Source organism: Paraburkholderia sp. TE9906 (assembly GCF_056279605.1).
Genome location: NZ_JBWCCT010000014.1, coordinates 1 through 55901, shown reverse-complemented (window position 1 = coordinate 55901; position 55901 = coordinate 1). Strand labels below are relative to the sequence as shown.

Sequence of the window (55901 nt, the reverse complement as noted above, 5' to 3'; positions counted from 1 at the left end):
ATCGACGTCATTACCGGCGACACGGGCGGCATCTCGATGGGTGTCGGCACGTTCGCGAGCCGCGTCACGGTCAATGCCGGCAACTCGGTCTATATCGCCGCCCAGGCCGTGGGCGAGAAGATGCTCACGCTCGCCGCCCACCTGTGGAAGTGCGAACCCGCCGAGCTTCTGCTCGTCGAGGGTCATGTGGCGCGCCGCTCGGGCATCGAACACCGCATGAGCTACGGCCAGCTCGCGAAGATCTCGCAGGGCATGCCGGGCTTCACGATGCCCAAGGGCCTCACCGCCGGCCTCGAGGAGACGAAATACTTCTCCCCCGCGCAGTCGACGTATTGCAACGGCACAGCCGTCGTGGAACTCGAAGTCGATCGCGAGACCGGCCACATCACGATTCTCAATTATGTGATGGCGCACGACTCGGGCAAGCTCATCAATCCAATGATCGTCGACGGCCAGGTGATCGGCTCGGTGGCGCACGGCATCGGCAACGCGACGCTCGAATGGATGCAGTACGACGAGAACGCGCAGCCGACCACGACGAACTTCGGCGAATACCTGCTGCCGATGGCGACCGACGTGCCGAACATCGACATCGTGCACCTCGAAACGCCCTCGCCGCTGAATCCGCTCGGCGTCAAGGGCGCGGGCGAAGGCGGCACGATTCCGGCAGCGGCGGCAATCGTCGGGGCGATCGAGGACGCGCTCTCGGAATACGGCGTCGAATTCACCGAAGCGCCGCTCGTACCGCAGCGGGTTTTCCAGAAACTCAAGGAGGCCGGCGCCTACGCGCGCTGACCTGCGCGGGCGCTCGCTCGTCGCGGGCGCTCATCCCCTGTTTTCATTGTTTGGACCTCTTCTCCATGACGACCGAATTCATCGCAGCGCTCCACGATTCCGAATACCGGATCACCCTTAGCCAGCCGGACCTGGGCAACACGCTGACGCTCGACGCAATGCGCGCGCTCGCCGCCGAGATCCGCAAGGCCGGCCGCGACAGCGCCGTGAAGATCATCCGCATCCGCGCGTCCGGTCCCGCGTTCTGCCGCGGCCGCGCGGTCAGCGCGCCGCCGGCCACGCCGCCGACGTCCGCGCAGTTCCGCCGCAACGTGGCCGATCCGATTCTCGACGTCTACCGCGCGATGCACGAAAGCGAAGTGCCGCTGCTCGCCGAAGTGCAAGGCGATGCGGAAGGATTTGGCTGTGCGCTCGTCACCGCGTGCGACATGGCCGTCGCCTCGGACAGCGCGCGCTTCAGCTTGCCCGAACTGCAGAAAAACCTGCCGCCGACGCTCGTGCTGTCCGTGCTGCGCCACAAGGTGCCGCCGAAGGCGTCCGCGCACATGGTCTACCTGACCGAGACCATCGACGCGGCGAATGCGCGCGAGTGGGGCATCGTCGCCGAAGTCGTGGCGGGCGCGAGCCTGAGCGAGCGAGCGGACGCGATGGTCGCCTCGATCTGCACGCGTGACCGGATCGCCATCGCGACGCTGAAGACGTACTTCCGCGAGATCACGATTCCCGACTTCTCGCTCGCGAGCGAAGTGGCGGGGGCGTCGCTCGCCAACGCAATGACGTCGATGCGCCGCTGATACACCACCGACGTGTCGTCGCATTGCACGCGCGCGGCACGTGTGAGACGGATCGAACACGCAACACTGCGCCCGCTTCGGGCAGCACTTCAAGCAATAAGGACGCCGCGCAACGCGGCGCTTCACGGGACATCTAGCCATGGCTGATCAAGACACCACTTCCACGTCTTCCGCGCAAGCCGGGTACGCGGACCTGCACGAACACATCGCGCGCCTCGAAGCGGCGGGCTTGCTGTACCGGATCGACGAGCCGGTCAATAAGGACACCGAGATGCATCCGCTCGTGCGCTGGCAGTTCCGCGGCGGCATTCCGGAAGCCGATCGCAAGGCATTCCTCTTCACGAATATCGTCGATAGCAAGGGCCGCAAGTACGACATTCCGGTCATCGTCGGCGGCATCGCCGCGAATCCGGAGATCTACCGGATCGGCATGAACGTGCCGTCGCTCGACGACATCGGCGACGCGTGGAACCGTGCGATCGACAATCCGGTGCCCCCTGTCGTCGTTGAAAGCGGCCCCGTGCATGACATCGTGATCGAAGGTAAGGACCTCGAAGGTCCGGGCAACGGCCTCGAATCGCTGCCGCTGCCGATCTCGACGCCGGGCTTCGATGCCGCGCCGTACATGACGATGACCGGTGTGATCTCGCGCGATCCGGAAACCGGCGTGCAGAACATGGGCACCTATCGCGGCCACCTGAAGTCGGCCACGCGGCTCGGCATGATGATGCTCGTGAACCTGCGCGCGGGCGGCCTCGACCATTGGCGCAAGTACGCGGCGAAGGGCGAGAAGATGCCGGTCGCCATCGTGCTCGGCGCGCCGCCGCTCGTCGCGTTCCAGGGCCCGCAGAAACTGCGCCCGAACGTCGATGAACTGAGTGTCGCCGGCGGCCTCGCCGGTGCGCCGATCCGCGTCGTCAAGGGCCGCACCGTCGATCTGCTGGTGCCGGCCGAGGCGGAGGTCGTCGTCGAGGGTTACGTCGATCCGCAGTATCTCGAACCGGAAGGTCCGTTCGGCGAAAGCCACGGTTACGTCGCGCTCGAAGACTACAACCTCTCCATCGAAGTCACGGCAATCACGCGCCGCAAGGACGCAGTACTGACATCGATCATCTCGCAGGTCACGCCGTCCGAATCGAGCGTCATCAAACGTCTCGCCTACGAGCCCATGTTCCTGCGCCACTTGCGCGACCATCTGGGCATTCGCGGCATCCGCAAGGTGTCGCTGCACGAGCCGCTCACGAATTTGCGGCGCTTCGTATTCCTGCAGTTCGAGCGCGGCGCGAAACGCACCGAGGTTTGGCGCGCGCTGTACGGCACGATGTCGCTGCAGGCCGCGATCGGCAAGTTCGTGATCGCGATCGACGACGACATCGATCCCGACAACGCGGACGCCGTGTTCTGGGCGATGGGCTATCGCTGCAATCCGGTCGAGGATGTGAAGCTGATTCCGTACCGCGAGCCGGGCCACGGTCCGCGCTCGGACCACGCAACCGGCCTCGATTCGGCCATGCTGATCGACGCGACGATGAAAACGCCCATGCCGCCGCTCGCGCTGCCGAAGAAGGAATACATGGAGAACGCGAAGGTGCTGTGGGAACGTCTCGGCCTGCCGAAGCTGAAGCCGGAGTCGCCGTGGTACGGCTACTCGCTCGGCGACTGGACCGAGGAATGGGATCGCAACGCCGAGCAGGCGACGCGCGGCGAATGGATGCAGCGCGACGCGTCCTACCAGACGCGCCGCCGCAGCGGCGTCGAACCGAATTCGCCGGTACGCGGCGTCGAGGGCGATCGTGGCGATGAATAACGGTACTCCGGAGCGGATCATCGTCGGCATCACCGGCGCATCCGGCGTGATCTACGGGATTCGCGCGCTCGAACTTCTCGCCGAGGCGGGCGTCGAGACGCATCTCGTGATCAGCAAGGCCGCCGAGTTGACGATGACCTACGAAACCGACGTCCGCGCCGCCGACCTGCGCGCGCGCGCGTCGCACTGGTATTCGCCCGGCGACATCGGCGCGGCCATTTCCTCGGGCTCGTTCAAGACGAAGGGCATGCTGATCGTGCCGTGCTCGGTGCGCTCGATGAGCGAGATCGCCACCGGCATCACGAGCTCGCTGGTCAGCCGTGCCGCCGACGTCGTGTTGAAGGAGCGCCGGCGTCTCGTGCTCGGTGTGCGCGAGACGCCGTTGCACGGCGGACACCTGCGCACGCTCGTGCAGCTCTCGGACATGGGCGCGGTCATCGCGCCGATCGTCCCGGCGTTCTACTCGAAACCGCAAACGATCGACGACATCGTCAATCACACGGTCGGCCGCATGCTCGATCTGTTCGACATCGATACCGGCGTGGTCAAGCGCTGGAAAGAGCAGCCATAAGCCTGGTCATGCGGCAGTAACGCAGACGCCGCCCCGCTTTCATCAACATCACAGGACCGCCGCGCCGCGTGCGTCGGCGGGCCGCCCTTTGCGACGATCATGACTGAATCCAATCCGCTTTCCCGGCTCGCCGACCCGAGCCTGTTGCGCACGCTCGCCTACATCGACGGCGCCTGGTGTGGTGCCGACGATGCCCGCACATTCGCCGTCAATGATCCCGCCACCGGCGAGAAGATCGCCGACGTGCCACTGATGACCGGCGTCGAAACACGCCGCGCGATCGAAACCGGCGAACGCGCGCAGCGCGGCTGGCGCGCGCTCACCGCGGCGCAGCGCGCGGCGGTCCTGAAGCGCTGGCACGCGCTGATGATCGCGAACACGGACGACCTCGCGATCATCATGTCGGCCGAGCAAGGCAAGCCGCTCGCGGAAGCGAAAGGCGAGATCGGTTACGCGGCGTCGTTCATCGAATGGTTCGCCGAGCAGGCCAAACGGATCGACGGCGACGTGCTCGCCTCGCCGGCCGCCGACAAGCGGATGCTGGTGACGAAGGAGCCGATCGGCGTCTGCGCCGCGATCACGCCGTGGAACTTCCCGGCTGCGATGATCACCCGCAAGGTCGCGCCCGCGCTCGCCGCCGGCTGCGCGATGATCGTGAAGCCGGCCGAAGCCACGCCGCTCTCGGCGCTCGCGCTGGCCGAACTCGCGCATCGTGCGGGCGTACCGTCCGGCGTGTTCAGCGTGGTCGTCGGCGATCCGCGCGCGATCGGCGCGGAGATGACCGCCAACCCGATCGTGCGCAAGCTCTCGTTCACGGGCTCGACGCCAGTGGGCCGACTGCTGATGAGCCAGTGCGCGCCGACGGTCAAGAAGCTTTCGCTCGAACTGGGCGGCAACGCGCCGTTCATCGTGTTCGACGACGCCGATCTCGACGCGGCGGTCGAAGGCGCGCTCGCCTCGAAGTATCGGAACGCCGGGCAAACCTGCGTGTGCACGAACCGCTTCTACGTGCAGGACAGCGTGTACGACGCGTTCGCCGAAAAATTCGCGGCGGCAGTCGCGCGTATCAAGGTCGGCAACGGTTTCGAGAGCGGCGTCACGCAGGGCCCACTCATCAATGAGGCTGCCGTCGAGAAGGTCGAAGCGCACATCGCCGACGCGGTGTCGCACGGCGCACGCGTGCTCGCCGGCGGCAAGCGCCTTGCGCCCGGCACACTTTTCTTCGAGCCGACCGTGGTCGAGGGCGTCACCGCGTCGATGCGCTTCGCCACCGAGGAAACCTTTGGCCCGGTCGCCCCGCTGTTCCGCTTCCACGACGAGCACGAGGCCGTCGCGGCGGCGAACGCCACCGAGTTCGGTCTCGCCGCCTACTTCTACAGCCGCGACATCGGCCGGGTCTGGCGAGTGGCCGAGGCGCTCGAATACGGCATGGTCGGCATCAACACCGGCCTGATCTCGAACGAAGTCGCGCCGTTCGGCGGCGTCAAGCAATCCGGCTTGGGCCGCGAAGGCTCGAAATACGGCATCGAGGAATATCTCGAGATCAAGTACCTGTGCATGGGTGGTCTCTGAGCGATGCCGCTTCGGCGCCAGTTGCCGGCCCGAATTCGTCAGGCCAGAACCAACGCCCAGCAGTCGTTCGACAGCAGTCCAGACGCCGCCTGGGCGCCATGCGTCAGTGGGTAAAGCCGCGTTGACACCCTCAACATCGGCATGCAATCATACAATCATGCAAACTTACCCACCCATTGGGTTTCATATCAAGGAGACAGAATGTCATCATCGCCTCACGATCTTTCGCAAACGGCCGCCGCCGGCGGAGCCCCGCGCGACCTGCAGGAACATATCGCCCGGCTGGAGGCCAAGGGGCTGCTGACCCGCATCGAGCGGCCGATCAACAAGGACACGGAGCTGCACCCGCTCGCGCGCTGGCAGTTCCAGGGCGGGCTGCACGAAGATCAGCGCCGCGCTTTCCTGTTCACCAATGTGGTGGACGGCGACGGCCAGACTTATGACATCCCGGTGCTGATCGGCGGGCTTGCCGCCTCGCCCGAGATTTACGCCACCGGCCTCGGCCTGCCGGTCGAGCAGATCGGCAAGGCCTGGACGGAGGCGATCGCCGAGCCGGTTGCCCCCGTCACGGTGACGCAGGCGCCCTGCCAGGAGGTGGTGATCAGCGGCGATGCGCTGAAGGAGAAAGGCCTGTCGCGCCTGCCCGTGCCGGTTTCCACGCCCGGCTTCGACGCGGCGCCTTACCTGACCGCGACGCTTTGCGTGACCAAAGATCCCGAGAGCGGCGTTCAGAACATGGGCACTTACCGCGCCGCGCTGAAGTCGGAGAACCGGCTGGGTGTGCGCATGGCGAGCCGCCTGTCAGGAGCCGGCGGTTATCTCCATTGGGAGAAATATCGGGCCAAGGGCCAGCAGATGCCGTGTGCCATCGTGCTAGGCTGCGCGCCCGCCGTGCTGTTCACCGGGCCGCAGAAGCTCCAGATCGACCAGGACGAGATGGCCGTCGCCGGCGGCCTGATGCGCGCGCCGGTCGAAGTGGTGCGCTGCAAGACCATCGATCTCGTCGTTCCCGCCGATGCCGAAATCGTGATCGAAGGCCTGATCGACACCGATGCGTTGGAGCCCGAAGGCCCGTTCGGCGAAAGCCACGGCCACATCGCGCTCGAAGACTACAACATGTCCATGCACGTCACCGCGATCACGATGAAGAAGAAGCCCGTCTTCGTCTCGATCATCAGCCAGGTCACGCCCAGCGAAAGCTCCGTGCTGAAGAAAGTGGCCTACGAGCCCTTGTACCTCGAGCATCTGCGCAAGGTGATGGGCGTGCGCGGCATCGAGCGGGTGGTGATGCACGAGCCGCTGACCAACCTGCGCAAGGTGATCTTCCTGCAGTTTGCGCGCGGCACGCAGCAGGCGGAAGTCTGGCGCGGCCTGCAAGGGGCCGCGACGCTCCAGGCGCAGTGCGGCAAGCTGGTCATCGCCGTCTCCGAGGATATCAACCCGGAAAACGCCGATGCGATCTTCTGGTCGTTGGCCTATCGCGCCGACTTCACCCACGACCTGCACGTGACGCCCTATCGCGCCAGCGGCCATGGCCCCAAGTCCGGTCGCGCGCCGCTCGAAAGCACCCTGCTGATCGACGCGACGCTGAAGCACGCCATGCCGCCGCTGGCCCTGCCGAAGGAGCCATACATGAGCGCGGCACGCAAGATCTGGGAAGAGCTGGAACTCCCCGCCCTCACGCCGCAGCCGCCATGGCACGGCTATCACCTGGGCGACTGGGACAAACGCTGGGATGAGTATGCAGAGGCGGCGACCTCCGGCGGCTGGCGCGAGACGGGCGAGCGCACCTGGGCCAACCGGCGTGGCGGCGTAAAGCCGGAAACACCGGTGCGCGAGGCCTCGGGCGGCCACAGCGAGTGAGCTCCAACGCGCCAGCCGAATGTAAACAACCCCTGGAGCAGAGGCATCCGGAGACCGCCATGACTCAAAAGAATACCGTCGATATCGCCCACGTCGTCGAGACGCAGGAGCGCAGCTGGTTCACCGTGACCCTCTTCGTTCTGTGCGCCCTCGTCATGCTGGCGGACGGCTTCGACAATCAGGCTTTGAATTACGCCGCCCCCGGCATCATCAAGGAGTGGGGCATCAACCGGGCCCTGATGACGCCCGTGTTCAACGTGAGCATCATCGGCTGGATGGCCGGTTCGGTCGTCTTTGCCATGCTGGCCGACCGCATCGGCCGGCGGCGCGCGATCCTGCTGGCCACCACGCTGTTCGGCGGCTTCACTTTCGCCGTGCCGTTCGCCCACAATCTGGTCGAACTGTCGATCCTGCGCTTTTGCGCCGCGCTCGGCATCGGCGGCGGCATGCCGATGGCGGTGTCGCTGATCACGGACTATGCCCGCTCGGGTAAGCGGGGGCTGATCATTACCCTGCTCTATCTCGGTTACACCGCCGGCTCGTCCGGCGGCGGCCTTCTCGCGGCGGAGATCATCCCGGCCCATGGCTGGCGCTCGGTCTTCTATGTCGGAGGCGCCGGCGCCGTGGTGGTGGGCATCGTCCTGTTCGCCGGCCTGCCTGAATCCATCCGCTACCTGGCCCTGCGCAACCCCACCAGCCAGCGCATCCTGGCCTATGCCCGCAAGCTGAAACCCAGCGCGCAATTCGCGGACGACACGCGCTTCACCATCCAGGAGCAGGCGCGCACGGGGGTGCCGGTAAGGCACCTCTTCACTGAGGGTCGTTCGGCCATGACCGGCTTCCTGTGGCTGGCGCTCGGCTTTTCCTTCGTCACCCACTTCTTCCTGTCGCAGTGGATGACGACGTTGCTGACCGATGAAATCGGCTTCGCCAATGCGGCCCGCAGCCAGGCCCTGTTCCAGCTTGGTGCCGGCTTCAGCTGGTTCTTCGGCTGGATGATCGACAGAAAGGGCGTATCGGTGATGACGCTCACGATGATCCTCGGCGCCATTCCCGTGGCGGCCCTCGGGCTGGCCGTCGGAATGGGTGCCGGTACCGGCGCCGGTCTCACCATGGCGATGGCGCTGGTCTCGGGTCTGCTGGTGCTGGGTGGGAATATCGGCCTCAATGCCATTTCGAGCATGATCTATCCGACCTTCATCCGGTCGACCGCGACCGGCGCCTCCTTCGCGGTGGCGCGCATCGGCGCCATCGTCGGCCCGCTGCTCGCCGGTGTCCTGATCGCCGTCGGAACGCCGATCGGAACGATCTTTCTTCTCGGTGCGCTGCCGATGCTGGCGGCCGGTGTCGCCTGCTTCATGCTCAACAGGACCATCACGCCAGAAGCCGCGCGAGAAATGTCCTTGCGCTCGGCGCTGTCGCGGCACTAGCGAGTGTCTTCCGAAGCCTTGTCATACGGCGCCGGTGCGGGACCGGCGGCTCCAACAGGTAATTATCTTCATGGATAGCGTCAATCTCGAAGTGCTGAAGGCGAGTGTTCGCTGGATCGAAAGCGGCCGTCGCGTGCTGCTTGTCACCGTAGTCAAGACGTGGGGCTCGTCGCCGCGGCCCGAAGGCGCGATGCTGGCAATCTGCGAAGACGGCTCGGTGGTCGGCTCGGTATCCGGCGGCTGCATCGAGGACGACCTGATTGACCGCGTGCGCCGGCTCGGCATCGAGCAGACGGTCCCGCAAGCGCTGAAGTACGGCATCTCCGCGGACGAGGCGCATCGCTTCGGATTGCCGTGCGGCGGCACGATCGAGCTGGTGCTCGAACCGCTGACGCGTGCGAGCGGCATCGACGATTTGTATCGCCGGGTAGCCGCCGGGGAACTCGTCGCGCGCTCGCTCGACATGGCAAGCGGCGCGGCGAGGCTCATGCCGGCGCACTCGACCGACGGCACCGATTTCGACGGGCACCGGCTGCTGACCCTTCACGGTCCGCGTTACCGGATGCTCGTGATCGGTGCTGGTCAGCTCTCGAACTATCTTTGCCAGATCGCACTCGGCCTCGACTATCAGGTGACCGTGTGCGATCCGCGAGAGGAGTACACCGACGGCTGGCACGTACCGGGCACGACGCTCGTGCGTTCGATGCCGGACGACACCGTGCTCGACATGAAGCTCGATGAGCGCTGCGCGGTCATTGCGCTCACGCACGACCCGAAGCTCGACGACCTCGCGTTGATGGAGGCGATCAGAACGCCCGCATTCTACGTAGGCGCGCTGGGCTCGCGCCGCAACAATGCCGCAAGACGCGAGCGGCTCGAAACCCATTTCGATCTCAACAAACATGAACTTGCCCGGTTGCGCGGGCCCGTTGGCATTTATATCGGCAGCCGTACGCCGCCGGAAATCGCGGTGTCGATCCTCGCCGAAATTACAGCGGTCAAGAACGGTGTGGCATTACCCGGCGAATTTCGGGTCGAAGAAGCGAAAACCACGCTGGAAATCGCGGTGAATGAACAGACGAACTGCGCCGTAGCGGAGCGTCATTCATTCACGTAGATAGTGGCCAGTTATTCCGACTCCATTCATAGCCATCACCGCCTCACTGGGCGAATTCTGCAATCGACTACCTGACTGACTTCAAGACCGTCCAGCCCGACTCGATGTGCTTGCGCATTGCGAGCATCGTGGCGGTGACGTCTCCTGATGCATGCGCCTGCAGAATCTCATCATGCTCCCTGGCCGCATCCTGAGCGCGGTTCCCGGCGGCGTTGATAATATCGAACGGATAAGGTGCCCACAGAATCTGCGTGAAATGCAAAGTCTGCGGCGAGCCCGGTTTCTCCCCTGCCGTGTTCGGCGCCGGCGCGGGCATCTTCTTTCTCGGCTACGTGCTGTTCGAAGTACCGAGCGCAATGCGCGACACGTTCTGTTGAAGCACCGCGTGTCGTGTGTTCGGCGTGGGGCATCGGGCTTTCGCCATCAATCGGTTTTCCCGGTCAATGCGCGCCGCGCGGTTTCGCCTTCAGCGTGCGACGCCGCGTAAAAAACTCTCGCTCGGCCGATGATGATCTTCAACATCGCGATCACGGGCACGGCGAGAAAAATACCCGCGACGCCACCGAGCTGATCCCCCGCCAGCAGCCCGACGATGACGAGAAACGGGCTGACCTCCACGCCTTCGCTCATCAGATAAGGGTTGAGCACATAGTCCTGAAACAGCCGGTACAGCCCGATAAAAACCACCAGCCACAGCAGATGCGGATAGCCGCTGAACACCGCGACCACCAGCGTGATCGCGACAGCGGCGAGCGGTCCGGCAAACGGGACGAACTCCAGCAAGCCCGCGCTCACCGCGAGCAGGAACGCGTAAGGCACGCCGAGCAGCGAGAACGCGACGCCATAGCAGATCAGCGTGGCCAGCGATAAAAACAGCAACGCACGCACGTACTTCGACAACAGCACGTTCAGGTCCGTGACGATCTCCGCCCACAGCGTGCGATGTCGCGCCGTCAGCAGTTCGAGAAACGCGTCGCGCATCTGCGGACCTTCCTTGATCAGCAGAAAGCTCAGAATCGGAATCAGCACGAGGTAGATCAGATTGCTCGCCGCATGCACGACGCCGAGCCCGACGCTGCGGGCCACCGGCACGGCCTTGTCGGAACCGGTCTCGATCTGGCTGCGCACGAAATCGACGATCCGTTCGCGCAATGGTTCGAGAAAGTGCGGCAACGGTAAGCGACTGGGCACATCCGACTTCAGCAAGGTGGGCAGTTGCGCGAACAGATGCGTCGCCTGATCCTGCAACTGCACGCCGAAGATCGAACCGACCACTGCGATGAGCGCGACGACGACCACGAACACCAGCGCGATCGATGCGACCCGCGGCATGCGGCGCGGCCTGACGCGCTCGACGAGTTCGACCATCGGGTAGATCAGATAGCTGAAGAACACCGCGAACACCACCACCAGCACGGTGGTCGACGCGATATAGATGACGAAAAACAGCAGCGCGATCAAGGACGCGGTCCAGACTTTTCTGGCCGTGCAGACATCGAATCCCAGCATGAACCTTCCTCGAGTAGACGATGAGTAGACGACGAGATCCGGCGCCTCGAGCGCGCCGGGAACATCGGACAATATCCGGCGGCCGCGGGATTGGAAACGCGTGCCGTGGATCGGCTACAACAGCTTGCCTAGCAGAAAGCCGACGCCCGCCGCGATCAGCAACGCGCCGAGCGGATTATTGCGCGTCGCTTCGGCGAGTTGCTCGACGCTTTCGCCGTATTTCGCCTGCGCTTGCCCGGATAGCTGGCGGACCTTGCCCTCGGCCTGCAAGTCGAGATCGCCCGTCAGGCCGCCGACGGCGTCCTGCACTTGACCCGCTGCGTCTTTGAGCGTTCCGTCGAGCTGGTTTGCATTCATCGTGATTGTCCTTTGAGGTTTAAGAGGGAGAGGTGAGAGGTGAGTTTGCGCCCGTTGAGCGTATGCCGCTCTACGGGCCTGAAACTGATCGAGGGGCAGCGCTGCGGCGCGTGGCGATGATCGCCCTACCTTTTCGCGCGGTCGCGCAGCGCGTCGACCGCTTCACCGAGCTTCGCCTGCACCCGGCCGGCCAGCTTTTCAGCCGCGCCCTCGGCCTGTGTCATGCGATTGCCTGTGACCTTGCCGATCGCTTCCTTCACCGAGCCCTTGAGTTGCTTCGCTTCACCTTCGATACGATTCTTGTCCATGACGTTTTCCCCAAACGATTGAGTTGCAGACAGGTGATGCTGGAGATGAATGAATTGCCGGGTGGGTTGCAACGTTGCGGTGCTACGTGCGAGCGCGTTCGTCGTGGGCACCGGTTGCGGGTTCGCTGCACCGCTTCGATGCATGTTGCCCGATGCCGCGCATGGCATCCGTTGCACCTGCATTCGACCCGCGCATCACTCCAACATCATTTCGTGGACCGCTTCGCTTTGCGCGATCCGCTTCGGAGCAACAATTTGGGGATGTCAGCACACTTTGTGCCTGGGGACGTCGGAGGAAGGGAGTACCGCTGGAAAAAACCACGCATGCGGCCTTCGTGACCGTGCGCGCGAGTCAGTCAGCGCGAGGCTGCGATCGCGGACGTGCTACCGACTGTCAGATGACGACTCGCCAGATTGCCGCTCGCGTTCGCCTTGCCGGTGAGCGGAAATTCCTGTTCCGGTACAGCGCATCGATTGCAATTCTTGCCGGAGGCTGCTCGCGCCCAATAGCGCGCGCTCTGCGCAGTTGCGCCGTTGCGCCGCATCTTCGCTACTCCGTCCCCAACCCGGCCAGCGGATGTTCCTCGCTCTTCCACGGCGAAGCGAGAAAATGCCGGACCCGTTCCGGCCGCACTTCCGCGAGCGTCGCGGGCGCCCAGCGCGCTTTGCGATCCTTGTCGATCAACTGCGCCCGCACCCCTTCGCAGAAATCACCCTCCTCGATCACCCGTTTGACGATGCCCAGCTCCATGCGGAAACACTCGGCGAGCGTCATCTGCCGGCCGCGTAACAGCGCTTCCCGTGTGACGCAGAGCATCGTCGGCGAGTGGCCGGTCAGTGCGTCGTGCGTGGACTGCAACCACTGTTTCACCTCGCGCGGCGGCTCGCGCTCCAGATCGTGGCGCAACGTTGCGATGATCCGCTCGACGCTCGAGCGCCGGTCGAAGTGCCGGGCGATCGATTGCGTCAACGGCTCCAACGCGGCATGCGGAACGATGTTGCACGGCGGCTCGAACACACCGCGCAACGCGGTCATCAAATCGCCGTCATGCGACATGCGCTGCAAACGTTCCTCGAAGCTTGCGAGCCATTCCGCCGGCACGCACAGGTCAGCCAGTTGCAGACGCAATGCATCGGCGCCGGACAAGGTCGCGCCGCTCAGCCCGACATAAAGCTCGAGTTCCACCGGCATCACGCTCAGAAAACGCGTCGCGCCGACGTCCGGCAAAAAACCGATACGCGTCTCCGGCATCGCGATCTTGCTGCGCTCGGTGACGATGCGCAGCCGCGCCGCCTGACCGAGCCCCATGCCTCCGCCCATCGCAATGCCGTCAAGCAACGCGACCACCGGTTTCGCGAAGGTGTGCAGCGCGTAGTCGAGCCGGTACTCGTCGACGAAAAACGCAAGCCAGCGATGATCGCCATTCTTCGCCAGCCGATGCACTTCGCGCACATCGCCGCCGGCGCAAAAGCCTTTCGTACCCGCGCCCTTGAGCACGAGCGCGACGATGCCGCTGTCATGGCGGCAATGTTCGACCAGCACGGCAAGCTCACGCACCATCGCATGCGAGAGCGCATTGAGCGCGGCCGGCCGGTTCAGCGTGATGATCGCCACGCGGTTGACGACGCGAAACAGAATCTCGCGCTCCGCCTCCGCGCCCACATCGGGCGCGATGCTTTGCAAGGCGCTCATCAATGAATCTCCGTCTGTGCGTGGGTGGTCTGCCCTGTTTGCGTAGGCGAGTCCGCCTGCCAGCGCGGCGTGCGCTTTTCGAGAAACGCGTTGACCCCTTCACGCTGATCGGCGCCGTCGAACAGATCGACGAAGCGCTCGCGTTCCAGCGCCAGCGCCGCCGCGCGCGGCACGCCGTTGCGTGCCTGATGGATCAGCGTCTTGCTGAAGCCGACCGCTTGCGGACTCAGACCGGCGACACGCGCGGCCATCTTCAGCGCGGCGTCGAGCGCGGCGCCTTTTTCCACCACTTCTTCGACGAGACCGATGCGCAACGCGGTCGTTGCATCGACACGCTCGCCGGTCAGTATCATCCGTTTGGCCCAGCCTTCGCCGACCAGCCAGGGCAGCGTCTGCGTGCCGCATCCGCACGGCAGCAGGCCGACCGCGGTCTCCGGCAGCGCCAGCAGCGCATGCTGTTCGGCAATGCGGATGTCGCACGCGAGCGCGCATTCGAGTCCGCCGCCCATCGCATAACCGTTGATCGCCGCGATCACGACGGGCCGCGTGTTCTGCAACGTTTCGAAAGCCGCGCCGAAGCGTGCCGCCGCCGTGCGCGCGACTTCGCGGTTGCCGTCGGCAAACGTGTTCAGATCGGCGCCCGCGCTGAAAAACTTCGGGCCGTCACCGGTAATCACGATCGCGCGCACGCGTGCCTCGCCATTCAGCCGTTCGACGGTGTGCTGCAATTGCAGCAGGCCATCGGCGGTGAATGCGTTCGCGGGCGGGCGCTTGAGCGTCAGTTGCGCGACGGCGCCTTCGTGCGCGTAGGAGAGTTCGATCATCGCGCGCCTCCTTGCGTGCCGTCGTCGGCAGTGTGACGATAAAGCTTGATGACCGCCGAAAAGTCGAGACGTCCCGCGCCTTTCGTGCTCATCGTTTGATAAAGCTGCTGCGCGAGCGCGCCGAGATAGACCGGTTGACGCGCGCTGCGGGCGGCGTCGGTGGCGAGCCCCAGGTCCTTGAGCATCAGATCGGTACCGAAGCCGCCGGTGTAGCCGCGCGTCGACGGCGCGGTTTCGATCACGCCGGGCATCGGGTTATACGTGTCCGAACTCCAGCAGCGCCCCGTCGAGGTATTGATGATGCCGCCGAGCACCTTCGCGTCGATGCCGAGCGCCTCGCCCAGCGACATCGCCTCGGCCACGCCCGCCATCGTGATGCCGAGCACGAGGTTGTTGCAGATCTTCGCGACCTGGCCGGTGCCGGTTCCGCCGCAATGGACGATGTTCCTGCCCATCGCGCCGAGCACCGGCTTGACCTGTTCGTACGCGCTCGCGCTGCCGCCGACCATGAAGGTCAGCGTGCCCGCCGCCGCGCCGCCCGTGCCGCCGGACACCGGCGCATCGACGAAGGTGTTGCCATGCTGCGCCGCGAGTTCGGCGAAGGCCGTCACGCTGGCGGGATCGATCGTGCTCGAATCGATGATCGTCACGCCCTTCGCGATGCCCGCGAACACCCCGTCGTCCGCGCTTAGTACGCTGCGCACATGCGCGGCGGCGGGCAGCATCGTGATCACGCACTCCACGTCGGTCACGGCCGCTTTCGGCGAACCGGCCGCCTTCGCGCCCGCATCGACGAGCGCCTGCAAGGCTTGCGCGTTCAGGTCGAATACATTGAGCGCGTGGCCCGCTTTCAGCAGGTTGTGCGCCATCGGCGCGCCCATATTGCCGAGTCCGATAAAGCCTATTTTCATGATGTCGTCTCCGTTTTTCGCGCGCCGCTCAGCGCAGGCTGATGGTCGTGTTGACGCCGTCGTTGACCGTGTCGTCGTCGAACCAGCGGGCCGTGACGGTCTTGGTCTGCGTGTAGAACTGCACGACCTGTTTGCCGTAGGGACCGAGGTCGCCGAGCTTCGAGCCGCGCGAGCCGGTGAAGCTGAAGAACGGCACCGGCACCGGAATCGGAATGTTGATGCCGACCTGGCCGATGTCGATTTCGCTCTGGAATTTGCGTGCCGCCGCGCCACTCTGCGTGAACAGACCGACGCCGTTGCCGAACGGATTGCGATTGACAAGTGCGATCGCGTCGTCGAACGTGGCGACGTTCAGCACCTGCAGCACCGGACCGAAAATTTCGGTGCGGTAGATTTCCATTTCCGTGGTGACGTCGGTGAAAATCGTCGGGCCGATGAAGTTGCCTTGCTCGTAGCCGGGCACCTTCACGTCGCGGCCGTCGAGCGCGAGCGTCGCGCCTTCTTTCACACCCGCATCGATCAATCCGAGAATGCGTTGCTTTGCCGCGCGCGAGACCACCGGGCCAACGTCGGTATTCGGCTGGTTGCCCGCGTTGACCTTGAGCGTCTTCGCCTTCGCGACGAGCTCGGGCAACCACTGCTGCGCGGCGCCCACCAGCACTACCACCGAAGTCGCCATGCAGCGTTGTCCGGCCGCGCCGAAGCCCGCGCCGGCGAGCGCGTTCAAGGTCTGCTCGCGGTTCGCGTCGGGCAGCACCACCGCGTGATTCTTCGCGCCCATCATCGACTGCACGCGCTTGCCGTGCTCGCTGCCGAGGCGGTACACGTGCGTGCCGACCGCCGTCGAACCGACGAACGAAATCGCCTTGATCAGCTCGTGCGTGCAGAGCGCGTCGACCACTTCCTTGCCGCCGTGCACCACGTTCAGCACGCCCTTCGGCACGCCGGCTTCGAGCGCGAGCTCGACCAGCTGCATCGTCGAGAGCGGGTCCTGTTCCGACGGTTTGAGCACGAAGGTATTGCCGCAGACGATCGCCATCGGAAACATCCACAGCGGGATCATCGCGGGGAAGTTGAACGGCGTGATGCCGGCGCACACGCCGAGCGGCTGGCGCAGCGTGTAGGTGTCCACGCCACCCGCGACGTTCTCCGCGAATTCGCCCTGCTGCAGCGTGCCGATCGAGCACGCATGCTCGACCACTTCGAGTCCGCGGAAGATGTCGCCCTCGGCGTCGGGAATCGTCTTGCCCTGCTCGGCGCTCAGCGTCTTCGCGATGCGCGGCATGTGCTCGCGAATCAGCGCCTGGTACTTCAGCATGATGCGCATGCGCGCGCCGATCGGCGTGTCCTTCCAGGTCTTGAACGCGGCATGCGCGCTACGCACCGCTTCGTTGACTTCGTCGGCTGTCGCGAACGGCACGCGCGCCAGCACTTCCTGGGTGGCGGGATTGACGATGTCGCGCCATTCGCGGGTTGTCGAATCGACGAACTCGCCGTTGATCAGCAGCTTGACGTTGGCGACGGCCTGGTTCGAAGCAATTGCGCTCATGCTGAAACTCCTGTGCGTGGGCCGCGCGGCGGCCGCAGCGTGACGGTGATAACGGAAACGACGGGGAAATGGCGGAATGAAAATGATCAACGCAGCTCCGGGAAATCCTCTTCCCAGTACTCGCCGGGCAAGCGCGCGGGTTCGGCGGCGCGCTCCATTTCACGGCGCCGCAATTCGACGCGGCGGATCTTGCCGGAGATGGTCTTCGGCAGTTCGCTGAACTGCAGGCGACGAATCCGCTTATACGGTGCGAGCTTTTCGCGCGAGAACGCAAACACGGCACGCGCGAGCTCGGGCCCGGCTTCGTAGCCGTGGCGCACGGTGACAAACGCCTTGGGCACCGCGAGGCGCAGCGCATCGGCACTCGGCACCACGGCAGCTTCGCCGATGGCCTCGTGTTCGATCAGCACGCTTTCGAGTTCGAACGGACTCAGGCGATAGTCGGACGATTTGAACACGTCATCGGAGCGGCCTACGTAGACGTAGTAGCCGTCGTCGCGGCGCAGCGCGACATCGGAGGTGCGGTAGAAGCCGTTGCGCATTGCCTGCGCGGTGGCGTTCGCGTTGTTCGCGTAGCCGGTCATCAAACCGAGCGGACGTTCGTTCAAAGGCAGCGAGATTTCGCCTTCGGTTACAGGCTGATCGTCCGCGTCGAGCAGTTCGATCCGGTAGCCCGGCAGCGGCCGTCCCATCGAACCGGCGACCACCGGCTGCCCCGGCGGGTTGCCGATCTGGCAGGTGCTCTCGGTCTGGCCGAAACCGTCGCGAATGGTGATGCCCCAGGCGTGCTTCACGCGCTCGATGATCTCCGGATTCAACGGCTCGCCCGCGCCGACGATCTCGCGCAGCTTGACCGGATAGTCGGTGAGCGGCTCCTGCACCAGCATGCGCCACACGGTCGGCGGCGCGCACAGCGTGGTGACGTTAAAGCGCACCAGCGCGTTCAGCGTGTCTTTCGGCACGAAGCGCGCGAAGTTGTACACGAACACGCAAGCCTGCGCGTTCCATGGCGCGAACAGGCAGCTCCACGCGTGCTTGGCCCAGCCCGGCGAGCTGATGTTCCAATGGATGTCGTTCGGTTGCAGCCCGATCCAGTACATCGTCGACAGATGGCCGACCGGATAGCTCTGATGCGTGTGCTCGACGAGCTTCGGTTTCGACGTCGTGCCCGACGTGAAGTACAGCAGCAGCGTGTCGGTGGCTTGCGTGACGCCGTCGGGCGTGAATTGCGGTGACGCGTCGTAGGCGGCGGCCAGATCGATCCAGCCGTCGCGTGGCGCACCGGCCGAGAAGCGCGTGAGCGGCACGTCGAGCGAGTCGAACTTGGCCAGCTCGGCGCTATCGACCACCACGAACTGCGCGCCGCCGATCTGCACGCGGTCGCGCACATCGTCGGCGGAAAGCTGGGTGGTGGCGGGCAGCACGATCGCGCCGAGCTTCATGGCCGCGAGCATCACGTCCCACAGTTCGACGCGGTTGGGCAGCATCAGCAGCACGCGGTCGCCACGGCCGACGCCCGACGCGCGCAGGAAGTTCGCCATGCGCGCCGAGCGCTCGGACAGCTGCGCATAGGACAGGCGCAGGCCCTCAGTGGCGGGGTCGTCAACGATCCATAGCGCGGGGTTGTGATTGTCGCGGGCGATTACGTCGAAGTAATCGAGCGCCCAGTTGAATTCGCCCAACGCCGGCCAGGTGAATTCGCGGTAGGCGCGCTCGTAGTCGGTTCGGTGGCGCAATAACAGATCGCGCGCGTCGAAAAAGGCCTTCGCTGCAGTCATCGTCGTCTCCTGTCGACCAGAGTTGGCGCTTTAGCTGTCGGGCGGAGTGAGTGCTTTAGCACTGACTCCGCCGCCTCCATGCACAGCACTTACTCCGCTCTCATGCAACATCGTTGCTAGTGGATGGCGCGGTATGCGCTCTGCTTTTGTCCCGCTGATACTTCGTCTTGCCCTGCTGCTCTGCTGGCGCCCATGCTTCACCTGCGCTCGCCGGGCCCAGCTATTTTGCGCTCAAACGCCACGCCGCTGCCGCTCAGACATGACGCGCAATCACCATCCGCTGTACCTCGCTGGTTCCTTCGTAAATCTGCGTGATGCGGGCATCGCGGTAATGGCGCTCCACCGCATAATCCTCCAGATAGCCATAGCCGCCGTGAATCTGGATCGCGTTCGAGCAGATTTCCTCGGCCAGTTCGGACGCGAACAGCTTCGCCTGCGACGCCTCCGACAAACACGGCTTACCCGCCGAGCGCAGCCGCGCCGCGTGATGCACGAGCAGGCGCGCGGCATTCAGGCGCGTGGCCATGTCGGCGAGCATGTTGGCGATGGTCTGATGATCCTTGAGCGCCTTGCCGAACTGCACGCGTTCGTTCGCATAGCCGCGCGCGGCGTCGAACGCGGCCCGCGCGATCCCGACCGCCTGCGCCGCAATGCCGATCCGCCCGCCTTCGAGGTTCGACAGCGCGATGCGCAGGCCCTCGCCCGGCTCGCCGAGCAGATTGGTTTCCGGTACCGCGCAGTCGTCGAGCGAAATCGGGCAGGTGTCCGACGCGCGAATGCCGAGCTTGTGTTCCGGCTTGCCGACGTTGAAGCCCGGCGTGCCGGTCGGCACGATGAACGCGGACAGGCCGCGCTTGCCGCGCTCCGGATCCGTGACGGCGAACACGATCGCGAGGTCCGCGCGCGCGCCGTTGGTCACGAACTGCTTGCTGCCGTTGAGAATCCACTGGCCGTCGCGCAGCACCGCGCGCGAGCGCAGATTGTTCGCCTCGGAACCGGCCTGCGGCTCCGTCAGGCAGAACGCGCCGATCCGCCGGCCGGTCGCGAGATCGTGCAGATAGCGGTCTTTTTGCGCGTCGCTGCCAAAGTTGAGGATCGGCCCGCAGCCGACCGAGTTGTGCACGCTCATCACCGTGGCACAGGCGGCGCAGCCGGCGGCGATCTCTTCGAGCGCGAGCGCGTAGGCGACGTAATCGGTGTACGAGCCGCCCCACTCCGGCGGCACGATCATGCCGAGGAAGCCGAGTTCGCCCATCTGCGTGACGACGTCTGCGGGCAGTTGCGCGTCGCGGTCCCATTGCGCCGCGTGCGGCGCGAGGCGCTCGGTGGCGAAGTCGCGCGCGGCGTCGCGGATCATCCGTTGTTCGTCGGTGTAGAAGCTGTCCATGGGCCGGTCCTTTGTCGTGCGGTGCGGCCGGTCGCGGCGCTCGATGACAAGCGCGAGCGCACCCGGTTGACGCAAAGTGTAGGCAAGCCGCCGGGCTGCTTCGATGCTCAGCCCGATCATTCTGAGTGAGCGCATTTGCCATACTGTTACCATGCACACGTTCTTCGGCCCGCTATTTCAAGGACTTAGCGGGCCACCACAAGGAAAACACTGAGCGCTTTTGCCAGCCAGGCTGCTTACCCATGAAAAACGACAAGGGCACGATTTCCGTCAGTCTGGTCGAGGAGACCCTCGCGCTCGCCCGAGCCCGCGGCCTCGATGCGCTGCCGCTCGCCGAGGCCGCCGGCATCGCCGCGCCGATGCTGGCTTCGCCGAAGAGCCGGGTGTCGTCGGCGCAGTACGGCGCGCTGTGGGCCGCGATCGCACGCGCGCTCGACGACGAATTCTTCGGCCAGGATTCACATCGCATGAAAAGCGGCAGCTTCATCGCGATGACGCAAGCCGCGCTGACCGCGCGCAACGGCGCGCAGGCGCTGGCGCGCGCGGTCGGCTTCATGCGCCTCGTGCTCGACGATCTCGGCGCGCAGATCGACACCAGCACGGAGCGCGTGCGGCTCCGATTCGTCGAACGCGAAGGCGCGCCGGCGCCGGCCATGTTCGCTTACGCGACCTGGTTCATCCTCGTGTACGGGTTGCTGTGCTGGCTGGTCGGACGGCGCATTCCGTTGCTCGAAGCGCGCTTTCGCTGCGCCGCGCCGCCCGCCGCGCATGAATACCGGCTGATGTTCTGCGATCAGATGAGCTTCGATCAGCCCGAGTCGTACGTCGATCTCGCGCCGGTCTTCGTCGACCTGCCGGTGATCCAGACGACCAGGTCGGTCAAGCCGTTCCTGCGCGATGCGCCCGGCAGCTTCATCGTCAAGTATCGCAATGCCGGTTCGCTCGCGGCGCGCGTGCGCAAGACGCTGCGCGCGCTGCCGATGGCCGGCTGGCCCGGCGCCGATCAGATGGCCGCGCGCCTGCACGTCGCCGAGGCCACGATGCGGCGGCGTTTGAAACAGGAAGGCCATACCTACCAGTCGATCAAGGACGACTTGCGGCGCGACATCGCGATCGGCGAATTGCAGAGCGGCGAGCGCACGATCGCCGACATCGCCAGCGCGGTCGGCTTTGCGGAACCGAGCGCGTTTCATCGCGCGTTTCGCAAGTGGACCGGCATGCGGCCCGGCGACTACCGGCCGGCGCGGGCGGATTTCACGCAGCGCGCGGAATCGGACTAAGCTGTAAGCGGCAGGCCAGCCTTCTTCTGGGATATCGGCCCGCGCCGGCCAATACCTGTTGGCGAGGCGCGGCAGCCGTCAGCGATGAGCACGTATCCGCGTCTCCCGTTCCGGCAGTCTGGTCCGCGCCGGCCGCTTATCCGTGGCGGCGTCGTGGGCCGGTTGATGCGCGGCATGATCGCGCTTGGCGCGCTGTTGGCGTTTGGATTCGCATCGTGCGAATTCATGGCGGCTCCGCTCTACGCCGCGCTGATGCGCAACAGCGTCGTGGTGATTCCGGTGAACGGGGCGATCGGTCCGGCCAGCGCGGACTTCATCGTGCGCAGCCTGCAGCGCGCCGCCGACGAGCACGCGCAACTCGCAGTGCTGCAACTCGATACGCCTGGCGGGCTCGATACGTCGATGCGGCAGATCATCAAGGCGATTCTCGGCTCGCCGGTGCCGGTGGCAACGTTCATCGCGCCGAGCGGCGCGCGGGCGGCGAGCGCCGGAACGTATATCGTCTACGCGAGCCATATCGCGGCGATGGCGCCGGGCACCAATCTCGGCGCGGCGACGCCGGTGCAGATCGGGATTGGCGGCGGCGAGCCGCCTGCGGGTGGCGGAGCGCCGGGGTTGCCGGGACGAGGCGTGCCCGGGCTGCCTGGTGCCGGGTCGGGTGCCGGTTCGGGCGCCGGTTCCGGCTCTGGTGCCAGCGAATCATCAGCATCGACGCCCGCCTCAACCACTTCAGCCAGTGAAGGCGCCGCCCTCCCCCTCGACACCCAATCGACCGAACTGCGCAAGCAGGTCCACGACGCCGCCGCCTACATCCGCGGCCTCGCGCAGATGCGCGGGCGCAACATCGACTGGGCCGAGCGCGCGGTCCGCGAAGCCGTGAGCCTGTCGGCGGAGGACGCGCTCGCGCAGCACGTCGTCGATCTGGTCGCGCGCGACGTGCCCGACCTGCTGCGCCAGGTGGACGGCCGCACGATCGCGACGAGCGGCGGCAACGTCACACTGCGCACCGCCCACGCGCCGCTTGCGACGCTCGAAGCCGACTGGCGCAGCCATTTCCTCGCCGTCATCACCGACCCGAGCGTCGCGCTGGTCCTGCTGATGATCGGCATGTACGGCCTCTTCTTCGAATTCGCCAATCCCGGCTTCGTGCTGCCCGGCGTGGTCGGCGCGATCAGCCTGCTGATCGGCCTGTTCGCGATGCAGATGCTGCCCATCAACTACGTCGGCCTCGGCCTGATCTTTCTGGGCATCGCGTTCCTGATCGGCGAGGCGTTCCTGCCGACCTTCGGTTCGCTTGGCTTCGGCGGCGTGGTCGCGTTCGTGATCGGCGCGCTGATGCTGATCGACACCGACGTGCCCGGCTACGGCATCCCGCTGCCGCTGATCGCCGCGGTCGTCGTGTTCAGCGTGCTGTTCGTGCTCGGCGTGTCACGGCTTGCGCTGCACGCGCGGCGCCGGCCCGTGGTGACCGGTTCGGAGGGGCTGATCGGCAGCGTCGGCGTGGTGCTCGACGGCGGCCTTTCAACTGGGCACGCGACGCCGAACGGCCCGCCCGAAGGCTGGGCGCGCGTGCACGGCGAGCGCTGGCGGGTGTCCAGCGCGGCCCCGGTCGAGGCGGGCCAGCCGGTGCGCGTCACCGCACGGCACGGACTGACGCTGACCGTGGTGCCGGTCGCATCGGGTGCATCGGGTGCGCCGGGTGAAGCCCTACAAGGAGAACGCTCATGATCGGTTTCACATTCGGTTTCAGCAGCATTCTGATTCTGCTGGCGGCCGCGCTGATTGCGTCGTCGGTGCGGATTTTCCGGGAGTACGAACGAGGCGTCGTATTCATGCTCGGACGCTTCTGGAAGGTCAAGGGCCCCGGGCTCGTGCTGATCATTCCGGTCGTGCAGCAGGCGGTGCGCATGGACCTGCGCACCGTCGTGTTCGACGTGCCGCCACAGGACGTCATCACACGCGACAACGTCTCGGTGAAGGTGAACGCGGTGGTCTATTTCCGCGTGGTCGATCCGGAGAAAGCGGTGATTCAGGTGGCGCGCTACTTCGAGGCGACCAGCCAGCTTTCGCAGACGACGCTGCGCGCGGTGCTCGGCAAGCACGAACTCGACGAACTGCTCGCCGAGCGCGAGCAACTGAACGCGGACATCCAGAAAGTGCTCGATGCACAGACCGACGCGTGGGGCATCAAGGTTTCGATCGTCGAGATCAAGCACGTGGACATCAACGAAACGATGATCCGCGCGATTGCCCGTCAGGCCGAAGCCGAGCGCGAACGGCGCGCCAAGGTGATTCACGCGGAAGGCGAATTGCAGGCCTCGCAGCATCTGCTGGAAGCGGCGCAGACGCTCGCGAAGCAGCCCCAGGCGATGCAGTTGCGCTACCTGCAAACCCTCACGACGATCGCCGCCGACAAGAATTCGACGATCGTGTTTCCGCTGCCGATCGATCTGCTGAGCTCGCTGCTCGAGCGCTTCGGCAAGCCGACTGCGCCGTGATGTGGGGGGAGTTTTTGTGAATGCCCGCGAACCGGCGCGGGTTCGGCGCGTTCGGCGCGGTTGCCGCGCGCGTCACGCGTTTCATGCCGCCACACGAAATGATGCATTGCTTTCCATCGTCTTACTCGACAGGCAACCGGAAATTAGAATGCCGGGCTTGTTTTGTTAACCGCTCCCCAAGGAGCTCATCATGAAAATGGTTTCTCAGGTTGGATTCGGCGCGCTTTTGGCCGCCATGACTATCAGCACCGCGTTCGCGCAGACGCAGGCGCAGCCCAATGACCCGTCGGCGCCGAAAACGCGGGCGCAGGTCCGGGCCGATCTGATCGAGTGGCGTGCCGCCGGCTATGATCCGCTCGACTGGATCGACTACCCGGAAAATGCGCAGCGCGCGGGCCGCATCGTCGCGGCACGGCGCGCGCAGCAGGCGGGTGGGACGATAACGCAGTAACGCGCGGCGGGTTGACGGGCTGCACGCGACGACTGCAATGGTCGTCGGCGAATGCGGCCCTCGTACGCTGCCTCGACGGCTGGTGGCCTGCGTTTCGCCGGCAGGCCGAGGGGTGGCGTGTGCTTGCCGTGCGCCCGCATGGCCGGGTCAACTGAGTGCACCTTCAACCGTCGACTCGCCCTGTCGTAGCTCAGACCTTCCGAGTGCCGCCTGGCCGTACGCCTGCGCCGCCAGGCTGCTGCTCCTTCGCAACCACCCCGCCGCTCGGCTCACGCCCCTCTTGCCCCGTGCTCCCCGCGCAGGCAAGGTATCATCTCGCCCCTTCGACAAACCCCGCTGCCGGATTCCGAACGATGCCAATCTGGGTTGATGCCGACGCCTGTCCGGTCGTGATCAAAGACATGCTGTTTCGCGCCGCGCGCCGCACCGGCATGCCACTGACGCTGGTCGCCAACGCGTTTCTGCGCGTGCCGCCGTCGCCGCTGATCCGCACGATCCAGGTGCCCGCCGGCTTCGACGCCGCCGACGACCTGATCGCCGAGCGCGTCGTCGCGGGCGACCTCGTGATCACCGCCGACATCCCGCTCGCCGCCGCCGTCCTCGCAAAAAACGCCGAGGCGCTCGACCCGCGCGGCAACTGGTACACGCCCGGAACCATCGAAGAGCGGCTGCGCATGCGCTCGATGCTCGACCAGCTGCGCGCGAGCGGCGTCGATACGGGCGGCCCCGCCGCGTTCAGCGCACGCGACAGCAAGAGCTTCGCGGGCGAACTGGACCGCTGGCTCGCGCGCCAGCCGCCGCGCCCCGATGCGCCCTGATGCGCCGACGCCACACTCTCGCGGCGAACCGCCCGCCTGAGCCGCCTTTACACGCCGATTCGGCCACGCGGTACCGCGTGCGCCCGCCATTCATGATTACAATCCGCCCGTAGCCCCGCGCCGCGTCGGCCGGCAGCCCACCCGCCGGGCCGCTACGCCTCACCCGCCTCCACCACAAGAAACGCTTTCTGAACGACGAGAGACCCGCCTCATGGACTCGATAAAACGCTACTTCGGCTTCGACGCCGCCGGCACCAACCTGCGCACCGAAGTGCTCGCCGGGGTAACCACCTTCCTGACGATGGCTTACATCATCTTCGTCAATCCGGCGATTCTCGGCGACGCCGGCATGCCGAAGGACGCGGTGTTCGTCGCGACCTGCCTCGTGGCCGCGCTGGCCTCGCTGATCATGGGTCTGTACGCGAACTACCCGATCGCGCTCGCGCCCGGCATGGGCCTGAACGCGTACTTCGCGTACACCGTCGTCAAGGGCATGGGCTTCACCTGGCAGGCCGCGCTCGGCGCGGTGTTCATCTCCGGCTGCCTGTTTCTGATCGTCACGCTGTTCCGCGTGCGCGAAGTGATCGTCAAAGGTATCCCGCATTCGATACGCATTGCGATCACCGGCGGTATCGGCCTCTTCCTCGCGATCATTTCGCTGAAGGAAGCCGGCGTGGTGGTCAGCAGCCCGGCCACGCTCGTGACGCTCGGCAATTTGCACGAACCGCACGTGATTCTCGCGATGATCGGCTTCTTCGCGATCGTCACGCTCGACTACCTGCGGGTGCGCGGCGCGATCCTGATCGGCATCGTCGGCGTGACGGCGCTGAGCTTTTTCTTCGGCGGCAACCAGTTCCACGGCATCGTCTCCGCGCCGCCGTCGATCACGCCGACGCTATTCCAGCTCGACATTCGCGGCGCGCTGTCCACCGGCGTGCTGAACGTGGTGCTGGTGTTCTTCCTCGTCGAACTGTTCGATGCGACCGGCACGCTGATGGGCGTGGCCAATCGCGCGGGGCTGCTGGTCGAAGGCAAGATGCACCGCCTGAACCGCGCGCTGCTCGCCGACAGCACCGCGATTCTGGCCGGCTCGATGCTCGGCACCTCGTCGACCACCGCGTACATCGAAAGCGCGTCGGGCGTGCAGGCGGGCGGCCGTACTGGCGTCACCGCGATCACGGTCGCCGTGCTGTTCCTGCTGGCGCTCTTTTTCGCGCCGCTGGCGGGCGTCGTGCCCGCCTACGCGACCGCTCCAGCGCTGCTGTACGTGTCGTGCCTGATGCTGCGCGAAATGCTCGACCTGCCTTGGGACGACGCCACCGAAGTCGTGCCGGCCGCACTGACCGCGCTGCTGATGCCGTTCACCTACTCGATCGCCAACGGCGTCGCGTTCGGCTTCATCTCGTATGCCGGGCTGAAGCTGCTGACCGGGCAGGCGCGTCAGGTGAAGCTGGTGGTGTGGATCATCGCGGCGATTTTCCTGTTCCGTTATTTCTATCTCGGCAGCGAATAACCGGCGGGCGGAGGGCATGAGATCAGGTGTGGACCGCGCCGCATCTGATCCTGGATCAACGGTACTTTATTGAGAGCGCATTCCTGCTCTGGCACCGTTTATCATCGCGGGATTCAAGAATCGGATCGACCAGGTCGCAGGAGTCCCCATGTCCTACAGCCGCCCCGCGGACCGTTACACGCCGCCCGCGATTTTCTTTCACTGGGCCATTTTTCTGCTGGTCGCGCTGGCCTATCTGGCCATCGAAATACGCGGGCCGCGCGGCTCGGACAGCCGCGCGTTCTGGACCAGCGTGCATTTCTGGGCCGGCACGCTCGTGCTGGCTCTCGCCGTGCCGCGCCTGCTCTGGCGACTGTGGGCCGGCGCGCCGGAGGAACTCAGCGGCAACCGGCTGCTTGCGTTCGTCGCGCGCGCGGCGCATCTCGCGCTCTACGTGTTCATCTTTGCGCAGCCGCTGCTCGGCATTCTGATGGTCAATGCCGGTGGACGGCCGGTGAACCTCGCGTGGGTCAACGTCAGCTTTACGTTGGTAAGCGCTGATTCGATCGCGCGGCCCCTGCTCAAGGACGCGCACGAATGGCTCGGCAATCTGTTCTACTGGGTGATCGGCCTGCACGCGCTGGCGGCGATCGTGCATCACGTGATTTTCAAGGACCGGACGCTGCGGCGGATAGTCTGACTGGATGCCGCGCTCGTCGGCATCGCAAGTGTGCTCGCACGCGTTCACGCGGTGCGTGAAACGCCTGCATCGACCATGTGATTTTGCTGAGATGTGCCCGAGGCACCATCAGGCGCGCTCAGGAAGAACGACGGCACCGTTGGCCGCCGCCGGTTTCGGACGGCTCGCGCCGCGCGCGGCTTTCGACGGCCCGTGATTGACGCGCAGCTTTCCTGCTCGTTCGAGCTTGATGGCGTGAAAGTGTTTCGAGCACTTCCGGACGCCGGAAGCGCCCTCAGCCCTCGGCCTTAACCTCGGCCTTGCATCAATCAGTTACGCCAGTTCGCCTCGTAGAAGCGCACGTAGCCGCTGCGGAGCACGAGGCACTGCGCCCGCGTTTCCGACAGCAAACGACGCGTGGCGGCTTCGATCCGGGCGCGGTGCGCATCGAAGGCACCGACCATGTCTTCCAGACGCGGAGAGGCGGCGCCGAAGTGATCCTCGAGCGCCTCCGCCGTGATCATGCATTCCACCCTCTGCCCATCGACCATCGCCGGGAACGCCAAGGTAAGTTCGCGACCTGAATATTCAGGAGTTTCATTGGGGAATAGGATCTGCATGGGTTCACCTGGAAGGTTGGGCCGCGCATGGTGTGGCCAGGTAGTGCGCGCGCCGGTTGCATCTGATCGCGCCAGCAGCTTCCTCCTCCTTGTCCAATGCTGGCGACGCGGGCTCGTCACCCGCCGCGACGGCGCTGCAGTTCGCGCCGCGCGGAGGTGAATTGATTCACTTTAGACGAGTTCGGGCGGCGCGCAAGTTTTCCTTTTCGTTTGCCTGATTTTGGTGCCTCACGCGTATTTTTGCGGCACGCGGCCTGCACGTTTCCGGTGTTTTCGCTGCCGCGCGCCGCGCGTTTCGTCCTGTAAGATCGGGATTCGGCCACACGCGCGCATGCTGCGCTGCGGCATCGAACGGCGGGCCAAGTACCCGCCGCGCGTCCGATCACCGGAGACATGCCTTGATCCATCGTCCTGCTCATTGCCCTGATTCACCGGCCGGCATCGGCCGGCCCGATGTCATCGCGCAGGCTCACGCACGCTCGCTCGAAATCGGCCTGCGCGCGTCGGAAACGCCGGACTTTCAGCCGCTGCGGCGGCCCGCGCTGCGCGAGCTCGTCGAGCGCAATCAATCGCTTTATACGCATGCACTGCCCGTGATGGAGACGCTGCACGCGCAGATCGTCGACACGCAAAGCATGGTGCTGCTCACCGACAATCACGGCGTGATCCTGCACAGTCTCGGCGATAGCGACTTCGTCGAAAAAGCCAATCGCGTCGCGTTGTGTCCGGGCGTGTCGTGGGCCGAAGCGGATCGCGGCACCAATGCGATCGGCACCGCGCTGGTCGACCGGCAGCCGACCGTCGTGCATGCCGACGAGCATTTCCTGCACGCGAACCGCATTCTCACCTGCTCGTGTGCGCCGATTGCGGACCCGTTCGGGCGCACCATCGGCGCGCTCGACGTGAGCGGCGACACGCGCGGTTTTCATAAGCACACCCTGGCGCTCGTCAGGATGTCGGCACAGATGATTGAAAATCATCTGTTCTCCAATCAATTCGCCGACGCGATTCGCGTGCACTTTCACGCACGCGCGGAATTCATCGGTACGTTGTTCGAAGGGCTGGCGGCGTTCGCGCCGGACGGCGTGTTTCTGTCGGCAAACCGCAGCGCGCTGTTCCAGTTCGGGCAGCCGCTCGCCGAGCTGCAACGGCAACCGTTCGAGGCGCTGTTCGGCGTCGCCTTCGCGGCGCTGTTGCAGCAGATCGCCCGGGCGCCCGGCGAAAGCATCCTGTTGACGCTGCCAAGCGGCGTGCGGGTGGTCGCGCGCGGCGAATACGCGGCGCCGCGCCATGTTGCGCACGTCGTCGCGCCGGTGGAGGACAGCGGCGGCGCGATGCGGGCGCCGATGCCGGCCGGCGCCCGTCACGCGCCGCCGCGCTGCGCCGATCCCGCGCCGCCCGCCACGCTGGAGACGCTCGACACCGGCGACGCACAGGTCGCGGCTATTCTGCGGCGCGTCGCCAAGCTGCGTGGCCGCGACATCCCGATTCTCGTGCTCGGCAAAACCGGCACCGGCAAGGAATGGCTCGCGCGGGCGATCCATCACGACTCGCCACGGCGCGCCGCGCCATTCATCGCGCTGAATTGCGCGTCGCTGCCCGATACGCTGATCGAAGCGGAACTGTTCGGTTACGAGGACGGCGCGTTTACCGGCGCGAAGAAGCGCGGCAGCGTCGGCAAGATCGTGCAGGCGGACGGCGGCACGCTGTTTCTCGACGAGATCGGGGATATGCCGCTCGCGCAGCAGGTGCGTCTGATGCGTGTGCTGCAGGAACGCACCGTCGTGCCGCTCGGCGGGACGCGACCGATCCCGGTCGATCTGCGCATTGTCTGCGCGACCCACCGCAACCTGCGCGCGATGATCGACGCGGGCACCTTCCGCGAAGACCTGTACTACCGGATCAACGGCCTCGTCGTGACATTGCCGGCGCTGCGCGAGCGCACCGATCTGGCTGCGCTCGTCACGCGCATGCTGGCCTTGCAGCCGGAGGGCGAGCAGTTGCCGCGGCGTGTATCGGCTGCGGTGCTGGCGCGCTTCGAGCAATGCCGCTGGCCGGGTAATCTGCGGCAGCTGGCCAACGTGCTGCGCACCGCGAGCATCATGGCAGAAGGCGCGGAGCAGATCGAGGTGGACGATTTGCCGGATGACTTCTTGCCGGATTGTGTCGATGCAGCGGATGCGGCTAGTGTGCAGGCGGCAAGCTCAGGTAACGATGTGGATGGCGCCGCTGCGGGAACCGTGCGTGGCGCGCCAGCGCGGATGGAAGATTGGCAGGCCACGCTGATCGCCCGGACGCTCGCGCGGCTTGACGGCAATGTGTCTGCAGCGGCGCGGGAGTTGGGGCTCGCGCGCAACACGGTGTACCGGTATTTGCGGCGCGCAGGGACGACGCATTGATGTGGCGCGGGGATCGTGATCGAGCGGTGATTGCTGAGGCGCGCAGCGGTGCGTTCTGCCTTTGACGTGAAGCGCACGCTCGAATGCGCGTGCTGCGAGCGGCAAATGCCCAGCTCAATCAGCCACAACCACGAAGCGACAAATCCCGCCCCGTCCATCCCGTGTAAAGTGTCGCGCACGCAGCCACCCCACGTCACACGATGTCCGATCCAACCCGCCCGCCTCGCGTTCGCATCGAGCCGCTCGGCCAGAGCTTCGAAGCGCCCGATTCGCTGACCATCCTCGAAGCCGCCGGCTTCGCGAATCTGCGTCTGCCACGCTCATGTCGTAACGGCACATGCCGGACCTGCATCTGCAAGATGACCGCCGGCCGCGTGCGCTACACGATCGAATGGCCGGGTCTGAGCCGCGAAGAAAAGGTCGAAGGCTATATCCTGCCGTGCGTGGCGATCGCGGAAACCGACGTGGTGATCGAAGCGCCGGACGCCGTCGACATGCCGTCGTCGCGATAAACCGCTGCGCGGCCGCAACCTCGTGCATCACGTCGCGGCGCGCGCACTCTAGGTCACGAGCCGCTGGCGTGCACTCATCGCAAGCAGGCCTTAACGCCCGTTGCCCATCGCGCGGGCGATTTTCCTGTCGGTGTTGTACTGGCTCAACGCATACACCGACCAGATCGCGGCCGGAATCCAGCCGATCAGCGTGATCTGCAAAATCAGACAGATGATGCCGGCAAACGGGCGGCCGATCGTGAAGAACTGCAACCACGGCAGAATGATGGCAAGCAATAAACGCATTCAGATTTCCTGTTGGTCGTGCATGACGGCGCGCGTTCGTCCGGGCCCCGATGAGCCGAGGCGAGAGGAACTGAACACCCGCGCCAGGTCAGATCGGTGCGAAGCGCGGCACCATGGCGCCGTTCTGCTCGATCAGTTCGAAAAACACCGAAGCGGGACGCGTCCAGATCGTACCATTGGCCGCTTTGTAGACGATCATCGTGACCGTCGGATCGGACTCCAGCGTCGCCTCGCAAACCAGTTCGTAAATTCCGCCTTTGTAGTGCCGGTAACGCACCATTGCCATCCTCCTCGTGATTGAAAACCGCCACGCCTCGGCGCGGCGACGGGCGAACCGCCCGCGAAGGAAACCTCCTTCTTCCAGGCGTCACCCGCCCTCTTTCATCTGCTTCAGAATCTTGTAGACCGTCGCGCGCCCCATCGTCAGCACGGCGGCCACGTAGTTCGCCGAACTGCGCCCGCGAAACGCGCCCTGCGCGTGCAGCGCCTCGACGATTTCCCGCTTGTGTTCGCGCGTGAGCGCATTGATGCCGATCTGCCGCTCGCGCAGCCACGTATGCAGATACGTGTTGATGCGGTCCTGCCAGTCGTCGCGGAACAGGTCTTCCGAGGGCGCGTCCGACAGGCTGCCGCCCTTGATGAACAGATCGAGTGTCGAGCGCACGTCCTCGAACACCGCGATATTGAAGTTGACGCACAACATGCCCGCGGGCTTGCCGTCGTCATCGAACAGGATGTTGCTCACGCAACGCATGCGCCGGCCATCCCAGTTGAGTTTCTCGTACGGTCCGATCGTCTGCCCGCGCGCCGCGTAATGGACCTCGTCGAGCACCGACGGCCCGCCGACTTCGAGCTTCGACAGATTGTTCACGAGGTACGCGATGGTCTGATCGCGCAGGTCGTGAATCACCACTTCGGCACAGGGATAGAGGAGCGCCGCGATGCCGTCGGCGATCGGAGCGTAACGCTGCAGCAGCAGGTCTTTCACGGGAGACACGTTTGTGTTGCGCATGGGAAATCGCAGTGTTCGAAGGATGCGGCGCGGGTTGCGCCCGCGCCGGGTGGTGAAAATGCGCCGATGCCAATACCGAAGGCGGAGCCGGTGCTGGGACGAACCCCCGCCCGCGGCAACTCGCCATTGTAGCCACCCCGCCCCTCCCTCGCGACCGCCGTACGGGCCGCCCGGATCAAAACCCGCCACGCGCCCGTTTGACGTTCCACCGGGACCCGGCGATTTTTTTCCACGTGGCGAGGTGATTTTTTTCATGCGATAACAGAGCCATTCACCCCACGGAGCTACAGATGGCCACGCTCGAAGCGTTTCGCACCGTGCTCGACGACGAAGGCACGCCCGAAATCATCCGCAATCACATCATCGATTCGCTCCAATACGCGCTGCGCAATCACGGGCAGATCTTCACGTCGAAAGAGGTCGAATGGCTGGCCAGTTGGGACGACGCCCGCATCCCGCTCGCCGCCGCGCGAGAATTGCAGAAACGCGTCGCTGAAACGTCGCGCTAGAACGCGTCCGGGCCACCGCGGTCCGCCTTCGGTTCGGCGCGTCGCGAGGCACACACGGCGCCCCGCTCATGCGCGGCGCACCGTCAGTGTCCCGCCGGATATTGCCCAAAGCCCCGCCAGACGGGCGATTTGCCCGTGCTCGGAACTTTCTGCTATCTAATTAGCCCCATTTAGGGCATCATATTGGAATAGCTGTATCCGCATTCGTAGCACCGGCAACATCAGGCAACAGCTGCAGGCAGTCTCAAACCGGCATCTCCGCACCACCCCCGACTGTTCGACCGCCGCCCGTCGGCGATCCCGTCACTCCGGCAATGCGCTGCATGCATTCGCCGTCGCGAGTTGTACAGCTGAGCGGTTCAGCTTTACGCGCCCGATGTCTGCGCGACTTCAGCGTGTTTCTTCTCCATCGAATCCGCGATTTTGCGCGGCCGCGCTCAAGCCCTTGCCATGGGGCCTATGCCAACTTTTTCCATGGCGGCGCGCCCTTGGGTGCAGCGCCGCCGGCCTGTCGTGCCGCGCGTAACACACGCGTGACATGTCGGCCACGTAATACAGGACACATGCTTCATGAATTCAGTTGTCAAGACGTACAAGGGTTACGAAATTCACCCGCTCGTCTATCCGCGCCGCCCGGCTCAGGGGCAGACGGGCCGCAATCCCGATGCGGGCTACGACGCGTCGGTGCGCATCTGCCGCGTGGGCGCGAACGCCGCGGCCGACGGCCGGGTGTTCCGTTTGCAGTATCTGTTTCCGTTCGACGGCACGGGCAAGGCGCGCATCGCGTGCATGGCTCACGCCGAACAACTGATCGACGGCCGTGTGGACGGCCAGTCCGTCGCCGATCTTTGAGCGGTACTATCAGCGCATAGGCTGATGCCGCAAGCGCAGCGGGTCTGAAAACCCGCTGTCAACCGTATCCAATGCTGTGCCGCCCGGCTTTGCGGGCGACCCGGCAACCCGTTATCCCATCGACCAGGAGTTATGCATGGCGAAAGAAGAACTGCTTGAACTTGACGGTATCGTCGACGAAGTACTTCCGGACAGCCGTTACCGCGTGACGCTCGACAACGGCGTCGTGGTTGGCGCTTATGCGTCCGGACGCATGCGCAAGAACCACATCCGCATTCTCGCGGGCGACCGCGTGACGCTGGAACTGTCGGTCTACGATCTGACCAAAGGCCGGATCAATTTCCGTCACAAAGACGAGCGCGCCACCGGTGGCGGCGGCGCCCGCAATACGCAATTCCGTCGCCGTTAAAGGCTTGACGGCACGCTGACCGCGCTGTGCGCGGTCAGCGTGTGATCGTTGCGATCGAGTTGTATGCGAAGCCTTTCGCGCGCCTTCTCCGGCTTGACTCGCTGACCGGTTGATTCGAGCCTGAGCGGCGCGTCTCGGCGTCGTATGAATGTGCACGTGCTGTGCAGGGCGGCCCGCCGAAGGTCGTTCAGGTGGATCGACTCGGGTGGCTTGCTCACGCGTGCGTCGTTCACTTTCGCTCTGCAGTGCAAGCTGTGCGGCCACGCAAGCGTACAAGACGCTGCGCGCGGCCTCTGGCGCACGCGCCGCTGCGCACGTTGCTTCAGCAGTGCGCCCTTTCGCATTTTCAGCGGATGTTACGCGTCTCCGTGCGCCGCCCCGCTTCTTCTCTACAGCCCGAACACCGCCCCGAGATCCTCTCCGGCGGCGCTTTTGCGCACCTGCTCCACCACCCGCTCTTCCAGTTCCGACAGATGCTCCCGCATCGCCGTCAGTGCCGCGGCCAGGTCGCCGGCATCGAGCGCGTCGATGATCCGCGCGTGCTCGTCGGCGGAACAGGCCGAACCTTTCGACGGGTCGAACAGCGCCTTGTACAACTCGGTCTTCGCGACCAGTTGCCCGACCAGTCCGAGCAGTTCGGTGCCGCCCGCCAGTTCCGTCAGCAGCACGTGAAACTGGCCGGCGAGGCGTACGGATTCATCGATGGCTGCCGTGCGCAAGGCCTTCTCTTCACTGCGCACATGCGCGCGCAGACGGCGCTTGTGCGCGGCGCTCAACGACCCGCACAACGCCGCGACAATCCCCGCCTCGACGATCTGCCGCGCGCGGTACACCTGGCGAATGTCCTCTTCCGACGGCGAAGGCACGAACGCGCCGCGATTCGCTTCGAGCACCAGCTTGCCCTCGAAGCCGAGCCGCGCCAGCACCTTGCGCAGCGCGCCGCGCGTGCAGCCGAACGCGGCCGCGAGATCGCGCTCGACCAGTTGCGCGCCGGGCCGTAGACGCCCTTGCAGCAATGCCGTGGTAATCGACGCGTAAATACGCGCTTCGACGCTGGGCGTATCGTCGCCCGTTGGGGTACCGATGGGTGTTTCGGTGTCGGTGGCGGCCGGCGGAGACCGGCGGGAGCGTGGGGCCATAGATTCGGTAAGCGGGAACGAAGCGATCTCGACCGGCATTCTAGCCGCGGCAAGGCGCCGATGCCGGCACAAAACAATTCCATCGCAATTTTGCGCGGCGAGGGCGCGGCGCGCCTGACACCCCGATCAAGCGCCAAGGATTCGAAACGGGGCCACAGTTCAGCGCACGCTGACGCGGCGCATCGGGTCCACGCTTCATGGAAATGCGGTGCGCGAATGCATCGCCATCACGCTGACCGACTTGACTGGCACCGCAACCGACCGATGCCGACTGCATTGCGCTCGTGCGCCACAAAGACCGCTCGGTAGCCATTCGTTCGTGCTGATTTCGGCTTGCTGTCTCGTCATTCACCGAACATTGCGGCATGCCTGGACGTCATAGGCAACGCTCCACCTATGACGCGAGCTATACCCGTCATCACAAAAATGGTTAACCATAGAATGATATTATGGTTGACCAAAACGAACTCGAGACATTTCTTTTCGATTCCGGTAACCGCGCATGGCGGCGCTCGCCCAGTCCACTCACCGGCCGTGCCGTTGCAGCGTGACTGCCGCGCATCGCTCAGTCCGCCGCCCACCTTCCGCATTCAGGTCCATCGTGAATACGCACTCCAGCGCAAGCCCCACTCATCCTCCATCCGACCATGCCTCCCCCTCCACACTGCTGACGTGGCACGACATCGTATGGCTCGGCGCGATCGTCGTGATCGGCATCAATCTGCGCCCGCTGCTGACTTCGATCAGCCCACTGATGACGACGATCCGCGACGCCACAGGCCTCAGCTTCTACGGCGCGTCGCTGCTGACCAGCCTGCCGGTCGTCGCGATGGGGCTCGGCGCGTTCGGCGCGGGCGCGCTGACTCGCGGGGTCGGCGAAACGCGCGGCGTCGCGCTCGGCCTGCTGGCGATCGCGCTGGCCTGCGCGGCAAGATGGACGGCGTCGAGCGGCGCCGCACTGCTCGCGACGGCGATACTCGCGGGCGCGGGCGTCGCGGCGATCCAGGCGCTGCTGCCTGCCGTCATGAAGCAGCGTTTTCACGCGCGCGTGCCCTTGGCGATGGGCGTGTTCTCAGCGTCGATCATGGGCGGCGGCGGGCTCGGCGCGAGCCTGAGCCCGTGGGTGAGCCACGCGGCGCGGTCGTGGCACGCGGGGCTCGCGGTATGGGCAGTGCCGGCGTGCGTCGCATTGCCCGGCTGGTGGGCCTTCAATCGCCGCGCTTCACGCCGAACCGCACACCAGGCCGGCGCTGCGCAGGCCATCACGCTTTCACTCTGGAACAAACGGCGCGCGTGGACGCTCGGCCTGTACTTCGGCATCGTCAACGGCGGCTATACGAGCCTCGTCGCCTGGTTGCCGGCGTTCTATCAGCAACGCGGCGCGAGCGTCGCGGCGAGCGGCTCGCTGCTGGCGAGCATGACCGTCTTCCAGGCCGCGGCGGCGTTGCTGCTGCCGCTCGCCGCAGCGTCGTTCCGTGATCGGCGGCCGTGGCTGATGCTGGGATTGTCCGCGCAACTGTTCGGACTGCTGGGCCTGATCGCCTGGCCCGACGCCGCGCCGCTGCTGTGGGTCGGCGTCGCGGGCGCGGGGCTCGGCGGGACTTTTTCGCTGACGCTCGTCACCGCGATGGATCACTCGACCGATCATCGCGTGGCCGGCAAGCTGGTCGCGTTCACGCAAGGCGTCGGCTTTATCGTGGCGGCCATCGCGCCAGTCGTGGCCGGCTTCGTGCGCGGCTGGAGCGGCGGTTTCGGCGCCGCCTGGGTCATGCTGGCCGTCTGCGTCGCCGCGATGATGGCGCTGACGCTGCTGTTTTCGCCGCGCAGCTACGGACGGTGGCGCTGACGGCATGGGCGGCGCGCCGATGCGCCGCTTCGGTGCATCGAACGGACGTGCCCCGTGCGGGTGCAGCGGCGCGCGCCGGTCCATGCGGACGCCGCCGCCAACCCCATGATTGCCTTACAGTCACACCCAAGGGCGCCGCTTGGCATATCTGTTGCTTTGACAGTAGTCAGCCGTCGATAAACCCTACCCCATGCTGCGTGTTCTCCTCGTCACCGATACCGACAAACCGATCGGCGATCTGCGCGATGCCCTCGCCCGGCTCGGCTGTGAGATGCTGGCCGGCACGGCGACACCCCAGGCGCTGCATCGCGCGGTGCAGAACGAGCGGCCCGACGTCATCATCATCGACACGGAGTCGCCGTCGCGCGACACGCTCGAACAGCTCGCGGTGATGAACGCCACCGCGCCGCGCCCGGTGCTGATGTTCAGCCACGACGCCAACCAGCAGTTGATCCGCGACGCGGTCAATGCGGGCGTCACCGCCTATCTCGTCGAAGGCCTCGCGACGGAGCGGCTCGCGCCGATTCTCGAAGTCGCGCTCGCGCGTTTCGCACAGGAATCGCAGTTGCGCGAACGGCTCGCACAGGTCGAGAACGAACTGGCCGAACGCAAGCTGATCGACCGCGCCAAACGCCTGCTGATGGATCAGCAGAAGATCACCGAACCCGCTGCCTACGCCTGCCTGCGCAAACGCGCGATGAACGAGGGCGTCAAACTCGCCGAAGTCGCGCGCGCGGTCGTCGCGTCGGCCGACTCGCTCAAATGAAGCGCCGCTCATGACTACTCCCGCTCCCCTCGCCGCGCCGCCCGCATCGTCTCTCGCGGGGCGGCTCGAAAAGACCCACTTGCGGCTCGGCTTCGTGGCGCTGTCCGACGCCGCGCCGCTCATCGCCGCGAAGCTGCTCGAGTTCGGCCACGCGCACGGCCTGACGCTCGAACTCCTGCGTCAGCCGTCATGGGCCGCCGTGCGCGACAAACTGCTGTCGGGCGATCTCGACGCGGCGCACGCGCTGTATGGGCTCGTCTACGGCGTGGAGCTCGGCCTCGGCGCGCCGCGCACGGAAATGGCGGTGCTGATGGTGCTCAACCGCAACGGCCAGGCCATCACGCTGTCGAACCGTCTCGCCGATGCGCTCGCCGAACGCGGCACGCTGCCTCGGGCGCTGGCGGCGCTCGGCCGCAAGCCGGTGTTCGCGCAGACCTTCCCGACCGGCACGCATGCGATGTGGCTGTATTACTGGCTCGCATCGCAAGGCGTCGATCCGCTGCGTGATATCGAAAGCGTCGTGATTCCGCCGCCGCAAATGGTCGCGGCGCTCGCCGACGACAAGCTCGACGGCCTGTGTGTCGGCGAGCCGTGGAATGCGCTCGCCGAAGCGCAACAGGTCGGCAGAACGGTGGCGTACACGAGCGAGGTGTGGCCCGATCATCCCGAGAAGGTGCTCGCGTGCCGGCGCGATTTCGTCGATACGCATCCGAACGCAACCCGCGCGCTCGTGCAAACGATGCTCGAAGCGTGCCGCTGGCTCGACGGCGCAGGGCATCGCGAGGACATCGCGCGCTGGCTTGCGCGGCCCGAGTACATCGGCATCGATGAAACACAGATCGCGGCGCGGCTCGGCGCACATGCGCAGGCAGGCGCCGGCCACGACGACGCCGCCGTCTCGCCGCGCAATCCGCCGGTGCGATTCTTCGACGACGGCACGGTCAACTATCCGCATCCCTTCGAAGGCGCGTGGTTTCTCACGCAGTTCGAACGCTGGGGCATGATCGACGCGCGTACGGATTACGCGCAGATCGCGGCGCGGATCAATCAGACGCAGTTGTATCGCGAGGCGGCCGCGCGCGTGAACGTGGCGGTAGCCGATGAGGAGATGACGCGGGTGTTGATCGACGGTGAGGTGTGGGGCAGCGGCGCGTCGTCGGCCGCTTACGCGCAGCGCTTTCCGATTCGCCGCTAGCGGATGGCGCGCAGATAAGGTGCGTGAGCGGCTCCCGCCGCCCAACGCGCCTCGTGCATCGATTCGTTACACGCGTGATGCCCCCGCTAATCGCGCGGATATCACGCAGTCCGAACTAGAAATTGAAGTTGTCGATATTGCTCGCGTCGAACGTGGTCGGCGGTCCGAGAATGATTTCGCCTTGCGGCCCGATCGTGCGCTTGCCGAGCTTGCCGGCGTCGAACGACTCGCCCTCCTTGCCGCTGATCGCGCCCGACGACAACGCCGCCGCGGCGTAAGCCGCGAGGTAGCCGAGCTGGTTCGGATCCCACAGCTGGAACGCTTTCACGGTGCCGTTCTTCACGAACGCGCGCATCTGGTTCGGCGTGCCGAGACCGGTGACCGCGACCTTGCCCTTGCTCGACGACGTCGAGATATAACGCGCGGCTGCGGCAATGCCGACCGTCGTCGGCGCGACAATCGCCTTCAGGTTCGGATACGCCTGCAACAGACCCTGTGTTTCGACGAACGACTTCTGATCGTCGTCGTTACCGTAGGCGATTTTCACGAGCTTGATCTTCGAGTACTCGGGCTTCTTCAATTCCTCCTGCATCCACTTGATCCACGTGTTCTGGTTGGTCGCGTTCGGCGTGGCCGACAGCACCGCAAACTCGCCCTCGCCGCCCATCAGCTTCGCCACCAGTTGCACCTGGCCACGGCCGATGCCTTCCGCGTTCGCCTGATTGACGAACAGCTGGCGGCCTTCGGGTGCGGTGTCCGAGTCGAAGGTCACGACCTTGATGCCTTGACCCATCGCTTTCTTCAGATACGGCACCACCGCATTCGCGTCGTTGGCGGCGATCACGATCGCGTCCTGACGCTGCGTGATCAGCGTGTTGATGTACTGCACCTGCGACGACGCGCCCGCATCCGACGGCCCCACCACCTTGCCCACGCCTTTGAACTCCTTGATCGCGGCCATGCCGCCGTCGTCGGCGATCACTTCGTACGGGTTGTTGATCTGCTTCGGCACGAAGGCGATTTTCAGGCCGCTTTTCAGCTCCGCGGCGGACGCCATGCAACTGGCCGCGAGCAACGCGGCGCAGAGTGCGGCCGTGCCGGTGTGACGTAGAAGAGGTTTGAACATGAAGTGTCTCCTGCCTTGTTGTTGGACGTGGTGGTGTCCGGGTTATCAGTTGTTGAACCTGCTTTTGCCTGCGCCTTTAAAACGTTATGAAGAAGCGGCCGACTTCGCGATGAAACGCCGGTCGCGCGCGGCACGCCAGCGTGCAACCAGATTCGGGATCAGCACCGAAGCGAGCAGCAGCACGCCGGTGACGACAGTCAGCGTTTCGCTGGATACGTCGTCGAGCGTCAGCGCGTTTTTCAGCACGCCGATGATCAGCAGCGACAGCAGCACGCCGATCATCGAGCCGCGTCCGCCGAAGATGCTCACGCCGCCGAACAGCACTGCCGCAATCACCGACAGTTCGAAGCCTTCGCCGTTATCGCCGCGCGCGCTGGTGAAGCGCAGCGTATAGACCACGCCCGCCAGCGCGCTCACCACGCCGGACAGCACGAACAGACGCAAACGGATCTTCGCGACCTCGATGCCGGAGAACGCGGCGGCGGTCGGATTCGCGCCGATCGCATAGAGGCTGCGGCCGAACGCGGTGGACTGCAGCAGCACGGTGAACAGCACCGCGCCGACGATCACGATGACGAACGGCAACGGAATGAAACTCGCCCCCACCGTGTCCATGCCGAACGCCGTGTAAGCCGGCGGAAAATCCGCTACCGCCTGATCGCCGAGCAGCACGTACGCGAGGCCGCGAAACAGCGCGAGCGTACCGATGGTCACCGCGAGCGAAGGGAGATTGAGCTTGACGATCACGAGCCCGTTCAACAGGCCGGCCAATGCGCCGGCGATCAGCACGAGTCCGATCACGACCGGCATCGGCAGGCCCAGGTGCCACAGCACGCCCATCAATGCGCTCGACGCACCCAGCACCGAGGCGACCGACAGATCGATTTCGGCGGCGACGATGATGAGCGTCATCGGCAGCGCCATCAACGCGATCTCGGTCAGATCGGCCAATACGTTGCTCAGATTCGCGCCGGTGAGGAATACCGGCGACAGCCAGCGCCCGAGCCCGAGCGACAGAATCAGCACGATCACCAGCAAGACTTCCCATTGCAGCGGTGTTTCGCGTTTGCGCGTGAGCAGCGCGGAATCGGGTTTAGCCATGATCGCGTTTCCTCATCATGCGTTTGGCGACTGAGCGCGCCAGCAAGGTATCGGCGGTGATCGCGGCGACGATGAGCGCGCCTTCGATCGCCTGCTCCCAGAACGGCGACACGTGCAGCACCACCAGCGCGATGCTGATCACCCCGAGCACGAGCGCGCCGAGCGTGGCGCCGAGTATCGTGCCGACGCCGCCCGTGATCGCGACACTGCCGACCACCGCCGCCGCGACCACCTGCAATTCGATGCCCTTCGCGGTGCTGGCGTCGACGGTGCCGAAACGGGCCAGCCACAACGCGCCCGCGAAACCCGCAATCGCGCCGGACAACAGAAAGCCCGACATCACGCGGCGCTCGACGTTCACACCGGCCAGACGCGCCGCCTCGGGATTCGAGCCGATCGCGTAGTGCTCGCGGCCCCCGCGAAACTGCTTGAGGTACACGGCGAGGCCGACCAGCACGACGAGCGCGATCAGCGCGAGGTTCGGAATGCCGAGCAGCGTGCCGGTCGCGAGACGCGAATACGCGTCGGGCAAACTGGTGGCGTTGATCTGGCCGCCGTGCACCCATGCGTAATCCGCGCCGCGAAAGATGTACAGCGTCGAGAGCGTGGCGACCAGCGAAGGCACGCGCCCCACCGCGACCAGCAGCGCATTGATGCCGCCCGCGACGAGCCCGATCGCCAGCCCCGCCGCCAGCGCGGCCAGCACCGGCATATGCGGAAACGCGACGTACAGGCTGCCGACCGCGTACGCGCTGATGCCGACCGTCGAGCCGACCGACAGATCGATATGGCGCATCAAAATCACCACGGTCATGCCGGCCGTCAGCAAACTGATGATCGACACGTTCAGCAGCACGTCGCGCAGATTCTGCAAATTCAGGAACTGCGGCTTCGCGAGCCCCGTCCCCGCGATCAGCAGAATCAGCACGACGAACAGCGTGGTCTCGCGGCTCTTCGCCAGGCTCGCGACGAAGCCGCCCGGCGTGCCGGCGGAGCGCTTGGGCAGCGGCGGCTGAACCGGCGCGGGATGAGTCGAGGAATGGCGCATCATGCGGCGGCTCCCAACGGAGGAAGCGGTTGACCGAGCGCGGCGCCCATGATGCGCTCCTCGTCGGCGTCGGCGCGCGCTATATCCGCGCTGATACGTCCCTCGTGCATCACCAGCACGCGATCGGCCATGCCGAGCACTTCGGGCAACTCGCTCGAAATCATCAGCACAGCCATGCCGTCGCGCACCAGTTCGGCGAGCGCGCCATACACCTCGGCCTTCGCGCCGACGTCGATGCCGCGCGTGGGTTCGTCGATGATCAGCACTTTCGGGCCGGTGGCAAGCCACTTGCCGAGCACGACCTTCTGCTGGTTGCCGCCCGACAACGTGCCGACCGGCGCATTGGGATCACCCGCTTTCAGGCGCAGCCGCGTGCCCCACCGGTTGGCGAGGTCCGTCTCGCTGCGCGTCGAGATGAGGCCGTGTTTGACGAGCCGCCCGAGCACCGTCATCGACGCATTGCGCGCGATGCTCAGTTCCAGTGCGAGCCCCTGCTGGCGACGGTCCTCCGGCACCAGCGCGAGGCCGGCGCGCACCGCTGCGGCGGGCCGGCCCGTACTCAGGCGCTTGCCGCCGAGCCAGACTTCGCCGGAATCGAGCGGATCGATGCCGAAGATCGCCCGCGCGACTTCGCTGCGTCCCGCGCCCACGAGGCCGGCCAGCGCGACGATCTCGCCTGCGCGCACATCGAAGGAAATATCCTTGAAGACGCCCACGCGCGTGAGGCCGCGCACCGACAGCCGTACCTCGCCGGGCGCGCAGTCGGCCTTCGGATAGAACGTCTCCAGATCGCGGCCGACCATCTTCGCGACGATCGACTCGGTGGTGAGATCGGCGGTCAGTCCGTCGAACACTTTCGCGCCGTCGCGCATGATCGTCACGCGTTGTGTCAGCGCGAATACTTCGTCGAGCCGGTGCGTGATGAAGAGGATCGCGACCTCGCGCTCGCGCAGCTTGCGCACGATCGCGAAGAGGCGCTCCACTTCGGGCAGCGACAGCGTGGCGGTGGGTTCGTCCATGATCAGCACGTTGGCGTTCAGCGACAGCGCCTTGGCAATTTCGATCACCTGCTGATCGGCAATCGACAGACCGCGCACCAGCTGATCCGCACGCAGATCGACGCCGAGCGAGGCGAGCAGGCCGTCCACCTCGCGGCGCATCGCGTCGTATTGAATGCGCCCGAGGCGGTCGACCGGCTGCCGTCCCATGAAGATGTTTTCCGCAATCGACAGATCGAAGAACAGCGTCGGTTCCTGATAGATCACTGCGAGTCCGGCGTCGCGCGCTTCGGCGGGCGTCGCGAACCGGCGGGCCGCACCGTCCACCAGCAGCTCGCCGGTATCCGGCTGATGCACGCCGGCGAGAATCTTCACGAGCGTCGACTTGCCCGCGCCGTTCTCGCCGAGCAGCGCATGCACTTCGCCCGGCCAGAGCGCGAGGTCGCCGTCGGATAGCGCCCGCACGCGGCCGAATGATTTACTCGCGTGCCGCAGTTCGAGCCTCGGCACAGCGGATGTGGGTTGCTGCACTGCCTGTCTCCTTCTTTCTTTATTCGCGTTCGGGGTGCAGCCGTGATGCGTCTGCCGCCCGCATCAGATGCGATAGCACCGCTCCGCATTGCGGCGAAACATCGCCTCTTTTTCCGCGACGCCCGCCCCATCGACGATCGCCGCATACGCGCGCCACAAGTCCGCATAAGTGCCGAACAGGCGGTCGACCGGGAAGTTCGACGCGAACATCGCCCGCTCCACGCCGAACGTATCGATCGTTTCGAGCACGTAAGGCCGCAGGCTTTCGACGCTCCAGCGGTGATCGAACATCGCGAGTCCGCTGATCTTCACCGCGACGTTGCGGCAACCCGCGAGCAGGCGCATGCCGTCGCGCCACGCGCGATACCCGGCGACGCTGCTGCGATCCACGAACATACCGGCGTGGTTGACGATGAAGAGCGTGTCGCCGTGCGCACGCGCGAGCGCTGCGGCCTCTTCCATTTGCGACGGATACAGCTGCAGATCGAACGACATGTCATACCGGCGCAGCAGCGCGAAATGTTCGCGCCACCGCGGCTCGCGCATGAAATGACGGCCGACGTAATCGAACAGCTTGTTCTCGTGGACGTTCAGGATCTGCCGGATGCCGCGCGTATTGGCGAACGAGGCGTGCGCTTCGAGCAACGCGGGCGCATTCGGCGCGGACAGATCGACCGCGGCGACGATCGCGTTCGGCATGCCGCGCGAGTCCTTGCGATCCGCGATGGACTGCAGCCAGCGCGTCTCTTCGACCGGATCGGCGGGATCGTGATTCGCCTCGACGTGCACCAGTTTCAGCACGTCGATATCGCCGGCTTCGCCGAGCAGATCGTCGAGCAGGTAATCATGCTTGAGCTCGCGCGCGTCGCCCACGAACGACACGCCCGGGTTTTCCAGCCACGGATAGCGATGCGTCTTCAGATCCCACAAATGGATATGCGAATCGACAACCTGCATGCAGCACTCTCCGTCCGGTGAAGGTCACTTCGAAGTCAATTAACGTGGTCGTGCGGTGAACCGTCAACTCAGCGAATTCAAATGAAACACCGGTTCGAGCGATTGTTGAAGCGGCGTGTGATCCGGCGCGGTCTGCATGATGTCGGCCATGTAATCCCACCATTTGCGCATCACGTCGAGTTGCGGCAGGTCGTCCATCGTGTGATTGGAGGTCCGCGTCAGCATGGCGAAAAGGTGGTTCGAATCCGGGTCGAAGAAAATCCGGTAGTCGCGCACCCCGGCCTTGTGCAACGCATCAACCAGTTCGGGCCAGATCTGCGCGTGACGTCGTTCGTATTCCTCGCGCATGCCGGGGTTGAGCACCATGCGGAAAGCGATTGTTTCCATTGCGGCCTGTCTCCCGTCGTATTGGGGCGCTTTCCGGAGAAGCGTCTGATGCGACTATAATTCCTGCGTCGATAGCAACTCAATCCGTAGTTGGGATTGGGCGATCCACAAACCGAATCGCATCCGGACCATGAGCCAATATTCAGCTGCCGTCGCACTCGTCAACCGGCTCAAGTTCAAGCACCTCGCGCTGCTCGTCGCACTCGACGACACGCGCAATCTCCATCAGGCCGCCGAGGCCGTCAACGTTGCGCAGCCGAGCGCGAGCCGCATGCTCGGCGACATCGAAGAAGCGTTCGGCTTCCTGCTGTTCGAGCGCAACGCGCGCGGCATGACGCCCACGCCGCTCGGCGTCGTCACGCTCGCGTACGCGCGCCGCGCGCTGGCCGAGCTGACGCGCTTCGCCGAAGACCTCGACGTCAAACGCCGCGGCGGCCACGGGCAATTGACCGTCGGCGCGATCATGGGCGCCGCGCCCGATCTGCTGGCGATGTCGGTGGCCGCGCTGAAAACCGAAAGCCCCTTGCTCAACGTGCGCATTCTCGGCGAAACCAGCGACCAGGTCGTGCAATTGCTGCATCGCCGCGAAGTGGATCTCGCGCTCGGCCGCCTGACCAGTCCGCTGCAGCACAACGACTTCAGTTTCGAACCGCTCGCGCGCGAGACTTTGCTGCTGGTCGTGCGTTCGGTGCATCCGCTCGCGCAGCGCACCCGCATCACGTTGTCCGAACTGGTGGACTGGCCGTGGGTCGCACAACCCGTCACCAGCCCGGCGCGCGTGCTGTTCGAGGAAGAGCTCGCGCGTGCGGGACTCGCCACGCCGGTCAACCTGACCGAATGCGCGTCGATCTTCGCCACGCTGCAACTGCTCGAAAATTACGACGCGGTCGCGATGCTGCCGGAGTCGGTCGTGCGTGATCATTTGCGCGGCAAGCTGCTGGTCGCGCTGCCGCTCGAAATCGGCAAGAGTCTTGCCGGATTCGGCATTCTCACGCGCAAGGGAGAAGCGCTCGCCGAACCGGCGCTGCGTTTCATCGACCTGTTGCGCGGTTTCTCGCGCACGCTCGCTCGCGACGGCGACGACCTCGCCACGCTGTGCGCGCCGGACTCGCTGATCGCGCCCGACCCGGTGCATTGAGATCGGCATCGCGCGCGGTATTGGCACGTTCCGCGCGTTACTGCAGGTTGACGAACAGGCCGCCGTCGACCAGCAACGCGGCGCCCGTCACATAACGCGCACGGTCCGAGGCGAGGAACACCACGCACTCGGCGACATCGTCCGGGCGTCCCAGCCGGCCAAGCGGAATGCGCTTTTCGAAGTACGCTTTCTTCGCTTCGTCGGCGAGGTCTTCCGCATTGAGGTCGGTCGCGATGGTGCCCGGCATCACCGAATTGCAGCGGATACCGTACGGCCCCAACGCGACCGCGCACGATTGCATCAGCGAATGCACGCCCGCTTTGGTCGGCGTGTAATGCGTCTGCATGCCGCCGCCCACTAACGCGCTGATCGAACTCGTCGCGACGATCGCGCCGCCCGTGCCCTGCTTTTTCATCTGTTGCGCGGCGGCTTGGGTGACGTAAAACGCGCCGTTCAGATTGACCGCCACCGTCGATTCCAGCACGTCCGGCGGCATGTCGAGAAATGCATGGAACGGACAGATGCCCGCATTGCTCGCGAGCACGTCGACCTTGCCGAATGCTTCGACGGTCTGGCGCACGAGTTGCTGGCCCGTGTCGCGCGCGGCGACGTTGCCCTCCACCGCTATCACGCGCCGCCCAAGCGCCTCGATGTCTTCGACGACTTCCGCCACGGCGGAGCGGCGTCCATAGGATGCGTCGTTATCGCCCCAGTAGTTGATCGCCACGTCCGCGCCTTCGGCGGCGCATGCAACAGCGATTGCGCGGCCGATGCCACGCGAGCCGCCGGTGACGATCACGACCTTATCCTTGAGCAGCACGTCATTCTCCTTTGCCTGGTCATCGAAACTGCGAGCGTCGGTGCGAGGCCGACGCTAACTTCATGCGCATTCAACGCGCCTCAACGTGCCTGAACGCGCTTCAACGCGCTTCAACGCGGATAAGGCCGCACCAACGCGCATTCGGGATTCAATCTCACGCCGAAGCCCGGCGTGTCCGGCACCTTCATCCGGCCATTCACGGGAACCGGCTCGTCGAGCAGAAGCGGCGTGAACATCGGCACGACTTCGTCGGCCTTCGGCGCCATCATCAGAAACTCGGCGAACGGCGAGTTGTGCCGCGTGACGACGAAGTGATAGCTGTACACCGACGAACCGTGCGGCACCACCATCACATTGTGGGCATCGGCGAGCGCGGAAATCTTGATCAACTCGGTGATGCCGCCGCACCAGCCCACATCCGGCTGGATCAGATCGCAGCACTCCATCTCCAGCAGCATGCGGAAACCCCAGCGCGTCGCCTCGTGCTCGCCGGTGGACACCATCATGCCGCGTGGCACGTTGCGGCGCAGTTCGGCGTAACCCCAGTAGTCGTCGGGCGGCAGACACTCCTCGACCCATTTCAGGCCGTATTCGTGCGCGCCTTGCGCAAGCCGTGTCGCATAGCGCACGTCGAGACTCATCCAGCAGTCGTACATCAGCCAGAAATCGTCGCCGACGCGGCTGCGCATGTCGGCGAGCTTCTCCAGATTCTGTTTGAGGCCCGCTTCGCCTTCGGCTGGACCGTGCTGCAACGGCAGCTTGCCGCCGATGAAACCCATCTCCTTCGCGAGATCGGGCCGCGCGCCGGTCGCGTAAAACACCAGTTCGTCGCGCACCGGCCCGCCCAGTAACTGATACACCGGTTCCTTGCGCACTTTCGCGAGCAGATCCCACAACGCGAGATCGACGCCCGAGATCGTATTCAGCACCACGCCTTTACGGCCGTAGTACAGCGTCGAGAAATACATCTGATCCCACATCTTCTCGATGTCGGTGACAAGCTGCCCTTCGAGAAAACGCGCGAGATGCTTCTCCACGATGAACGCGCCGATCTCGCCGCCGGTCGTCACCGCGAAGCCGACCGTGCCGTCGCTCGCCTCGATCTCCACCACCAGCGTGCCGAGCACGTTGATGCCGAACGACTGGCGGCTCTGGCGATACTCGGGATAGCGCGCCATCGGCGTGGCGATGTGATCGTCGATCCAGTGTCCGCCGGGCTGATCGTGATAGTCCGCACCGCCGCCGCGAACGATGAAGGCACGCACGTGCCGGATAGTAGGCATGGCCATGAAAGGAGCTCCGTTATGGATGCGTCGAACGTATTGTCGACAATGCGCCTAGCAGGCGCGATGCAGTAAGTTGCGGGAAGGCGTGTCGGGGTGAGCGTGACTGCGGCGCATTGCGCCGCCATCGCTCGCGTGACGTGAACCAGGCGCGTGCGGGTGCATGTCGTCTCCTACGCGAAGCGCGCGGCGGCTCGGCGCGTCTGTCTCGTTCTGAATACCGCTGCGGCGCGGACGTTCGGGTCGCGCGCTGTGAGCGCTCAGTAAGTGGCTCGTCCGCCGGACAGGTCGAACACCGAGCCCGTGCTGAACGCGCAGTCCTCCGAGGACAGCCACAGAATCAGCGAGGCCGCCTCTTCCGGCAACAGGAAGCGGTTCATCGGAATCTTCGAGAGCATGTAGTCGATATGCTGTTGCGACATCGAGTCGAAGATTTCGGTTTTGGCCGCGGCCGGCGTGACCGCGTTGACGAGAATATTCCTGGTCGCCAGCTCTTTGCCGAGCGACTTGGTCAAACCGATCAGTCCGGCTTTCGACGCGCTGTAGTGCGAAGCGTTCGGATTGCCCTCCTTGCCCGCCACCGACGCGATATTGACGATGCGCCCGTAGCCTTGCTTGAGCATTTGCGGCACCACCGCGCGGCAGGTCAGATAAGGGCCGATCAGGTTCACGTCGATCACGCGGCGCCAGACATCGGGCTCCAGTTCCCACGTCGCACCGTTGCCGCCAGTGATGCCGGCGCAATTGATCAGCACGTCGATCGCGCCGTGCCCGGCGACGGTTTGCTCGACCGCCTGCGCGACGGCGGCTTCCTGGGTCAGCTCGACCGTGATCGCGCTGACTTTGCCCAGCTCGCTCAGTTCGCGTTGGCTGCGCGCGAGGCGCTCGGCGTCGACGTCCCACAACGCGACCGACGCGCCCGAGTTCAGCGCCCGCTGCGCGACCGCGTAGCCGATGCCGCGCGCACCGCCGGTTATGGCGACGACGCGCCCCTCCAGATCGATCTGATTCATCGCTGTGCTCCTGTGGGCCGCCCGAGGGGCGTGCCTGTAAGTTGTTGTATCGCTGCTGTCCGTGCTGATAGTTCAGCAATATACGAGCGGTGCGATGCGTCAACAATTCGAGTATTGGAGGGGGCGATAACAAAAGTGAATCGGGGGCATTCGCGCCTTGGGGGCAGGCGCGCATCTTCTTTCGCGCAAGTCAGCCCCGCGGCCGCCGTTTACATTTTTCCTATATTGCGGTAATTTTGCTGAAATTCGATATTTCAGGAATAACGAAGCCGTCTCGAATGGACGGCTTCCAACGTGCTGCCATGATAAAAAACCAGGACGACGCGCTGTACGTGGAGCCCGTCAGCAACAGGGAAAACCAGGAAGAAGCCAGGGGTTCCAGCCTTGAGCGCATGTTGTCGTTGCTGGATCTCTTCACCGAGCAGAAGCCTCTATGGTCCGCGGACGGCCTCGCGGCCGAGCGGGGATTCACCCGTTCGGCCACCTATCGTTATCTTCGCGAACTCGCCGATTCGGGGCTGATCGCGCCAGTCGAGACCGGACGCTATAGCCTCGGCCCACGGATCATCCAACTCGGCCGGCAACTGGCCGAGAGCGACCCGATGCTGGTGACGATGAAGGATATCGAGGCCCACCTGCCCCAACTCGCGGCCAAACAGAAGTGGCACCTGTGCCGCCTGTTCCGGGATCAGGTCATCGCAATCGGCGAGTACGGCCATCTGGACGCCGACCTCAGTTATCGGCGTGGCTGTCCGATGCCGCTGTTGCGTGGCGCGACCTCCACGGCCGTGCTGGCCTGGTTGCCGGAACGGCAACTCATGCGTATCTACCTGGAAAACCAGGAACACATCAACACCGCGACGCTCGGCTCGAGCTGGCGCGAATGCAGGAAAGCGCTCGGCGCGATCCGCCAGCGAGGCTATGCCGTCGCGCAGGCCGAAGTGGACCCGGATGTCTTCGCACTCGCCGCGCCGATCTTCAATGCCGAGGGCCGGGTAACCGGCAGTATCAGCGTCGTGCGCCACGCGTCCGAATACGACGCCGCGCGTATCCCGGCAGAAGGCGAGATCGTCGCCGCACTCGGCCAGCGCATGACGGAGGGGATCAAACGCATCGCCGCGGGATAGGGTTGCCCGCCAACGACTAGAACAAGGCAACAATGCCAACAAAGGAGACAGGTGCCATGACACAAAAAGAAAATATAGTAGTCCACAATTTTATCAATCTTCAAAAAATGTCCTCGTTTCAGATCCGGACGTTTTTCCTCTGTTTCCTGATTCTCATATTCGACGGCTACGACACTGTTGTCGTCGGTTATATCGCGCCCGCGTTGAAAACTCATTTTGGCGCGGGCCATGCGCAGCTTGCGCCGATGTTCGGCGCCGGCCTCTTCGGTTTGACGATCGGCTCCTTTCTGTTCGGGCCGGTCGCCGACCGCTTTGGCCGCAAACCGACGCTGATCTGTTCGGTGGCCTTATTCGGGCTTTTCAGCATCGCGTCGGCGTGGGCGGGGTCCATCGAGACGCTCATCGTGTTGCGTTTCCTCACCGGGCTGGGGCTCGGTGGCGCCATGCCCAACGCCTATACGCTGGCGGCGGAATACTGCCCCGATCGCCTTCGCGCGACGCTCGTCGCGCCAATTGGCTGCGGTATCGCCGCAGGCGGCGCGCTTGGCGGCCTCGTCGCTCCGCATCTGATCGGCGCCTATGGATGGCAGTCGATGCTCCTGCTCGGCGGCGCCCTGCCGCTCGCGCTAACCGTGATGCTGTACCTGGGATTGCCCGAATCGGTGCGATACCTGGTGGCACACGGCAGGCAGAACAGCGCGCGCCACATCTTGCAGCGAATCGCGCCGGCTACCGATCTGAGCGGGGTCCACGTGACACTCGCCGAACCGATGCCCATCGGTTCCTCGCTCCAACATCTGCTGCGCCCCGGCCTGCGCGGCGGCACCTTGCTGCTCTGGATCACGGCATTCATGGCGCTGCTCGTCATCTATTTCCTCGGCAACTGGCTGCCGATCCTCATTCAGTCGAGCGGCGTTCCATTCCGCCAGGCCTCGTTGATGACGGCGCTCTATCTGGCAGGAAACGGCATGGGCGCGATCCTGCTCGGCTTCCTGATGGACCGTTTCAATCCGCAATACGTGCTTGCTGTTGCGTTTTTGTGCGCCGCCGCCAGCCTGACTTCGCTGGGTCATCTGATCGAGACACCGGCACTTGCCCTGACCGCACTGTTCGTGACCGGCATCGGCACGGGCGGCACGATGACCGGCACGAACATTCTCTCAGCCAGTTTCTATCCGACCGTCACGCGTGCGACCGGCGTCGCCTGGACGCTCGGCATGGGAAGAGTGGGGTCGATTGTCGGTTCGATGATCGGCGCCGCGATGCTGGCCGCGCACTGGAGCTCGACATTCATGTTCGCGGCCGTAGCCGCGCCCGTGATCGTCGCCGCGCTCAGCGTGTCAGCCCTCGCCTTCTACCGGCGCCGCCATCCCACGGCTGCCATCGCTACACCAGTCGATCTTTCCACCCAAACTACCGCTTGAATTCAGGAGTGTTTATATGAAGTTGCCCCTTACGGTCGCCTGCTGGGATTACGACCGAACCCGCGCACTGTTCGACGCACGCGTGCAGATCGAAGGCTGCGATGCCAACTATCTTTCGTTGCCGGTCGAGGAAACGTTCTTCCGCGCACTGCGATCGGCCGAGTTCGACATCGCGGAGCTTTCATTCAGCAGCTACACGATGCTGTGCTCGCGCGGCGAGTCGCCATATGTCGCGATTCCGGTTTTTATCTCGCGGATGTTCCGGCATTCTTCGATCTACATTCGTCGCGACCGGGGCATCGTCACGCCGCGTGATCTGGCGGGCAAGACGCTGGGCGTGCCGGAATTCCAGCTGACCGCACCCGTCTGGGCCCGCGGCATGCTCGAAGACGAATACGGCGTGAAGTCCAGCGACATCCGGTGGCGCACGGGCGGCGTCGAGCAGCCTGGCCGTCATGAGAAGGTGGCCTACAGGAACGAATCCGGGATCGAGATCGAGCCGATTCCATCCGACGCCACGCTCAACCAATGGCTGATCGACGGCCGCATCGACGGTATCGTCGCGCCGCGCGCCCCGAGCGCCTTCCTCGCGGGACACCCTGAGCTTACACGCCTGTTTCCGGATTTCCGCACCACCGAAAAGGCGTATTACGCGAAGACTGGCATCTTTCCGATCATGCATGTCATCGGTATTCGCCGCGAGTTGGTGGAGCAGCATCCGTGGTTGCCGGCAAGCGTGCTCAAGGCATTCACCGAAGCCAAGAATCTCGCGCTCGCGAATCTCGCTGAATTGGCCGCGCTGAAGGCGACCCTGCCCTGGCTTGCCGCAGAATACGAAGAAACTGTCGCGTTGCTCGGCAAGGACTACTGGCGTTATGGCATTGCCGGCAATGAAGCGACGATCAACGCGTTTCTACGCTACCACCACGCTCAGGGATTGTCTTCGCGCCTCATGAAGATCGACGAATTGTTCGCACCGTCCACGCTTGAACAGTTCGTGATTTGACCTGCTCGCAATCCCGAATAAATGGAGAAGACGATGTAGAAAGGTGGAGGCTGGTACACGGGCTTCGACCGTAACACGATCGAAACCGGACAGTTTGAAACCAGCACTCCTGAGACGTATCGGCTGCCGGTCAGTGCGCTCGGGAAACCGACTCCCTGAGTCGCCCCGGTCACGAGCGCGATGAGATTGTCCTGCATCGCTGTATCGCTGTTGTATTGCGTCGTAGCGTGGCCCTGAAAGCCGATCAGCGAACTTCGGCCGCCCATGCTTCGGCGTCGGCGCCGGCCGGAATACGCAGCGGCGATGACGGGTCGGTCGCCGCGCGCCACACGGCTTCGGCGACGTCCGGCGCATGGGTAATCGGAGATGACGTATCCCCCAGCTGTTCGACGATCGTCCTGGCGAGATCGGCATAGGCCTCGTGCTCAGAGCCGTATATGTGGGCGCGTGCGTTCTCGCCGAAGCGGGTGTCGGGCGCGCGGCCCGGCAGCACCAGGTGTGACCGCACGCCGAACTGCTCGAGTTCCAGCGCCATCGACTCGGTGAACGCATTCACCGCCATCTTGCTCGCACGGTACGCGGCGAGTAGCGGCAGCGCCTTCAACGTCACGCTCGACGTGACGTTCACGACGACGCCGGCCTTGCGCTGCCGGAACTGCGGCAGCACCGCTTGCGTCAATGCGATCGTGCCGAAACAGTTGGTCTCGAAGAGCTCGCGCACTGTCGCGAGTGGGACGAGTTCGGCCGGGGAAGCCGCGCCGAAGCCTGCGTTGTTCACGAGTACGTCGATCGGACCGGCGGCCTCGACCGCCTCGCGAATGCTCTCCGGATTCGTGACGTCGAGCGCCAGTACGCGCAGGCGTTGTGCCGGTGGCAGTACGTTGGCGCGAGGCGTGCGCATCGTGGCGACGACCTGCCAGTCGCGGGCCAGAAAGTAGCGGGCGATCTCGAGGCCGAAACCCGACGAGCAGCCGCTGATCAGGACAGTTTGCATGGGCATTCCTGTGAGGTGTTTGTGTGAGCTCCTACGATAGGTCTCTGCGTCCGTACTTGCTACAATCAAAAATCCGAATTTCACTTGCAGGAGTCCGGCGATGATCGATCCATTGGCCGAAGTGGTGACCCTGCTTGAGCCGAGTGCCCGGTTCTCGAAACTCATCCACGGCGCGAGCCCCTGGCGCACCGGCCGCTCGAATACCGGCCAGCCGTTCTATTGCGTGCTCCTCGAAGGCGGGTGCCGCATCGCAATCGACGGACACGATCCCATCGAACTCCAGTCCAGTGACTTCGTTCTGATTCCCGCGGCCTATGGCGTCTCAGTGTCCAGCCTCGAGCCGCCACCGGGGCTGGACGCGCCCGCGCCCGTCGCGTTGGGCAGCGGTGAGTTCAGAATCGGCCCCTTGGGCAATCCGGTCGACGTGCGAATGATGGCGGGGCATTGCAGCTTCGGTTCGCCGGATGCGCCCCTGCTGGTCTCGCTGCTGCCGCAACTCGTGCATGTGCGCGGCGAACAGCGGCTGGCCACGCTCGTGCAACTCGTGCGCGAGGAGTCACACGAGCAGCGGCCCGCGCGCGAAGTCGTGCTCTCGCGGTTGCTGGAAGTGCTGCTCATCGAGGCGCTGCGTTCCACGGCAGGAGGAACGAACGCGTCACCCGGTCTCGTCAGCGGGCTCGCCGATGCCCGCCTCGCGGCCGCGATCCGCGGGATGCACGCCCGCCCGGCGTATGCATGGACGGTCGCCGAGCTCGCGAAGGAAGCCGCGCTGTCGCGCTCGACCTTCTTCGAGCGCTTCAGCCGCGCGGTCGGCGTCGCGCCGATGGAATATCTGCTCACGTGGCGCATGGCACTCGCGAAGGATCTGCTGCGCCGTAACGAAGGGCGGGTCGCGGAGATCGCGGAGCGCGTCGGCTATAGCTCCGCCAGCACCTTCAGCGTCGCCTTCACCCGACATGTTGGCCGGCCACCGACGCGGTACGCGCGCGAGGAGCAGGCGGCCGCGAACGAGGCGTAACACGGCGCAAACAACGGGCGCCTGGATCTGGGCGCGCGTCCCTGGCTCAATCAGATTCCACGCGAACGGCAGGTCGACTGACAAGCGAGGTCAGCCTCTAGCTTCTACTCTCCTGGAACAGATATAGAACAGAAACAATAAATAAATATTGGCACTTCAGTTTTAAAGCTCTATAAATCAATCGCGTGTCATACGATCTGAATTAGAAGAATTTACTTCATGTTCCATTAGTATTCCTGGATACTTCGCATTTCCAGCAGCGATGGGCCAGGAATTTCGAACTGTGCGCCCCAAGAGCCATCCTGTTCAGTCCGCCTGTTTCGATGGATAGTGCGATTCTCAACAGAGGTCATTATGAGGGCGTCACAATGAAATTCGCTCGCAATATCGCTGAAAAGATTTTTTATTTATCTGCATTGACCGCTTTTACGACACTGGCGCCATGCACCGGATCGGCTCAAACAATACCGAAGCAAGGAACCATCGACGCCACCTACTCCGCTGCGGGCACCGACGTACGAGAGATCGGAACCAGTGCCGACGACGTCGTGTACCTGTACGAATCAACTCTCCTGATGGCAAACAACAGCAAGTCGCCCTTGTTGCAAAACATCACGGCGCACTGCGTTGAAGCCGGCTTTACTGCCGGAGCCGGAAACGGCTACTGCGTGTATTCGGACAAAGACGGAGACAAATTCGTCGAGGCTTTTAACCATCCACATGCCGCAACATCGGGAAAAGGAACCCTCGTTTCGGGCACTGGAAAATACAAGGGCATCCAGGGGCAATTCGACTGGCAGGTAGTGCAGGGCGGATTCAACCGGTGGATGCAATAGTTTGCTGGAATCGCTCAGCTGGCGTTTCGTAGTCCAGCGTCTTTCTGGGACGCTCGTTCAATCGCCT

General features: G+C 64.9%; 55 protein-coding genes (1 of these 55 running past the window's edge). 30 read left to right on the top strand and 25 right to left on the bottom strand.

Features of this window, described 5'->3' with window-relative positions:
* The 9 genes from ACZ9H4_RS29235 to ACZ9H4_RS29195 form a co-directional block, all read left to right on the top strand.
* Positions 1–795: the 3' end of a xanthine dehydrogenase family protein molybdopterin-binding subunit gene (locus ACZ9H4_RS29235; RefSeq protein WP_476122126.1), read on the top strand. 1572 nt of this gene lie to the left of the window's left edge; 795 of the gene's 2367 nt are visible here — the last part of the coding sequence; its start codon lies beyond the left edge, outside the window; it ends in the stop codon at positions 793–795.
* Between the two features lie 65 nt (positions 796–860).
* On the top strand, positions 861–1589 hold the full coding sequence (locus ACZ9H4_RS29230; protein WP_408138654.1) for an enoyl-CoA hydratase/isomerase family protein: 729 nt from the start codon (positions 861–863) through the stop codon (positions 1587–1589).
* A gap of 139 nt (positions 1590–1728) precedes the next feature.
* On the top strand, positions 1729–3396 hold the full coding sequence (locus tag ACZ9H4_RS29225) for a UbiD family decarboxylase (RefSeq protein WP_408156885.1): 1668 nt from the start codon (positions 1729–1731) through the stop codon (positions 3394–3396).
* Positions 3383–3967, top strand: coding sequence for a UbiX family flavin prenyltransferase (locus ACZ9H4_RS29220; protein WP_408138658.1), 585 nt, complete (start codon positions 3383–3385; stop codon positions 3965–3967). The genes ACZ9H4_RS29225 and ACZ9H4_RS29220 overlap by 14 nt, the downstream gene beginning before the upstream one ends.
* Before the next feature lie 99 nt (positions 3968–4066).
* A complete protein-coding gene (locus tag ACZ9H4_RS29215) occupies positions 4067–5539 on the top strand; it encodes an NAD-dependent succinate-semialdehyde dehydrogenase (RefSeq protein ID WP_408323507.1) in 1473 nt (490 codons plus the stop codon).
* A 201-nt stretch (positions 5540–5740) separates the two neighbouring features.
* Positions 5741–7402 carry a UbiD family decarboxylase gene (locus tag ACZ9H4_RS29210; RefSeq protein ID WP_408323506.1) on the top strand — a complete coding sequence of 554 codons (1662 nt, stop codon included), beginning with the start codon at positions 5741–5743 and terminating at the stop codon, positions 7400–7402.
* 59 nt (positions 7403–7461) lie between these two features.
* On the top strand, positions 7462–8832 hold the full coding sequence (locus ACZ9H4_RS29205) for an MFS transporter (protein ID WP_408156893.1): 1371 nt from the start codon (positions 7462–7464) through the stop codon (positions 8830–8832).
* 70 nt (positions 8833–8902) lie between these two features.
* Complete coding sequence (locus tag ACZ9H4_RS29200; protein WP_476122122.1) at positions 8903–9949, top strand: XdhC family protein; 1047 nt, start codon at positions 8903–8905, stop codon at positions 9947–9949.
* A 251-nt stretch (positions 9950–10200) separates the two neighbouring features.
* Entirely contained in the window at positions 10201–10326 is a 126-nt protein-coding gene (locus ACZ9H4_RS29195; protein WP_476122314.1) for a hypothetical protein, read from the top strand.
* Between the two features lie 46 nt (positions 10327–10372).
* On the opposite strand, the gene ACZ9H4_RS29190 is transcribed toward ACZ9H4_RS29195, so the two are convergent.
* From ACZ9H4_RS29190 to ACZ9H4_RS29150, 9 genes are all read right to left on the bottom strand, one after another.
* Complete coding sequence (locus tag ACZ9H4_RS29190) at positions 10373–11458, bottom strand: AI-2E family transporter (RefSeq protein WP_408138670.1); 1086 nt, start codon at positions 11456–11458, stop codon at positions 10373–10375.
* A gap of 114 nt (positions 11459–11572) precedes the next feature.
* The gene (locus ACZ9H4_RS29185) at positions 11573–11815 is read right to left on the bottom strand and encodes a CsbD family protein (protein WP_408138672.1); all 243 of its coding nucleotides are present in this window, start codon (positions 11813–11815) and stop codon (positions 11573–11575) included.
* Between the two features lie 125 nt (positions 11816–11940).
* On the bottom strand, positions 11941–12123 hold the full coding sequence (locus ACZ9H4_RS29180) for a CsbD family protein (protein ID WP_408138674.1): 183 nt from the start codon (positions 12121–12123) through the stop codon (positions 11941–11943).
* Between the two features lie 550 nt (positions 12124–12673).
* Positions 12674–13816, bottom strand: a complete 1143-nt coding sequence (locus tag ACZ9H4_RS29175) for an enoyl-CoA hydratase/isomerase family protein (RefSeq protein WP_476122119.1) — start codon at positions 13814–13816, stop codon at positions 12674–12676.
* On the bottom strand, positions 13816–14640 hold the full coding sequence (locus ACZ9H4_RS29170) for an enoyl-CoA hydratase (protein WP_476122117.1): 825 nt from the start codon (positions 14638–14640) through the stop codon (positions 13816–13818). The genes ACZ9H4_RS29175 and ACZ9H4_RS29170 overlap by 1 nt, the downstream gene beginning before the upstream one ends.
* On the bottom strand, positions 14637–15551 hold the full coding sequence (gene mmsB / locus ACZ9H4_RS29165; RefSeq protein ID WP_476122115.1) for a 3-hydroxyisobutyrate dehydrogenase: 915 nt from the start codon (positions 15549–15551) through the stop codon (positions 14637–14639). Before mmsB ends, ACZ9H4_RS29170 begins: the two co-directional genes overlap by 4 nt.
* Before the next feature lie 28 nt (positions 15552–15579).
* On the bottom strand, positions 15580–17100 hold the full coding sequence (locus ACZ9H4_RS29160) for a CoA-acylating methylmalonate-semialdehyde dehydrogenase (protein WP_476122113.1): 1521 nt from the start codon (positions 17098–17100) through the stop codon (positions 15580–15582).
* Positions 17101–17186: 86 nt separating this feature from the next.
* The gene (locus tag ACZ9H4_RS29155; protein WP_476122111.1) at positions 17187–18878 is read right to left on the bottom strand and encodes an AMP-binding protein; all 1692 of its coding nucleotides are present in this window, start codon (positions 18876–18878) and stop codon (positions 17187–17189) included.
* Between the two features lie 253 nt (positions 18879–19131).
* On the bottom strand, positions 19132–20265 hold the full coding sequence (locus tag ACZ9H4_RS29150; protein WP_476122109.1) for an acyl-CoA dehydrogenase: 1134 nt from the start codon (positions 20263–20265) through the stop codon (positions 19132–19134).
* A 242-nt stretch (positions 20266–20507) separates the two neighbouring features.
* On the opposite strand from ACZ9H4_RS29150, the gene ACZ9H4_RS29145 reads away from it, so the two are divergent.
* The 7 genes from ACZ9H4_RS29145 (at position 20508) to ACZ9H4_RS29115 (ending at position 27504) form a co-directional block, all read left to right on the top strand.
* Positions 20508–21545, top strand: a complete 1038-nt coding sequence (locus ACZ9H4_RS29145; RefSeq protein ID WP_408138685.1) for an AraC family transcriptional regulator — start codon at positions 20508–20510, stop codon at positions 21543–21545.
* 84 nt (positions 21546–21629) lie between these two features.
* On the top strand, positions 21630–23273 hold the full coding sequence (locus ACZ9H4_RS29140; RefSeq protein ID WP_476122107.1) for an NfeD family protein: 1644 nt from the start codon (positions 21630–21632) through the stop codon (positions 23271–23273).
* The gene (locus tag ACZ9H4_RS29135; RefSeq protein ID WP_408138688.1) at positions 23270–24043 is read left to right on the top strand and encodes a slipin family protein; all 774 of its coding nucleotides are present in this window, start codon (positions 23270–23272) and stop codon (positions 24041–24043) included. Before ACZ9H4_RS29140 ends, ACZ9H4_RS29135 begins: the two co-directional genes overlap by 4 nt.
* Positions 24044–24233: 190 nt before the next feature.
* A complete protein-coding gene (locus tag ACZ9H4_RS29130) occupies positions 24234–24494 on the top strand; it encodes a DUF4148 domain-containing protein (protein ID WP_476122105.1) in 261 nt (86 codons plus the stop codon).
* A 353-nt stretch (positions 24495–24847) separates the two neighbouring features.
* On the top strand, positions 24848–25312 hold the full coding sequence (locus tag ACZ9H4_RS29125) for a YaiI/YqxD family protein (protein ID WP_476122103.1): 465 nt from the start codon (positions 24848–24850) through the stop codon (positions 25310–25312).
* 211 nt (positions 25313–25523) lie between these two features.
* Positions 25524–26825, top strand: a complete 1302-nt coding sequence (locus ACZ9H4_RS29120; protein WP_408138694.1) for an NCS2 family permease — start codon at positions 25524–25526, stop codon at positions 26823–26825.
* A gap of 148 nt (positions 26826–26973) precedes the next feature.
* Positions 26974–27504 carry a cytochrome b gene (locus ACZ9H4_RS29115; RefSeq protein ID WP_408156911.1) on the top strand — a complete coding sequence of 177 codons (531 nt, stop codon included), beginning with the start codon at positions 26974–26976 and terminating at the stop codon, positions 27502–27504.
* Between the two features lie 308 nt (positions 27505–27812).
* On the opposite strand, the gene ACZ9H4_RS29110 is transcribed toward ACZ9H4_RS29115, so the two are convergent.
* Entirely contained in the window at positions 27813–28103 is a 291-nt protein-coding gene (locus tag ACZ9H4_RS29110; RefSeq protein WP_028194698.1) for a DUF1488 family protein, read from the bottom strand.
* 116 nt (positions 28104–28219) lie between these two features.
* The gene (locus ACZ9H4_RS29105) at positions 28220–28510 is read right to left on the bottom strand and encodes a hypothetical protein (protein WP_476122100.1); all 291 of its coding nucleotides are present in this window, start codon (positions 28508–28510) and stop codon (positions 28220–28222) included.
* Between ACZ9H4_RS29105 and ACZ9H4_RS29100 the strand changes: the two genes are divergently transcribed.
* Entirely contained in the window at positions 28502–30502 is a 2001-nt protein-coding gene (locus tag ACZ9H4_RS29100) for a sigma-54-dependent Fis family transcriptional regulator (RefSeq protein WP_476122098.1), read from the top strand. The two genes, ACZ9H4_RS29105 and ACZ9H4_RS29100, sit on opposite strands and share 9 nt — an antisense overlap.
* 200 nt (positions 30503–30702) lie before the next feature.
* Positions 30703–31014, top strand: a complete 312-nt coding sequence (locus tag ACZ9H4_RS29095; RefSeq protein ID WP_408138701.1) for a 2Fe-2S iron-sulfur cluster-binding protein — start codon at positions 30703–30705, stop codon at positions 31012–31014.
* A gap of 90 nt (positions 31015–31104) precedes the next feature.
* Here the strand turns inward: ACZ9H4_RS29095 and ACZ9H4_RS29090 are convergent, their stop codons facing one another.
* From ACZ9H4_RS29090 to ACZ9H4_RS29080, 3 genes are all read right to left on the bottom strand, one after another.
* Positions 31105–31299, bottom strand: coding sequence for a YqaE/Pmp3 family membrane protein (locus tag ACZ9H4_RS29090; protein WP_168663758.1), 195 nt, complete (start codon positions 31297–31299; stop codon positions 31105–31107).
* Between the two features lie 88 nt (positions 31300–31387).
* Positions 31388–31579: a DUF1653 domain-containing protein gene (locus ACZ9H4_RS29085; RefSeq protein ID WP_408138703.1), complete on the bottom strand. Its 192-nt coding sequence runs from the start codon at positions 31577–31579 to the stop codon at positions 31388–31390.
* An 87-nt stretch (positions 31580–31666) separates the two neighbouring features.
* Positions 31667–32311: a helix-turn-helix transcriptional regulator gene (locus ACZ9H4_RS29080; protein WP_408138705.1), complete on the bottom strand. Its 645-nt coding sequence runs from the start codon at positions 32309–32311 to the stop codon at positions 31667–31669.
* Positions 32312–32601: 290 nt separating this feature from the next.
* Between ACZ9H4_RS29080 and ACZ9H4_RS29075 the strand changes: the two genes are divergently transcribed.
* The 3 genes from ACZ9H4_RS29075 (at position 32602) to infA (ending at position 34081) form a co-directional block, all read left to right on the top strand.
* Positions 32602–32820: a hypothetical protein gene (locus tag ACZ9H4_RS29075; RefSeq protein WP_121323027.1), complete on the top strand. Its 219-nt coding sequence runs from the start codon at positions 32602–32604 to the stop codon at positions 32818–32820.
* Positions 32821–33390: 570 nt separating this feature from the next.
* A complete protein-coding gene (locus ACZ9H4_RS29070; RefSeq protein WP_121323029.1) occupies positions 33391–33672 on the top strand; it encodes a hypothetical protein in 282 nt (93 codons plus the stop codon).
* 136 nt (positions 33673–33808) lie between these two features.
* Positions 33809–34081, top strand: a complete 273-nt coding sequence (gene infA / locus ACZ9H4_RS29065) for a translation initiation factor IF-1 (RefSeq protein WP_012427521.1) — start codon at positions 33809–33811, stop codon at positions 34079–34081.
* Positions 34082–34470: 389 nt separating this feature from the next.
* Here infA and ACZ9H4_RS29060 read toward each other — a convergent pair whose 3' ends face one another.
* The gene (locus tag ACZ9H4_RS29060) at positions 34471–35220 is read right to left on the bottom strand and encodes a GntR family transcriptional regulator (protein WP_408152112.1); all 750 of its coding nucleotides are present in this window, start codon (positions 35218–35220) and stop codon (positions 34471–34473) included.
* Positions 35221–35821: 601 nt separating this feature from the next.
* Between ACZ9H4_RS29060 and ACZ9H4_RS29055 the strand changes: the two genes are divergently transcribed.
* The 3 genes from ACZ9H4_RS29055 to ACZ9H4_RS29045 all read left to right on the top strand — a co-directional run bounded on the left by ACZ9H4_RS29055 (position 35822) and on the right by ACZ9H4_RS29045 (position 39027).
* Positions 35822–37066, top strand: a complete 1245-nt coding sequence (locus ACZ9H4_RS29055; RefSeq protein WP_476122092.1) for a cyanate transporter — start codon at positions 35822–35824, stop codon at positions 37064–37066.
* A 190-nt stretch (positions 37067–37256) separates the two neighbouring features.
* Positions 37257–37832 (top strand): ANTAR domain-containing response regulator, encoded by a 576-nt coding sequence (locus ACZ9H4_RS29050; RefSeq protein ID WP_408138710.1) that lies wholly within the window; start codon positions 37257–37259, stop codon positions 37830–37832.
* 10 nt (positions 37833–37842) lie between these two features.
* Positions 37843–39027, top strand: a complete 1185-nt coding sequence (locus tag ACZ9H4_RS29045) for a CmpA/NrtA family ABC transporter substrate-binding protein (RefSeq protein ID WP_476122090.1) — start codon at positions 37843–37845, stop codon at positions 39025–39027.
* A 115-nt stretch (positions 39028–39142) separates the two neighbouring features.
* On the opposite strand, the gene rhaS is transcribed toward ACZ9H4_RS29045, so the two are convergent.
* The 6 genes from rhaS to rhaM all read right to left on the bottom strand — a co-directional run bounded on the left by rhaS (position 39143) and on the right by rhaM (position 45175).
* A complete protein-coding gene (gene rhaS, locus ACZ9H4_RS29040) occupies positions 39143–40153 on the bottom strand; it encodes a rhamnose ABC transporter substrate-binding protein (RefSeq protein WP_408138712.1) in 1011 nt (336 codons plus the stop codon).
* 84 nt (positions 40154–40237) lie between these two features.
* On the bottom strand, positions 40238–41254 hold the full coding sequence (locus ACZ9H4_RS29035) for an ABC transporter permease (protein ID WP_408138714.1): 1017 nt from the start codon (positions 41252–41254) through the stop codon (positions 40238–40240).
* Positions 41247–42305 carry an ABC transporter permease gene (locus ACZ9H4_RS29030; protein WP_408152108.1) on the bottom strand — a complete coding sequence of 353 codons (1059 nt, stop codon included), beginning with the start codon at positions 42303–42305 and terminating at the stop codon, positions 41247–41249. The genes ACZ9H4_RS29035 and ACZ9H4_RS29030 overlap by 8 nt, the downstream gene beginning before the upstream one ends.
* Entirely contained in the window at positions 42302–43831 is a 1530-nt protein-coding gene (locus ACZ9H4_RS29025; protein ID WP_476122087.1) for a sugar ABC transporter ATP-binding protein, read from the bottom strand. The genes ACZ9H4_RS29030 and ACZ9H4_RS29025 overlap by 4 nt, the downstream gene beginning before the upstream one ends.
* Positions 43832–43894: 63 nt before the next feature.
* Complete coding sequence (locus ACZ9H4_RS29020) at positions 43895–44788, bottom strand: amidohydrolase family protein (RefSeq protein ID WP_476122085.1); 894 nt, start codon at positions 44786–44788, stop codon at positions 43895–43897.
* Positions 44789–44851: 63 nt separating this feature from the next.
* Positions 44852–45175, bottom strand: a complete 324-nt coding sequence (rhaM, locus tag ACZ9H4_RS29015; RefSeq protein WP_408323491.1) for an L-rhamnose mutarotase — start codon at positions 45173–45175, stop codon at positions 44852–44854.
* 130 nt (positions 45176–45305) lie between these two features.
* Between rhaM and ACZ9H4_RS29010 the strand changes: the two genes are divergently transcribed.
* Positions 45306–46313: a LysR family transcriptional regulator gene (locus ACZ9H4_RS29010; RefSeq protein WP_408138725.1), complete on the top strand. Its 1008-nt coding sequence runs from the start codon at positions 45306–45308 to the stop codon at positions 46311–46313.
* A gap of 37 nt (positions 46314–46350) precedes the next feature.
* Here the strand turns inward: ACZ9H4_RS29010 and ACZ9H4_RS29005 are convergent, their stop codons facing one another.
* From ACZ9H4_RS29005 to ACZ9H4_RS28995, 3 genes are all read right to left on the bottom strand, one after another.
* Positions 46351–47133 (bottom strand): SDR family NAD(P)-dependent oxidoreductase, encoded by a 783-nt coding sequence (locus ACZ9H4_RS29005; RefSeq protein WP_408138727.1) that lies wholly within the window; start codon positions 47131–47133, stop codon positions 46351–46353.
* A gap of 110 nt (positions 47134–47243) precedes the next feature.
* Entirely contained in the window at positions 47244–48422 is a 1179-nt protein-coding gene (rhmD, locus tag ACZ9H4_RS29000; RefSeq protein ID WP_408323490.1) for an L-rhamnonate dehydratase, read from the bottom strand.
* A 254-nt stretch (positions 48423–48676) separates the two neighbouring features.
* Entirely contained in the window at positions 48677–49429 is a 753-nt protein-coding gene (locus ACZ9H4_RS28995) for an SDR family NAD(P)-dependent oxidoreductase (protein WP_408323488.1), read from the bottom strand.
* 278 nt (positions 49430–49707) lie between these two features.
* Between ACZ9H4_RS28995 and ACZ9H4_RS28990 the strand changes: the two genes are divergently transcribed.
* From ACZ9H4_RS28990 to ACZ9H4_RS28980, 3 genes are read left to right on the top strand one after another with little or no spacing between them, the layout of a single operon-like run.
* Positions 49708–50556: an IclR family transcriptional regulator gene (locus tag ACZ9H4_RS28990; RefSeq protein WP_408323486.1), complete on the top strand. Its 849-nt coding sequence runs from the start codon at positions 49708–49710 to the stop codon at positions 50554–50556.
* A gap of 32 nt (positions 50557–50588) precedes the next feature.
* A complete protein-coding gene (locus ACZ9H4_RS28985) occupies positions 50589–51980 on the top strand; it encodes an MFS transporter (RefSeq protein WP_408323485.1) in 1392 nt (463 codons plus the stop codon).
* A 16-nt stretch (positions 51981–51996) separates the two neighbouring features.
* Positions 51997–52986, top strand: a complete 990-nt coding sequence (locus ACZ9H4_RS28980; RefSeq protein WP_476122080.1) for a substrate-binding domain-containing protein — start codon at positions 51997–51999, stop codon at positions 52984–52986.
* A gap of 244 nt (positions 52987–53230) precedes the next feature.
* Here the strand turns inward: ACZ9H4_RS28980 and ACZ9H4_RS28975 are convergent, their stop codons facing one another.
* Entirely contained in the window at positions 53231–53980 is a 750-nt protein-coding gene (locus ACZ9H4_RS28975) for an SDR family oxidoreductase (RefSeq protein WP_476122078.1), read from the bottom strand.
* A 100-nt stretch (positions 53981–54080) separates the two neighbouring features.
* Between ACZ9H4_RS28975 and ACZ9H4_RS28970 the strand changes: the two genes are divergently transcribed.
* Positions 54081–54998 (top strand): AraC family transcriptional regulator, encoded by a 918-nt coding sequence (locus tag ACZ9H4_RS28970; RefSeq protein ID WP_476122076.1) that lies wholly within the window; start codon positions 54081–54083, stop codon positions 54996–54998.
* A 368-nt stretch (positions 54999–55366) separates the two neighbouring features.
* On the top strand, positions 55367–55834 hold the full coding sequence (locus ACZ9H4_RS28965; protein WP_476122074.1) for a hypothetical protein: 468 nt from the start codon (positions 55367–55369) through the stop codon (positions 55832–55834).
* The last annotated feature ends 67 nt before the right edge of the window (positions 55835–55901 follow it).

Coding starts and splice junctions, on each gene's coding strand:
- ACZ9H4_RS29230 (WP_408138654.1), top strand. CDS start 861: ATGACGACCGAATTCATCGCAGCGCTCCACGATTCCGAATACCGGATC.
- ACZ9H4_RS29225 (WP_408156885.1), top strand. CDS start 1,729: ATGGCTGATCAAGACACCACTTCCACGTCTTCCGCGCAAGCCGGGTAC.
- ACZ9H4_RS29215 (WP_408323507.1), top strand. CDS start 4,067: ATGACTGAATCCAATCCGCTTTCCCGGCTCGCCGACCCGAGCCTGTTG.
- ACZ9H4_RS29210 (WP_408323506.1), top strand. CDS start 5,741: ATGTCATCATCGCCTCACGATCTTTCGCAAACGGCCGCCGCCGGCGGA.
- ACZ9H4_RS29205 (WP_408156893.1), top strand. CDS start 7,462: ATGACTCAAAAGAATACCGTCGATATCGCCCACGTCGTCGAGACGCAG.
- ACZ9H4_RS29200 (WP_476122122.1), top strand. CDS start 8,903: ATGGATAGCGTCAATCTCGAAGTGCTGAAGGCGAGTGTTCGCTGGATC.
- ACZ9H4_RS29190 (WP_408138670.1), bottom strand. CDS start 11,458: ATGCTGGGATTCGATGTCTGCACGGCCAGAAAAGTCTGGACCGCGTCC.
- ACZ9H4_RS29185 (WP_408138672.1), bottom strand. CDS start 11,815: ATGAATGCAAACCAGCTCGACGGAACGCTCAAAGACGCAGCGGGTCAA.
- ACZ9H4_RS29180 (WP_408138674.1), bottom strand. CDS start 12,123: ATGGACAAGAATCGTATCGAAGGTGAAGCGAAGCAACTCAAGGGCTCG.
- ACZ9H4_RS29175 (WP_476122119.1), bottom strand. CDS start 13,816: ATGAGCGCCTTGCAAAGCATCGCGCCCGATGTGGGCGCGGAGGCGGAG.
- ACZ9H4_RS29170 (WP_476122117.1), bottom strand. CDS start 14,640: ATGATCGAACTCTCCTACGCGCACGAAGGCGCCGTCGCGCAACTGACG.
- mmsB (WP_476122115.1), bottom strand. CDS start 15,551: ATGAAAATAGGCTTTATCGGACTCGGCAATATGGGCGCGCCGATGGCG.
- ACZ9H4_RS29160 (WP_476122113.1), bottom strand. CDS start 17,100: ATGAGCGCAATTGCTTCGAACCAGGCCGTCGCCAACGTCAAGCTGCTG.
- ACZ9H4_RS29155 (WP_476122111.1), bottom strand. CDS start 18,878: ATGACTGCAGCGAAGGCCTTTTTCGACGCGCGCGATCTGTTATTGCGC.
- ACZ9H4_RS29150 (WP_476122109.1), bottom strand. CDS start 20,265: ATGGACAGCTTCTACACCGACGAACAACGGATGATCCGCGACGCCGCG.
- ACZ9H4_RS29145 (WP_408138685.1), top strand. CDS start 20,508: ATGAAAAACGACAAGGGCACGATTTCCGTCAGTCTGGTCGAGGAGACC.
- ACZ9H4_RS29140 (WP_476122107.1), top strand. CDS start 21,630: ATGAGCACGTATCCGCGTCTCCCGTTCCGGCAGTCTGGTCCGCGCCGG.
- ACZ9H4_RS29135 (WP_408138688.1), top strand. CDS start 23,270: ATGATCGGTTTCACATTCGGTTTCAGCAGCATTCTGATTCTGCTGGCG.
- ACZ9H4_RS29130 (WP_476122105.1), top strand. CDS start 24,234: ATGAAAATGGTTTCTCAGGTTGGATTCGGCGCGCTTTTGGCCGCCATG.
- ACZ9H4_RS29125 (WP_476122103.1), top strand. CDS start 24,848: ATGCCAATCTGGGTTGATGCCGACGCCTGTCCGGTCGTGATCAAAGAC.
- ACZ9H4_RS29120 (WP_408138694.1), top strand. CDS start 25,524: ATGGACTCGATAAAACGCTACTTCGGCTTCGACGCCGCCGGCACCAAC.
- ACZ9H4_RS29115 (WP_408156911.1), top strand. CDS start 26,974: ATGTCCTACAGCCGCCCCGCGGACCGTTACACGCCGCCCGCGATTTTC.
- ACZ9H4_RS29110 (WP_028194698.1), bottom strand. CDS start 28,103: ATGCAGATCCTATTCCCCAATGAAACTCCTGAATATTCAGGTCGCGAA.
- ACZ9H4_RS29105 (WP_476122100.1), bottom strand. CDS start 28,510: ATGGATCAAGGCATGTCTCCGGTGATCGGACGCGCGGCGGGTACTTGG.
- ACZ9H4_RS29095 (WP_408138701.1), top strand. CDS start 30,703: ATGTCCGATCCAACCCGCCCGCCTCGCGTTCGCATCGAGCCGCTCGGC.
- ACZ9H4_RS29090 (WP_168663758.1), bottom strand. CDS start 31,299: ATGCGTTTATTGCTTGCCATCATTCTGCCGTGGTTGCAGTTCTTCACG.
- ACZ9H4_RS29085 (WP_408138703.1), bottom strand. CDS start 31,579: ATGGTGCGTTACCGGCACTACAAAGGCGGAATTTACGAACTGGTTTGC.
- ACZ9H4_RS29080 (WP_408138705.1), bottom strand. CDS start 32,311: ATGCGCAACACAAACGTGTCTCCCGTGAAAGACCTGCTGCTGCAGCGT.
- ACZ9H4_RS29075 (WP_121323027.1), top strand. CDS start 32,602: ATGGCCACGCTCGAAGCGTTTCGCACCGTGCTCGACGACGAAGGCACG.
- ACZ9H4_RS29070 (WP_121323029.1), top strand. CDS start 33,391: ATGAATTCAGTTGTCAAGACGTACAAGGGTTACGAAATTCACCCGCTC.
- infA (WP_012427521.1), top strand. CDS start 33,809: ATGGCGAAAGAAGAACTGCTTGAACTTGACGGTATCGTCGACGAAGTA.
- ACZ9H4_RS29060 (WP_408152112.1), bottom strand. CDS start 35,220: ATGGCCCCACGCTCCCGCCGGTCTCCGCCGGCCGCCACCGACACCGAA.
- ACZ9H4_RS29050 (WP_408138710.1), top strand. CDS start 37,257: ATGCTGCGTGTTCTCCTCGTCACCGATACCGACAAACCGATCGGCGAT.
- ACZ9H4_RS29045 (WP_476122090.1), top strand. CDS start 37,843: ATGACTACTCCCGCTCCCCTCGCCGCGCCGCCCGCATCGTCTCTCGCG.
- rhaS (WP_408138712.1), bottom strand. CDS start 40,153: ATGTTCAAACCTCTTCTACGTCACACCGGCACGGCCGCACTCTGCGCC.
- ACZ9H4_RS29035 (WP_408138714.1), bottom strand. CDS start 41,254: ATGGCTAAACCCGATTCCGCGCTGCTCACGCGCAAACGCGAAACACCG.
- ACZ9H4_RS29030 (WP_408152108.1), bottom strand. CDS start 42,305: ATGATGCGCCATTCCTCGACTCATCCCGCGCCGGTTCAGCCGCCGCTG.
- ACZ9H4_RS29020 (WP_476122085.1), bottom strand. CDS start 44,788: ATGCAGGTTGTCGATTCGCATATCCATTTGTGGGATCTGAAGACGCAT.
- rhaM (WP_408323491.1), bottom strand. CDS start 45,175: ATGGAAACAATCGCTTTCCGCATGGTGCTCAACCCCGGCATGCGCGAG.
- ACZ9H4_RS29010 (WP_408138725.1), top strand. CDS start 45,306: ATGAGCCAATATTCAGCTGCCGTCGCACTCGTCAACCGGCTCAAGTTC.
- rhmD (WP_408323490.1), bottom strand. CDS start 48,422: ATGGCCATGCCTACTATCCGGCACGTGCGTGCCTTCATCGTTCGCGGC.
- ACZ9H4_RS28995 (WP_408323488.1), bottom strand. CDS start 49,429: ATGAATCAGATCGATCTGGAGGGGCGCGTCGTCGCCATAACCGGCGGT.
- ACZ9H4_RS28990 (WP_408323486.1), top strand. CDS start 49,708: ATGGACGGCTTCCAACGTGCTGCCATGATAAAAAACCAGGACGACGCG.
- ACZ9H4_RS28985 (WP_408323485.1), top strand. CDS start 50,589: ATGCCAACAAAGGAGACAGGTGCCATGACACAAAAAGAAAATATAGTA.
- ACZ9H4_RS28980 (WP_476122080.1), top strand. CDS start 51,997: ATGAAGTTGCCCCTTACGGTCGCCTGCTGGGATTACGACCGAACCCGC.
- ACZ9H4_RS28975 (WP_476122078.1), bottom strand. CDS start 53,980: ATGCAAACTGTCCTGATCAGCGGCTGCTCGTCGGGTTTCGGCCTCGAG.
- ACZ9H4_RS28970 (WP_476122076.1), top strand. CDS start 54,081: ATGATCGATCCATTGGCCGAAGTGGTGACCCTGCTTGAGCCGAGTGCC.
- ACZ9H4_RS28965 (WP_476122074.1), top strand. CDS start 55,367: ATGAAATTCGCTCGCAATATCGCTGAAAAGATTTTTTATTTATCTGCA.